This window comes from Amycolatopsis thailandensis, from assembly GCF_002234405.1.
GTDB lineage: Bacteria > Actinomycetota > Actinomycetes > Mycobacteriales > Pseudonocardiaceae > Amycolatopsis > Amycolatopsis thailandensis.
The window spans coordinates 55827-112664 of sequence record NZ_NMQT01000060.1; the positions used below are offsets into that span (position 1 = coordinate 55827).

Here is a 56838-nt window from a genome sequence, read left to right on the forward strand (position 1 = left end):
GTACGCGATGAAGTGGAACCCCGTCGTCGACGCCGACGACTTCGGCTCGGCCGCCGGAAGCGACCGGCTGTTCGTCGGCTCGACGTCGAAGAGCGCCTTGCAGACCGGCGAACTCAGCGCCGACATCCGCGCCGAACACGAAAAGCTGGCGTGGGCGGACACCGTGATCGTCCAGTTCCCCCTGTGGTGGTACGGAATGCCCGCCATCCTCAAGGGCTGGTTCGACCGCGTCTTCGTCAAGGGTCTCGGCTACGGCATCCAGCGTCCCGACGGCCGGACGGCCCGCTACGGCGAAGGCACGATGAACGGGAAACGCGCCATGGTCGTACTCACCACGGGCTCGCCGGAGGCCGCGGTCGGACCACGCGGCGTCAACGGCGAGATCAACGAGATCCTCTTCCCGCTTCAGCACGGAGCCCTTTGGTACACCGGGATGTCCGTCCTTCCCCCGCTGACGATCTGCGGCGCCGACCGCTTCTCCCCCGAGCAGTACGACGCCGCCGCGGAAGCGCTGCGGGAGCGCCTGCGGACACTGTCCACTCAGGACCCGATCCCGTTCCGCCACCAGAACGGCGGCGACTACGACGACAGCCTGGTCCTGCGCGACGAGCTCGCGCCCGGCCGGAGCGGCATCGGCGTCCACCTCGCCGGTTGACCCAATATCACGTCACGGTTATATTCCCCTGGAGGCACATTAGGAGGTAACCGTGAATCCTCGCGCCCGGTTGGAAACCGTCGGAGAACGGCCCGCGCTGCGGATCGAACGCCGTCTCGCGCACCGCCCGGAGCGGGTCTGGCGAGCGGTCACCGAACCGTCCGAGCTGGCGAAATGGTTCCCGGCGGCGGTCGTCGTCGACTTACGACCGGGCGGGACCATCGAGTTCACCTTCGAGGGCGAAGAGACCCCGACGGCGGGCGAGGTCCTCGAAGCCGACGAGCCTCGCCTGTTCGCGTTCAGCTGGAACGACGACGTGCTGCGATGGGAGATCACCCCGGACGGTGACGGCAGCCGTCTGCTGTTCACGCATACGTTCGGCCGCGGCGAACCCGCCATCGCGAGGATCGCGGCGGGCCGCACCGCCGCCGGCTGGGACAGCTGCCTCGTCGCGCTCACCGCGTCGCTCGACGGCGAAGACCCTGAGCAGCCGAAGGACTGGGTCGGCCCCATCGAGGCCTATGTCGAGGAGTTCGGGCTCGCCGACGGTGAGGTCCTGGAAACCGGCGAGGGCAAGGTGATCCGCTTCCGCCGGGATCTGGTCTGGAAACCCCTCGATGAGGTCTGGGCCCTTCTCGCCGCCGAAAAGGGCACGGTCATTCGCGAGGAACCCCCGCGCTTGCTGGAGTATTCGCTGCCGCGGGGCGGCGTCGTCCGCTGGGAGTTCAGCCATTCCGACCTCGAAGGCACCATGGTCGAGGTGACCCAGACCGTCCCGGCCGGACAGGAAGACGTCGTGCCCGAGGCGCTGCGAAGCTGGCGCGAGAAACTGAAGGAGTTCTTCGCGGCGGCGCACCGAAGCTGATCTCCACCCAGGGGATGACCTCCACCGGACGGACGCGGATATCGCGGCCTCCCGGATAAGTTCGCCGTATGAAACAACCGTCGGGGCTTTCCCGCCGCGTCGCGAACACGATCGACGTGCTCCTCGCGCTGGTCCTCGTCGTGGCCGTCGGCGGGAACCTTTCGGCGGGCACCTGGACGTTCCTCGTCGCGATCCCGATGTGGCTCGCGTGGGCGACGGTCGCCGCCAGCGGTGTCGCGATCGCGCTGCGCCGTCACCGGCCCCTGATCGCCTACGGCCTCGGCCTCGGCAGCTTCGTTCCCGCCCTGATCGCCGGCAACGGACTGGCCCCGGCCGCACTCCTGGCCACCGGGTGCGCCCTGTACACCGTGGCGCTGAAACACCACCGGATCACGTCGCTGATCGCGATGGGCCTCGGCCTGGTCGTCGTCATGATCTTCGAGCTCCTGCGGCTCGGGCCGAACACGATCGCGTCAACGGCCTTCGCGGGCGGCGGGGTGGCGGGTTCGTGGGCGCTGGGCTGGATGACGCGGCAACGACGCGCGAACCTTGCCCAGCTCGCCGAAACCCAGGCGAATCAGGCCGTCTCCGACGAACGGCTGCGGATCGCCCGCGAGATGCACGACGTCGTCGCGCACAGCATGAGCCTGATCGCGGTCAAGGCGGCCGTCGGCAACCACGTCGCCCGGGAACAACCCGAAGAAGCGCAGGAAGCGCTGCGGGTCATCGAACTCACCAGCCGCGAAACCCTCGTCGAACTCCGGCGGATGCTCGGCGTCCTGCGCTCCGGCGACGGAACGCCCGAGGCCGCGCTCGGTCCCGCGCCGAAACTCTCCGACCTGCGGACGCTGGCCGAACGCGCCGGACAGGCCGGGGTGCGCGTCGAGCTGACCGGCGAGCTGATCGACGACCTTCCCGAAGGCGTCGCGCTTTCCGTCTACCGCATCACGCAGGAGGCGGTGACCAACGTCGTGAAGCACGCGGGGCCGTCGTCCTGCCGGATCACGATCACCGAAGACCCGGGCGAGGTCAGCGTCGAGATCGTCGACGACGGCCGCGGCGAAGGCTCGCCCGCGACCGTCGGCGGCCACGGTCTGATCGGCATGCGCGAACGCGTCGCGGTCTACGGTGGAGACTTCGAAGCGGGCCCCCTGCCCGCCGGGGGATTCCGGGTGTACGCGCGGCTGCCGTACGCCGCCAAGGAAATGGGGACACGATGATCCGCGTACTGATCGCCGACGACCAGGCGCTGCTGCGCGGCAGCTTCCGCGTGCTCGTCGACAGCGCGCCGGATCTCGAAGTCGTCGGGGAGGCCGGCGACGGCGCGGAGGCGGTGGAACTGGCCGGGAAGGAACGCCCCGACGTCGTGCTGATGGACGTCCGCATGCCCGAGATGGACGGGATCGAGGCGACCAGGCGGATCTGCGCGTCGAGCGGCACCGAAGGGGTCCACGTGCTGATGCTGACGACCTTCGACCTCGACTCCTACGTCTATTCGGCGCTGCGCGCGGGCGCGAGCGGATTCCTGCTGAAGGACACCCCGCCCGCCGAGCTGCTGACCGCGATCCGGGTCGTCGCGGCGGGCGAAGGGCTGCTCGCCCCGTCGATCACGCGCCGGCTCATCGCCGAGTTCGCCCGGCTGCCCGAACCCGGCCAGCGCGTCGCGGCCTCGCTCGACAACATCACCACGCGCGAGCGGGAGGTCCTGAGCCTGATCGCGCGAGGCCTGTCGAACGACGAGATCGCCGGCTCGCTGCACCTCGGGCTGGCGACGGTGAAGACGCACATCAGCCACCTCCTGCACAAACTCGCGGCGCGGGACCGGGCACAGCTGGTGATCGCGGCCTACGAATCAGGCCTGGTCCGGGCCTCGGTCTAGCGCTCTGTCCGACCGGCGGGCTGGCCTGGTCACGCGTCTCGTCCGGAGTGTCTTGGGTACCGACAGTCAGGCGGTTTCGCGTGACGAGGTGGACGACACGCGTGACCGGACGGACGACACGCGTGTCTGGATGGACGCCAGGGACCGGAGCCTCGGCCGCGAGAGTGCCGTCCATCTGGTCACGCGTGTCGTCCACCTGATCACATGCGCCGTCCACCCAGTCACGCGAAAGTACAGAGCTTGGTCACCGAGCCGGGCCCGCCGCGACCCCGGCCTACGCGCTTCCGCCTGACGTGGGACGTTGCCTACGCCACACGCGAAGTGACCGTCGAGTAGCTAGGCTGCGGTTTCATGAGCAGTGCGACGGAGCCGCTCGGGACGCCGCCCGAGAACGAACCGGACATCCACACCACGGCCGGCAAGCTGGCCGACCTATACCGCCGGTACGACGAGGCGGTGCACGCGGGTTCCGCGAGGGCGGTGGAGAAACAGCACGCCAAGGGCAAGAAGACCGCTCGCGAGCGAATCGACCTGCTCCTGGACGAAGGCTCCTTCGTCGAGCTGGACGAGCTGGCGAAGCACCGCTCGGTCAACTTCGGCCAGGAGAAGAACCGGCCTTACGGCGACGGCGTCGTCACCGGTTACGGCACGGTCGACGGGCGCCCGGTGTGCGTGTTCAGCCAGGACGTCACCGTCTTCGGCGGCTCGCTCGGCGAGGTGTACGGCGAGAAGATCGTCAAGGTGATGGACCTGGCGATCAAGACCGGCCGCCCGATCATCGGCATCAACGAAGGCGGCGGCGCGCGCATCCAGGAAGGCGTCGTCTCGCTCGGGCTGTACGGCGAGATCTTCAACCGCAACGTCAAGGCGTCCGGCGTCATCCCGCAGATCTCGCTGATCATGGGCGCCAACGCGGGCGGGCACGTCTACTCCCCGGCGCTGACCGACTTCGTGGTGATGGTCGACAAGACCTCGCACATGTTCATCACCGGCCCCGACGTCGTGAAGACCGTGACCGGCGAAGAAGTCTCCTTCGAAGAACTCGGCGGCGGGCGCACGCACAACACCCGTTCGGGCGTCGCGCACTATCTCGGCTCCGACGACGAGGACGCCATCGCCTACGTCAAGGAACTGCTCGCGTTCCTCCCGGCGAACAACCTGTCCGAGGCTCCGCTGTACGAGACCGACTCGGCGCCTGGTGGCTTCTTCGACGACGTCACCGAGACCGACCGCGAGCTCGACACACTGATCCCGGATTCGCCGAACCAGCCGTACGACATGCACGAGGTCATCAACCGCGTCGTCGACGACGGCGACTTCCTCGAGGTCCACGAGCTGTTCGCGCCCAACATCCTGGTCGGCTTCGGCCGGGTGGACGGGCGCAGCGTCGGCATCGTGGCGAATCAGCCGACCCAGTTCGCCGGCTGCCTCGACATCGACGCGTCCGAGAAGGCCGCGCGGTTCGTGCGCACCTGCGACGCGTTCAACATCCCCGTGCTGACCTTCGTCGACGTCCCGGGCTTCCTCCCCGGCACCGACCAGGAGTGGAACGGAATCATCCGGCGCGGCGCGAAGCTGATCTACGCCTACGCCGAGGCGACCGTCCCGCTCGTCACCGTCATCACCCGCAAGGCGTACGGCGGCGCGTACGACGTCATGGGCTCGAAGCACCTCGGCGCGGACGTCAACCTGGCGTGGCCGACAGCGCAGGTCGCGGTCATGGGCGCGCAGGGCGCGGCGAACATCGTGCACCGCAAGACGCTCGCCGCGGCCGCCGCCGACGGCAAGGACGTCGACGCGCTGCGCGCCGAGCTGATCCAGGAGTACGAGGACACGCTCCTGAACCCGTACGCGGCGGCCGAGCGCGGCTACGTCGACTCGGTGATCGTGCCCGCGCACACCCGCGGGCACATCGCGAAGGCGCTCTCACTGCTCCAGGGCAAACGGGAGACGCTGCCGCCCAAGAAGCACGGGAACATCCCGCTGTGAGCGCGCCCGAAACCCCGCTGCTGCGGGTCGTCAAGGGCGATCCGAGCGACACCGAACTCGCCGCGCTCACCGCCGTCGTCGCGGCGGCGGCGAGCGCGCGGGCACCGGAACCGGCGCCGAAGCGGGATTCATGGTGGGCCGACAAGGCTTCGCTGGTACGGGCACCGCTCGCGCCCGGCGAAGGCGCTTGGCGGGCCTCGGCGCTTCCTCGCTGAAACCGGGTCACGGCGAACCGCGCGGATCGGGCTTTCGCGGGCTATCGTTGCTGATCTGGCGGTCCGGCTCGTCCGGTTCGCCAGGTCTTCGGTATCCGCGATCGCCCCAGAAAGCCGTGCGTGACCAACCAAGACCGTCTCTCCGCCGAATTGCGCCGTCTGCGCAAGGCCGCCGGGTTGTCCGGAACCGAAGCGGCCAGGCTCACGAGCCTCAGCCAATCGAAGGTGTCACGCGTCGAAACCGGCGCCTTCATGCCGACCGAGGAGCAGGTCGTCGCGCTGTGCCGCGCCTACCGCGCGCCGGCGAAGATCCGGCGGGAACTGGTCGCGATCACGCGCGACCTCCGCGAAGAAGCGTCGTCCGCCCGGGTCGTCTTCCAGCGCGGTGCCTGGCGGATGCAGCAGCGCATCGGCAAGATCGAGACCGCGTCCGCCCGCATCCGGAGCTTCCAGCCGACCATCGTGTTCGGCCTGCTCCAGACCCGCGCCTACATCACCGCGCTGTTCGGCACTTCCCTGCCGGACGCCGAGCGCGACCAGACGGTCGACGCCCGGCTGGAGCGCCAGCGGATCCTCGACTCCGACCGTGAGTTCCACTTCGTGGTCACCGAGGGCGCCCTGCGCTGGAACATGGGCGGGGCGGCGACCATGCAGGCCCAGGTCTGCCACCTCATCGAGCTGTCGCGCAGCGGCCGGATCCGGCTGGGCGTGATCCCGTGGTCCACGGCGGTTTCGGTCCCGGTCCTCCACGGTTTCGACATCTACGACTCGCGCGCGGTCCTCCTCGGGACGCAGACGGCCACGGCGCTCGTCACGGACGAACGCGAAGTGGCCGACTACGAAAAGAACTTCGCCGAAGTCGAGCGCTACGCCACCTACGACGACGTCGCCTGCTCGCATCTGGCGCGGATCGCGGCCGACTACCGACAGCTCGCGGTCGAACCACTTCGGTGACAAAAGACCCTTTGCGCTATGCACCCTGAGGGTGCATCTTGAGTAAAGCGGCTGTCGGTGAAGGCCCCTTTTCCTGCGCCGAACGCGATCGGCCGAGCCGTTCACCGACCATTCGGAACAGATCACCCGATTTCGCCAACCTTGCTGCGGCGCAACCCGTCTACTTGCCGAAACAGTCACTGGGGAAAGGCACTCCTATGACCACCACCTGGCACGAGAACATGACCGGCTGGCACAAGTCGACCTACACGCACTGGGAAGAGAACGCCTGTGTCGAGGTGGGCGGCGCGCCCGGCCTCGTCGGCATCCGGGACACCAAGCAGTGGGCGCTGCCGGACCGGTCCCGGCCGATTCTGGTGCTCCCGGCCGCGTCCTTCAGCGCGCTCCTCGATCACCTCGGTCGATGAACGACGTCGCCGAGCCGTACATGGTCCACCATCCACGGGAGATGGCGGGCCAGCTGATCAACGGCAACTGGATCGTCGCAAGGTGGGAGCACCTCGGCGAGAACGAAGACCTGGACCATTGGACCGCCGTCCTGCGCGAGTACTGCGAAGAACTCGGCGTCGATCCGTACGTCATCAACATCCCGCGGAAGAGCCTGACGATCGTCTTCAACGGCGCGCTCCCCGCGCCGACGTTCGAGCAGCTCGAGAATTCGGTGGCGGCCATCGAGTACCACCGCTTCCTCGACCGCGAAATCGGTCCGAGACCGCTGAACTAAGCGTCCCCGCGGTGACGGGGACCAGGCCCCGGGCCGGCCGTGGCGAATGGTCCGCCATGTCACCGGCGCGAAGACCACACCCGCGGACGGAATCACCCGCAGTTAGGCGTATCGCCCGACGGCCGAGCCGTCGTGGCCGTAACCGGGCGTGCCGTCCCGGTCTCAGAGCGTCCAGGCGCGCCCCCGGTCGTCCGCGCTGACCGGTTTCCCTGCGCCGCATGGCCTCGACCCTTTCCGGAGAGAGCCCCGGGCCCCATCGGGTGCCGGACCTCACTTGAAGACCGCCTGAGTCGTGCCATATAGTCCACACGGAATAATCGATACGGAATCTTCCGAGAGGAACAGGCATGGCCGCGAAGCTCACCCCGCTCGCCATGGCGGTACTGGAACTCCTCCACGAGCGGCCCATGCACCCCTACGAGATGGCGCAGCTGATGAAGGAGCGGTACGTCAGCACGCGCGTCAAGGTGAAGGCCGGGTCGCTGTACCACACGGTGGATCGCTTGGTGCAGAACGGTTTCATCGAGGTCGTCGAGACACAACGGGACGGCAGGCGCCCCGAACGCACCGTGTACGCGATGACGGACACCGGCCGCGACGAGTTCGTCGTCCGCGCGCAGCACATGCTCAGCACGCCCGCCGAGGAGTACCCCGAGTACCTCAGCGCGCTCGCCGTCATCGACGAGCTGGGCCCGGAGATGTCGATCACCCAGCTCAAGCACCGCGTGCTGCGACTCCAGGCCTCCGCCGCCGCCGACAAGGTCGTGCTCGAAAGCGTCGTCAACGAGCAGCACCTGCCCGAGATCTACTGGCTCGACTGGTCCTACGCCTCCGCCCGGCGCGCCTTCGAGCTGGAGTGGACCCGAAAACTGATCGAGGACCTGGAATCCGGCCGTATCCGCTTCCAGGGCCACTGCACGCCACAACTGAACCTGGTCACCGAGGAAGACAGCGATGAACGCAAGACAAGCTAATCCCTGGGCCGCGCTTTCCGCGCTGTGCCTGGGTTTCTTCATGATCCTGCTGGACACCACGATCGTCTCGACCGCGATTCCCGCGATGCTGCGCGAACTCGGCGCCGGGTTGAACGCCATCGTCTGGGTGATCAGCGTCTACCTGCTCACCTACGCGGTGCCGATGCTGTTCGCCAGCCGCCTCGGTGACCGCTTCGGGCCGAAGCGCGTCTACCTGGCCGGGCTCGTGGTGTTCACGCTGGCCTCGCTGTGGTGCGGCCTGTCCGGCTCGGTCGAGATGCTCATCGCGGCCCGCGCGGTGCAGGGTCTCGGCGCCGCCTTGATGACGCCGCAGACCTTGGCGTTCATCAGTCACCTGTTCCCGCCGTCGAAGCGTGGCCCCGCGATGGGTCTTTGGAGTGGTGTCGCCGGAATCGCGGCCATCGTCGGCCCGCTGCTCGGGGGCGTGCTCGTCGACCACCTCGGCTGGGAATGGATCTTCTTCGTCAACCTGCCGGTCGGCGTGGTCGCGATCGCGCTGGCGCTGCTCAAGGTGCCGGACTGGCAGCCGAAGCACTCGCATTCCTTCGACGTGCCGGGAATCCTGCTGTCCGGCGCGGGACTGTTCTGCATCGTCTACGGCGTCCAAAATGGACAGCACTACGACTGGGGCCGGGTGTTCGGGCCGGTCACCGTGCTCGAGATCATCGGTTTCGGCGTCGCCCTGCTGATCGCTTTCGTGGTGTGGCAACGGTACAACCGCAAGGAACCGCTGCTGCCACTGAGCGTTTTCGGGAACCGCAACTTCTCGGCCGGGACGCTGACCTCGGTCACCGTCGGCTTCGCGATGACCGGCATGTTCCTGCCGCTGGTGATCTACATCCAGGCCGTGCTGGGCGAGTCGCCGACGATGTCCGGGCTGCTGTTCGCGCCGATGTCGTTGCTGGCGGGCATGATCGGCCCGTTCGTCGGCCGCGCTTCGGACAAGGTCAACGGCAAGATCCTCCTGATCATCGGGCTGTCCGCGCTGGCCGCGGGGATGGTCCTGGTGGCGCTGCTCGCCCGTGCCGACGCGAACGCGTGGGCGCTGACGCCGGCGCTGCTGGTGGCGGGCGCGGGTATCGGGTTCATTTTCGCGCCGATGGGCAACCTGGCGATGAGTTCGGTCGAACCGCGGCTCATCGGGACCGCGTCGGGCATCTTCAACACCGCTCGCCAGGTCGGCGGCGTACTCGGCAGCGCGGCCGTCGGCGTGCTGTTGCAGGCGCGGATCAGCGCTTCGATCGCCGACGAGGCGGCGACCGCCGCGAACGCGTTGCCGGAACAGTACCGGGCACCGTTCGCGGAGGGTATCGCGAAGGCCGCGGAATCCACCGGGGAGTTCGGGTCTTCCGGCCCCGCGACGATGCCCGGCCTGCCTTCCGGTGTCGCCGAGCAGGCTCAGCGGCTCGCGCTCGAAGCCATCCACAATGGACTGACCGACGCGGCCAGGGTGACGTTGCTGCTTCCGGCGGCGGTGCTGCTGCTGGGCGTGCTGGCCGCGCTCACCATGCGCCGTCCGGTTCCGCGGGCTCACCACACCCCGGCCCCGGAACCCGCCCCCAGCGCCGCCTGACCCCCTTCCGCGTTTCGTCCTCTGAATGCGGTTCGCGGGGCCCACCACCGGCGCGATGAAAGGTCCTTTCCTTGCGAAATTCGCAAGGAAAGGACCTTTCATCTCATCCGCGGGAGGGCGGAGTCCTACCGGCGGTACCGCAGGCCGTAGCCGTACGGGTACAGCGCCTTCTTGCCGTCACCGACGTTCACCGGTTCCTGCGCCGCACTGGCGGGCCAGCTGAACGTCAGCTTCCCGGTCGGGTTGTAGTCGCCGTAAAGGACATCGGCGACACCGGCGCCTTCGCTACCGGGGAGCCAAGCGGCGACGAGTCCGTCGAAGCGCGGCAGTTGCGCGGCGATGTCGAGCGGGCGGCCGGACACGGTCACCACGACGACCGGGACCCCGGTGCTCTTCAGCTTGGCGATCGTGGCGAGGTCTTCCGCGTCGAGTCCGAAGCCGTTCGGACGGTCTCCCTGCCCCTCGGCGTACGGCGTTTCGCCCACCACGGCGACCGCGACCCGGTAGCTCTTGTCGATTCCGTCACCCTCACGGTCATAGGTCACCGTGGTTCCCTTTCCGGCGCCCGATTTCAGGCCGTCGAGGATGGTCGTGCCCGGGATGACCGGGCCGCTCTGGCCTTGCCAGGTGAGCGTCCAGCCGCCCGCCTGGTTGCCGATGTCGTTCGCGTTCTTGCCCGCGACGAAGATCTTGTTGTCCTTCTTCGCCAGCGGCAGCACACCGTCGTTCTTCAGCAGCACCTGGGATTCGCGGACGGCCTGCCGGGCCAGTTCGCGATGTTCCTTGCCGCCGAAGGCTTTCTGGAGCGAGCGGTCGGTGTACGGGTGCTCGAACAAGCCGAGCTTGAACTTCTCCGTCAGGATGCGGCGGTTCGCGTCGTCGATCCGGTCGCGCGAGACACGGCCCGCCTCGACCTCGGCCTTGAGGTAGGAGATGAACTGTGGCGCGTCCCACGGGACCATGAACATGTCGATGCCCGCGTTGACCGAAAGCCGCACCTCCTCGGGGGTGAAGCCTTCCTCGCCGTCGATCTGGTTGATCGCGTTGTAGTCCGAGATCACCAGGCCGGAGAAGCGCAGTTCCTTCTTGAGGACGTCGGTGATCAGGTACTTCTGGGCGTGCATGCGCACACCTTGGAAGCTGGAGAACGAGATCATCACCGAGCCGACGCCGCGATCGATCGCCTCGCGGAACGGCGGAAGGTGGATCTGGCGCAGTTCGCGTTCGCTGATCGCGGTGTCGCCCTGGTCGACGCCGTTCGTCGTACCGCCGTCGCCGACGTAGTGCTTCGCCGTCGCGAGCACCGAACCCGGCCGCTCCCCCAGCTCGCGCCCCTGAAGGCCGGTGATCGCCGACGCGTTGGCGATGGCGTCGCGCGGGGACTCGCCGAAGGATTCGTAAGTCCGACCCCAGCGGTCGTCACGGGCGACGCACAGGCACGGCGAAAAGTCCCACTGCGGACCGGTTCCGGCGACTTCCACCGCCGTCGCGCGGCCGATCTTCTCGACCAGGCGCGGATTGTTGGCCGCGCCGAGGCCGATGTTGTGCGGGAAGATCGTCGCGCCGTAGACGTTGTTGTGACCGTGCACGGCGTCGACGCCGTACAGCGTGGGAATGCCGAGCGGCGTCGAGACCGCCGCCTTCTGGTACGAGTCGACCATGTCGGCCCAGCCGGTCGGCGTGTTGCTGGCGGGCACCGAGCCACCGCCGGAGAGCAAGGACCCGAGTTTGAGTGCGGCGGCCCCCTCGGGGGTGACCGCGCCGCGTTCGGCCTGGGTCATCTGGCCGATCTTGTCGTCGAGGCTCATCCGCTTGAGCAGGTCGTTCACCCGCGCGGACGTCGAAGCGTGCGGGTTCTTGTACAGCGGCCCGGGGCCGGCCGACGCCATCGGAGCGAGGGCCGAACCGGCTACGAGCAGGCCTGCGAGCACTGTGGTTTGCGTCGTGCGAAGTGATCTTCTGACGCGGAGGTGGGGCGGCATTGGTTCCTCCGTAGCTCGAACGATCCATATGTTGCGCGCCACAACAAACTAGCTTCACGTCTGGGTGTTCCAGGTCACAATCGGGCAACGGAGGGCCGTCGAGTACCTTCCGATGGTGCGTTTCGTCCTCGCGTCCCAGTCCCCCGCCCGCCTCGGTGTCCTGCGTTCCGCCGGCTTCGATCCGAGCGTCGTCGTCTCCGGCGTCGACGAGGACGCGGTTGCCGCGTCCCTGACCGATCCGGCCCCGGTGGAGCTGGTCCGCGCGCTCGCCGTCGCGAAGGCCGAAGCCGTTTACGAGACGCTCGCCGGAACGCATGCCGACATGGTCATCGTTGGCTGCGATTCGATGCTGTCGATCAACGGCGAAATGGTCGGGAAGCCACTCACGCCGGAGGCCGCGCGCGAGCGCTGGGCGTCGATGGCGGGCAAGACCGGTGAACTTCTCACCGGCCACTCGATCATCCGCGTCGAGAACGGCGAGAGGACGAAGGAAGCCTCCGGGACCGAAGGCACGACTGTTCGCTTCGGCACACCGTCGCAAGAGGAGATCGAGGCGTACATCGCGTCCGGCGAGCCGCTTCAGGTCGCCGGCGGGTTCACCCTGGACGGCCGTGGCGGCTGGTTCATCGAGGGGATCGACGGCGATTTCTCGAGCGTCATCGGGATCAGCCTGCCGCTGACCCGGCGTTTGCTGACCGAGGTCGGCGTGAGCGTCATCGATCTTTGGACCCGTCCCGCATCCTGAGACAGCTCCCACACGATCGGGTGATCCGGAAGAGTCCTGCTTCGCCGAACGTTCTTCACGTTCGGCCAATCAGGAAACTTTCACGCACCGGAGTCGCCCCGTGTCTTTCATTCGGACCTACACCAGGCCAAAAGTCTTCGCGGTGGCAGTCCTCGGCTCGCTCGTCGTGGGTGCCCTTCTCGGCGTCCTCGCCAGGAGCACCGAAGCGAGCTGGCTGACCGAACTGCTCGCCCAGATCGGCTCGATCTTCACGACGCTGCTGCAGATCGCGGTGATCCCGCTGGTCTTCACGGCGATCGTGGTCGGCATCAGCAGCCTGCGCAACCTCGGCGGCGGCAAGAAGGCCGCGCGGCTGGGCGGCAAGACCGTGCTGTGGTTCGCGATCACCTCGTTCATCGCCTCGCTGATCGGCATCGCCGTCGCGAAGCTGTTCAACCCGGGCAGCGGCGGTCTCGGCGAAGGTGTCGCCGCGACCGCGAAGAACACCGACAAGGCCGCCAAGGCGACCTGGGGCTCGTGGAGCGACTTCATCAACGGGTTGCTGCCGAAGAACTTCCTCACCGCCTTCACCGAGGGCGAGACGCTTCAGGTGCTGTTCCTGGCCGTCCTGATCGGTGCGGCCGCCTACAGCCTCGGCGACAAGGCGAAGCCGTTCGTCGACTTCACGAGCAGCGTCTTCGAGATCATCCAGCGCTACCTCGGCTGGATCGTGCGCCTGGCCCCGATCGGCATCATCGGCCTGATCGGCAAGGCCGTGTCGACCTACGGTGACTCGCTGTTCAAGCCCCTGTTCACCGCCACTCTCGCGGTGTACGTCGGCTGCTTCCTGGTCCTGTTCGTGGTCTACCCGATCCTGCTGCAGTTCGTGGCGAAGGTCAGCCCGCTGAAGTTCTTCTCCAAGGCGGGCACCGCGATCCAGTTCGCGTTCGCGTCGTCCTCCTCGGGCGCGACCCTGCCGCTGACCCGCCAGGCCGCGGTGAACCTGGGCGTCCAGCCCGGCTACGCGGGCTTCGCGACTCCGCTGGCCAGCGCGACGAAGATGGACGGTTGCGCGGCGGTGTTCCCGGCGATCGGCGCGATCTTCATCGCGAACCTGTCCGGCGTTTCGCTGAGCTTCTGGCAGTACCTCGGGATCGTCGCGGCCGCGGTGTTCGGCGCGCTGGCGACCGCGGGCGTCACCGGCTGGCTGGCCGCGCTGACCCTGACCGCCTCGGTGATCGGGCTCGACCCGGCGCAGGTCGCGCTCGGGATCGCGCTGATCTACTCGGTGAACCCGATCATGGACATGATCCGGACCGCGACCAACGTCGCGGGCCAGATCGTCGTGCCGGTCGTCGTCGCTCGCGGCGAAGGCATCCTGGACGACGAGGTGCTCAACTCGCCTACGGACCCTTCGCCCACTGACAGCGGCGACGCGGCTACTGCTCCTTCGGATTCGGATTCGGATTCAGAGAAGGAACCGGCTACCGCTGGGGCCTGACGGCTCTGCTTTGAGTACATGAAGGCCCCCTTCCTTGCGCCAGGCACAAGGAAGGGGGCCTTCATGTACTTGGGGTGGTCGCTACTGGCGCGATGGGCAAGTTTCCCTCGGCTGAGCCGCGTGAAGGGGGCCTTCACGCGCACCCGCTGTGATGTGTGGGGTTTCTGTGGCCTCTGCGGTTTCTGGGGCGACCCGCTGGTCCGTGAAGGCCTCCTTGAGGGACCCAGAGTCCGTGAAGGCCTCCTTCACTACCTTCAGAGTAGGCAAGGAGGCCTTCACGGACCTCCATCTCTCTCAACATTGAGAGACGCGATAGCAAGGGTCCTTTGCTATCGCTCCGGAGAGTCGCTTCACGGGCACGGGCGCAGGTCGGCCTTCGTGAGCCGCACGTCCGGCCACCCCTTCAGTTCCGACGGCGCGGTGTACCGCCGCGTGCAGCCCACCGAGCCCCGGCCGACGTCGTAGACCTCGGCGAGCACCGGCGCCGCCTGGCACCGGGCCGACCCGGACTGCGCGCCGGGGCATTCGTGGCGCACGACGATGACGTCCGCGACCCCGTCGGCCGTCACGTCGTTCAGCGCGACCGTGCCCGCGTCGGAGAAGTACGGCTTCCCGGTGTCCCGCCAGACCCCGCCGCGCGCGACGAACAGCTCGCCCGCCGAACCGCCGCCCGCTTCACCGCGCACCAGGCAGACCGGCGTCACGCCGTCGACACAGCGCAAAGAATCGCCCTTGAGGGTGACCCCCATGTCGTTGATCATCAGCGGGATCACCGCGTCCGACCCGATCTTGATCACGCCCTGCTTCCCCGCTTCGTCGGCCAGCAGCACGACAGGCACCCCGGCGACGGTCATCGCGCCGATCTCGCGGCAGGCCGAGTGACCGCAGTTGACCCCGGGCGTGGCGGGCTGGGGTTCGGGAACCGGGTATCCACCAGGCGCTCCGTCGGGCGCCGGAGCCTTCGGGCGGAGCAAGACGACGGCCACGATCACGCCCGCCGTCACCACCACCGCCAGCAGCGCGGTGAGCAGCACGGATCGCGACGCCCGCGCTTCCTGAGTCCGCATATCCGAGAGCGTAAGTGATCTAGCACAGAGTGCACGTCTATGTTGTTCCTGTGACGAACCCCGGACTGCCCAACGCCCTGTTCCTCCCCACGGCCAAAAAGCCGAAGGATTTCTCGAGCGCGGAGATCGAACTCCGCCCGACCAAGGACGGCCGGATGGCGTTGATCGCCTTCAGCTCGGTGCAGCGCCTGGTCGAGTGTTGCGGCCGACACCAGCCGTGGGCTCTGGTGAAGACGGAGCACCTCGGGCGGGTCTACCAGACCCAGCCGTACGACCTGATCGTGCTGGATTCCGACCTTCCAGAAGAACTTCGGCACCGCGAAGCACTGGTATAAAACAATGGTCACCGGGTGGCCTTGCTCTCATTATTCGGGGCGGTAACTTCCGTAAACTGCTGCGGAGCCGCATCGGGGCGGCCCCACGTGCGAACGCAGGAGGTACGGCGTGACCGAGCAGGCCGGCACAGGTGGTCCGGTGACCAAGATCCTGATCGCGAACCGCGGGGAAATCGCGGTACGGGTGATCAGGGCGGCGAAGGACGCCGGGCTGACCAGCGTGGCCGTCTACGCCGATCCGGATCGTGACGCACCCCATGTCCGTCTGGCCGACGAGGCCTTCGCGCTCGGCGGCACCACCGCGGCCGAGAGCTACCTCGTCTTCGACAAGCTGCTCGACGCCGCCAAGCGGTCGGGTGCGGACTCGGTCCACCCCGGCTACGGGTTCCTGTCCGAGAACGCGGACTTCGCGCAGGCCGTGATCGACGCCGGGCTGACCTGGATCGGGCCGAGCCCGCAGGCGATCCGCGACCTCGGCGACAAGGTCACCGCGCGCCACATCGCGCTGCGCGCCGGGGCACCGCTCGTGCCCGGGACGAAGGACCCCGCCAAGAACGCCGACGAGATCGTCGCGTTCGCCGACGAGCACGGCCTGCCGGTCGCGATCAAGGCGGCGTTCGGCGGTGGCGGCCGAGGCTTGAAGGTCGCCCGCACCCGCGAGGAGATCCCGGAACTCTTCGAATCCGCGACGCGCGAGGCGATCTCCGCCTTCGGCCGCGGCGAATGCTTCGTCGAGCGCTATCTGGACAAGCCGCGTCACGTCGAGGCCCAGGTCCTCGCCGACCAGCACGGCAACGCCATCGTCGTCGGCACCCGCGACTGCTCGTTGCAGCGCCGCCACCAGAAACTGGTCGAGGAGGCGCCCGCGCCGTACCTGACCGACGAGCAGCGCAAGCGCATCCACGAGTCCGCGAAGGCGATCTGCAAGGAAGCCGGTTACTACGGCGCCGGGACCGTCGAGTACCTCGTCGCCGTCGACGGCACGATCTCGTTCCTCGAGGTCAACACGCGGCTCCAGGTCGAGCACCCGGTGTCCGAGGAGACCACGGGCCTCGACCTCGTGCGCGAGATGTTCCGCATCGCGCGCGGCGAGAAGCTGCGCATCACCGAGGATCCGGAACCCCGCGGCCACTCGATCGAATTCCGCATCAACGGCGAGGACGCCGGCCGCGGCTTCCTGCCCGCGCCCGGCACCGTGACGAAGTTCGTCGCGCCGAGCGGCCCGGGTGTCCGGGTCGATTCGGGGGTCGAGTCCGGCAGCGTCATCGGCGGCCAGTTCGACTCGATGCTCGCGAAGCTGATCGTCACCGGTTCGGACCGGCAGAACGCGCTCGAACGCAGCCGCCGCGCGCTGGCCGAGATGGTCGCCGACGGGATGGCGACGGTCTTGCCGTTCCACCGCGTGATCGTGGACGACCCGGCCTTCATCGGTGACGAGAACGGGTTCAGCGTGCACACCCGCTGGATCGAGACCGAGTTCGAGAACAAGATCGAGCCGTTCGTCGCTCCGGAAGCCGCCGAGGCCGAGGAGGAGCAGCCCCGCCAGAACGTCGTCGTCGAGGTCGGCGGACGCCGTCTCGAGGTGTCGCTTCCCGGTGGGTTCTCGCTCGACGCCGGTGGCGGCGGGACGGCGGTCAAGGCCAAGCCGCGCAAGCGCGCGGGCGGCACCAAGGCCGCGGTGAGCGGCGACGCGGTGACCGCGCCGATGCAGGGCACCATCGTCAAGGTCGCCGTCGAAGAGGGCCAGCGGGTCGAGGCGGGCGAACTGGTCGTAGTGCTCGAAGCGATGAAGATGGAGAACCCGGTCACCGCGCACAAAGCGGGTACCGTGACCGGCCTTTCGGTCGAGGTCGGTGCCGCTGTGACGCAGGGAACCCAGCTGTTCGAGCTCAAAGACTGACGAATGTCGTGGTTGACGGGCCCTCGCTCGGCCTACCATCGAAAGGGTGAGCGAGGTTCCGTCTCCGCAGCTGCGGATCAGTGATCAGGATCGCGAGTCCGCGCTGGCGGCGCTGGGCGAGCACATGAGCGTCGGCAGGATCGACATCGACGAGTTCGGTGAGCGGTCCGCCCGGATCACCGCGGCGAAGACGCGCGGCGAGCTGTCCGAGGTCTTCGTCGACCTGCCCGAACCGCATCCGGGGTACGACGTGCCGAAGCCGGCCGTGAGCAAACCGGCGTCGCCGTGGGCGGGCATCTCGTCGACTCAGCGCGTCATGGGCGCGCTCCTGCCGCTCCTGTTCATCGCCACCATCGTGTTCATCATCGGCACCGGCGCCAGTTGGTGGCTGATCGCCATCCCGATCGGGATCAGCGTCGCCGGTGAAGGGCTCTGGGGCAAAGGCTGGGAGAACGCCCACAAGAAGCTCGGGAAGCAGCGTCGACGGGAACTGGACGGCTGATCCGCCCGTAGACTCGGGACGTGAGTGCCGAGAGACCGGACATGCGGCTGAGCGACGCCGAACGCCAAGACGCGCTCGAAGCGCTGGAAGAGCATGTCCGCACCGGCAGACTCGACCTCGACGAGTTCGGTTCGCGATCGGCCAAGGTCAGCGCGGCGAGGATGGCCAGCGAACTGGAACCACTGTTCACGGACCTGCCCTCGCCTCGGCCCAGCGCCCTGCTCCCCCTGCCGCCGATGCCCGGCGTCGCGCAGGCATCGGCGAAGAACGAGGTCCAGCCGACGCCGAAATGGCTGACGGCCAGCGCCGTGCCGATCGCCGCCGCGGTCGCGATCGCGCTGTTCTTCTTCACCCGCGGGACGTTCCTGGTCTTCCTGCTCCCGCTGGCGGTCGCGCTGATCATGAGCCGCCGTCGCTGAAGGGGCCGGTTACCCTCGAAGGGTGGAACCGGTGGAGATCAACGCGGGCGAGTACTACCTGCGGCAACTGCGGGCGGACAAGGCTCTCGACGACCGTCCGGCGCTGGTCGCGGCCTTCGCCGACCCGACGCATCGCAAGTACGTCCTGAACTATCGCTTGCGCGACCTCGCCGAGGCGACCGAGTACGTCGCGTTGCGCGCGGCCCAGTGGGCCGGTGACGAACGCTGTTCCTGGGCGGTGGCCGAGCCGACGACCGGGGACCTGCTGGGCGAGGTCGGCCTGCGGGACCTCGATCTCGACACCGGGTACGCGGAGGCGTCGGTCTGGGTGCGGGCGGCGTCGCGGGGCAAGGGTGTCGCGAGCACCGCGCTCAACGCGGCCCTGCGCTTCGGCTTCGGCGGGCTCGGCCTGCGCGAGGTCAGCTACCGCTACGAGGAGACGAACGAGATCTCGGCCTCGGTCGCCCGCAAATGCGGGTTCACCCTGGTCGGGCCCGAATTGGACCCGGCCCCGACCGGGGAACGCCTCATCCGCTGGCGCCGCACCGCCTGACGCGTTTCGTCCTCTGGATGCGGTAGTTCGTGTCACGTAGTACCGCATCCAGAGGACGAAACGCGGGAAGTCAGAAGGGGTAGGCCGGGGGCGGGTTCCGGACGGTGACCCAGCGGGTCTCGGTGAACGCCTCGATGTTCGCCGCCGCGCCGCCGAAACGGCTCCCGGTGCCCGAAGCGGCGACGCCGCCGAAGGGGCTGTTCGCCTCGTCGCTGACGGTCTGGTCGTTGATGTGCACGATCCCGGTCGGGACGCGGTCGGCCAGCTCCAGTCCTTTGAGGACATCGCGGGTGACGATCCCCAGCGAAAGCCCGTACTCGCTCGCCGTCGCGAGGCGGATCGCCTCCTCCGCGTCGGAGAACCGCACGACCGGCGCGACCGGGCCGAAGATCTCCTCGGCGACCGCGGGCGCGTCCGGTGGCACGTCGGCGAGCACCGTCGCGGAGTAGAACAGCCGGTCGTACTCGGCGCCGGCGGCGACCCGCGCCCCCGCCGCGACGCTGGCGGTCACCAGCTCGTGGATCTTGTCCCGCTGTCCCGCGTCGATGATCGGCCCGAGCGCGACCTCGTCCCGCGCCGGGTCGCCCACCCGCAACGCGGCCGCCTTCGCCGCCAGCCGCTCGACGAAGTCGTCGTAGAGCCGCTCGTGCACCAGGTGCCGCCCGGTGGTCATGCATATCTGACCCTGGTGGAAGAAAGAACCGAACGCGGCGACCCCGGCGGCTTCGTCGACGTCCGCGTCGTCGAGCACGATGAGCGCGGAGTTTCCGCCCAGCTCCAGATGTGCCCGCTTCAGATGCTTCCCGGCGAGCTCGCCGACCTTGCGCCCGGCACCGGTCGACCCGGTGAACGAGATGACCCGGACCGCCGGATGCGTCACCAGCGTCTCGCCGACGTCCGCGCCGCCCGGCAGCATCTGGAACACGCCCGGCGGCAGGCCCGCTTCCTCGAAGATCCGCGCGAGCACCACGCCACCGGTGACGGCGGTGCGCGGGTCCGGCTTCAGGATGACCGCGTTGCCCAGCGCGAGCGCCGGGGCCACCGAACGGATGCCCAGGATGATCGGCATGTTGAACGGCGAGATCACCGCGACGACACCGGCCGGGACACGGCGGGCCATCGAAAGACGCGGTTCTTCACTCGGCAGGAGTTCGCCGTACGGACGGCCGGGCAGCGCCGCCGCCTCGTAGCACTCCTGCTCCGCGACGTGCAGCGAAAAGCCCGCGACGCCCGGGACCGCGCCGACCTCGCGGACGTTCCACCAGCTGATCTCGTCGGCGTACTCGGACCACAGCCGCGCGGCCTTGCGCAGGACGGCGGCGCGCTGGACGTGCGGCGTCGCCGCCCAAGCCCGCTGCGCCTCGGCCGCGGTTTCCGCCGCTTTCGCGGCGTCTTCGGCCGAGGCGATCCCGACGCTTCCCAAGACGTCGCCCGTCGCGGGCTCCGTGACCTTCCGGGTGCCGCCGGTACCGGGGACCCACGCGCCTCCGGCGAAGATCCGGTCCGTCCACGTCGACGAGTCGAGAAAAACCACAGGGCCACCTTCCAGGTCGGGGATGGCCGACGCTATGCCAGATTCACTCGATCAGGCAATGATTCCTGCGCGCCTGGCACACCACTCGGCGCGAAGGATCAACTCACCGGTTCGATGATCCCCGTCCGCGCTTCCGGTGCGGCCGAGCGCAGCGCGTCGGCGGCCTCGTCGCTCGGCTGCGACTGGGACTCCCGTTCCGCGTCGACCCGCGCCGTGTACACCTCGACCTCGCGCTTCTCCTGGTCCTTCGACCAGCCGAGTACCTCGCCGACCAGGGTGGCGACCTGAGCGGCGCAGTCGACGCCGCGGTGCGCGTACTCGATCGAGATCCGCGTCCGGCGCGCCAAGACGTCTTCCAGGTGCAGCGCGCCCTCGTGGCTGGCCGCGTAGACGACCTCGACGCCGAGGTAGTCCGGAGCGTGCTCCAGCGGCTTCAGCAGTTCCGGCCGTCCTTCGCCGAGCGCGAGGACTTCGTGCACCATCGAGCCGTACCGGTCGAGCAGGTGACGGACGCGGTACGGGTGCAGCCCGTGCTCGGAAGCCAGGTGGTCGGCCTGGTTCACCAGCGCGTGGTAGCCGTCCGCGCCGAGCAGCGGCACCTTGTCCGTGATGGACGACTGCGGCCTGCCGGGCAGGTCGACGGCCGCGGCGTCGACGGCGTCGGCCGCCATCACCCGGTACGTCGTGTACTTGCCGCCCGCGATCGCGACCAGTCCCGGCGCGACCCGGGCGACCGCGTGTTCACGCGAAAGCTTCGAAGTCTCTTCGCTTTCCCCGGCGAGCAAAGGCCGGAGCCCCGCGTAGACGCCTTCGATGTCGTCGTGGGTCAGCGGGGTCGCGAGCACGGTGTTGACGTGTTCGAGGAGGTAGTCGATGTCGTGCTTCGTCGCGGCGGGATGCGCGAGGTCGAGATTCCAGTCGGTGTCGGTGGTCCCGACGATCCAGTGATTGCGCCACGGGATGACGAACAGCACGGACTTCTCGGTGCGCAGGATCATGCCCGATTCCGAGACGATCCGGTCGCGCGGGACGACGATGTGCACACCCTTGCTCGCGCGGACGCGGAACCGGCCTCGGCCACCGGAAAGCCGTTGCAGCTCGTCGGTCCAGACGCCGGTGCAGTTGACCACCGCGGAAGCGTGGATCTCGGTCTCGCGGCCGTCCTCGACGTCGCGCACCTTGACACCGGAAATGCGGTCCGCCTCGCGGAGGAAACCGACGACCTGGGTGGAAGTGCGCACCACGGCGCCGTAGTGCGCGGCGGTGCGGGCGACGGTCATCGTGTGCCGCGCGTCGTCGGATTGCGCGTCGTAGTAACGGATCCCGCCGATCAACGCGGACCGCTTCAGCGCCGGGACCATCCGCAGCGCGCCCGCGCGGCTCAGGTGTTTCTGGCCGGGGACCGACCGCGCGCCGCCCATCGTGTCGTACATCAGCAGGCCCGCCGCGGTGTACGGACGTTCCCAGATCCGGTGGGTCAACGGGTACAGGAAACTGACCGGCTTCACCAGATGGGGTGCGATCGTCGTCAGCATCAGCTCGCGTTCGCGCAGAGCTTCCCGCACCAGACCGAATTCCAGCTGTTCGAGATAGCGGAGCCCGCCGTGGAAAAGCTTGCTGGACCGGCTGGACGTTCCCGAGGCGAGGTCGCGCGCTTCGACCAGGGCGACCCGCAGACCACGCGTGGCGGCGTCGAGCGCGGTGCCCGCACCGACCACTCCGCCGCCGATGACGACGAGGTCGAACTTGTCCTCACCCAGCCGCTGCCACGACTCTTCCCGCTTGAGCGGTCCCAGCCTGGCGGGGCTGTTTTCGGCTTCGCGCTGAGAGCTTGCCACGTGACATTCCTCCTTGGTGCCGCTGTGGCTCCAGCATCGCACGATCGGCCACGACGGGTCCGTTATGCGGGTGACACGTGTGGCGTAACCCTCGTCGATCTTGAAAGAATTCGTCCGCTCAACGCCTGGAAGGAACAAATACGCGACGGTAACGTGCGTCGGACGTGGGTCGGCAAGGGCGCCGTAGCACACCGTGTACGACCCTGCGCGGAATGTCCAAAGTGGAGGTCGTACGGTGAGTGTGGGAGCCATATTCGTTTGGGAGCTGCTGGGAACGGCGGTCCTGATCCTGTTGGGCAACGGCGTGGTTGCCAACCACGTGTTGCGGAAGAACAACGGCCACAACGGTGGCGTCGTGATGATCACCCTCGGGTGGGCGTTCGCGGTCTTCGCCGGCGCGAGCATCGCCGCGCCGAGCGGCGCGCACCTCAACCCGGCGGTCACACTGGGCCTCGCCATCGCGGACAAGACGAAGTGGGCGGACGTCCCGATCTACTTCGCCGGTCAGCTGGTCGGCGCGATCCTGGGCGCGGTGCTCTGCTGGGCCGCCTACAAACTCCAGTTCGACGACCACCCCAACCGCGACGAGACGCTCGGCATCTTCTCGACCGCGCCGCAGATCCCGAACAAGGCCTGGAACCTCGTCACCGAGATCATCGGCACCTTCGTGCTGGTGGCGTGGATCCTGCTCAGCCCGGTCTACGCCAACGCCGCGGGTGAGGGCGGCACGCCGAACTTCGGGAACTCCGCGCTCGGCTACGCCGGTGTAGCGTTCGTCGTGCTGGTCATCGGCCAGTCCCTCGGTGGCCCGACCGGTTACGCCATCAACCCGGCCCGAGACCTCGGCCCCCGCATCGCGTACACGTTCCTGCTGCCCATCAAGAACAAGGCCAACCCGAACTGGGGCTACTCCTGGGTCCCCGTCGTCGGCCCGCTGGTCGGCGGTGCCCTGGCCGCCCTGCTCTTCCTCGCCGTCCACAACCTCACCTGAGACTGGAGTTTTCGATGACTTCGTACGTAGCCGCGATCGACCAGGGCACCACGTCGACCCGCTGCATGATCTTCGACCACTCCGGCCGGGTCGTCGCCGTCGACCAGCGGGAGCACGAGCAGATCTTCCCGAAGGCGGGCTGGGTCGAGCACAACGCCGAGGAGATCTGGGAGAACACGCGGGCCGTCGCGGCGGGCGCGCTCGCCAAGGGCGACCTGGTCGCCAGCGACGTCGTCGCGGTCGGTATCACCAACCAGCGCGAGACCACCCTCGTCTGGGACCGCACCACCGGCAAGCCGGTGTACAACGCGATCGTCTGGCAGGACACCCGCACCGACAAGATCGTCAGCGATCTCGGCGCCCTCGGCGGCGGCCAGGAGCGTTACCGCGCGAAGGTGGGCCTGCCGCTGGCGACCTACTTCTCCGGACCGAAGATCAAGTGGATCCTCGACAACGTTGACGGCGCCCGCGCCAGGGCCGAAGCGGGTGACCTGCTCTTCGGCAACATGGACACCTGGGTGCTGTGGAACATGACCGGCGGGGTCGACGGCGGCGTGCACGTCACCGACCCGACCAACGCGTCGCGGACCATGCTCATGGACCTCGACACGCTGGCCTGGGACGCCGAGATCGCCGAGGAGATGACCATCCCGCTGGCGATGCTGCCGGAGATCCGGTCGTCCTCGGAGACCTACGGCAAGGTCCGCGAGAAAGGCGCGCTGGCCGGGGTCCCGATCTCGGGCATCCTGGGCGACCAGCAGGCGGCGACCTTCGGGCAGGCGTGCCTCTCGCCGGGTGAAGCGAAGAACACCTACGGCACCGGCAACTTCATGCTGCTCAACACGGGCACCGAGAAGGTAATGTCGGACAACGGGCTGCTCACCACGGTCTGCTACAAGATCGGCTCGAACGACACGGTGTACGCGCTCGAAGGGTCGATCGCGGTCACCGGTTCGCTCGTGCAGTGGCTGCGGGACAACCTCGGCCTGATCGGCTCCGCGGCCGAGGTCGAGCAGCACGCCCGCAGCGTCGAGGACAACGGCGGCGCGTACTTCGTTCCGGCGTTCTCGGGCCTCTTCGCCCCGTACTGGCGCTCCGACGCCCGCGGCGCGATCGTCGGCCTCACCCGGTTCGTCAACAAGGGGCACATCTCGCGAGCGGTCCTGGAGGCGACGGCGTTCCAGTCGCGCGAGGTGATCGACGCGATGAACGCCGACTCCGGCGTCCCGCTGAAGTCGCTGAAGGTCGACGGCGGCATGGTCGTCAACGAGCTGCTCATGCAGTTCCAGGCCGACATCCTCGGCGTGCCCGTGATCCGCCCGGTGGTCAACGAGACCACCGCGCTGGGCGCGGCCTACGCGGCCGGTCTCGCGGTGGGCTTCTGGAAGAGCGAGGACGACATCCGCAACAACTGGGCGCAGGACAAGCAGTGGGACCCGTCGATGGACGAGACCCGCCGCGAGTCCGAGTACCGCAACTGGAAGAAGGCCGTCACGAAGACCTTCGACTGGGTCGAGGGCGAAGACTGACCCTCGCTCGCTGATCCCCGCGGTCCGTGAAGGCCTCCTTCCCTACCTTGAGAGTAGGAAAGGAGGCCTTCACGGATTTACGCGTTCAGCGTTCCGAGGTCAGCCGAAAGCGCCGCCACCGGTCTGCGGCGCACCCGCGGGCTTGACCTTCACCTGCGGTGTCTTGCCCGGAGACGTCCCGCCCGGTGACGGCGTCACGCACGGCTTCGTCAGCGCGGCCGGGACGACGGCACCCTCGCTCGACGACTGGCTACTGGACGGCGGTTCGCTGCTCGAAGAAGGCGGCTTGCTGCTGGACGGCGGGTTGCTGCTCGACGGCGGTTTGCTGCTCGACGGCGGCGTGTTCGAAGGCGGCGTCGTGGCCGGCAGGCAGACGATCTCGAACTCGACGGTCGCCGTGCCGCTGGCGGCGGGCAGGTTCGGCCCGCCGTCGCAGTGGAAACTCGCCTTGAACTTACCGACCTTCCCGGCCGCTTTCCCGTGCCCGAGGTACGGCGCCTGGTTTCCCGAGCCCGGCCGGTTTTCGAGCGTGACCGGACCGGCCAGCCCCGGTGACGTCACCGCGGTGCGCGTGCCATAACAGCTGGCGGTGAACTCCAGCGCCTGTCCGGGCGCGACCTTCGCCGGGCTGACCCAGAGCTTCGGTGGCGGCGCGGTCGCCGACGCCTGCGGGGCGATGACCACCCCCGCCGTCATCGCGAGCAGACCCGCGCCCGCGACGATTCCCTTGATTCCCATGATCTTTCTCCCTCAGTGCGAGCCCTCGCATCAGGAACACCCTCGGGAAAGGGAATCGGTTGCCTTTCGAAAGCAAAAGACTCGTGAGTGGCTAGGACGGTTCTAACCGTCCTAGCCACTCACGAGAAAGGGCCACCACCGGTTTGCGGCGCCCCCACCGGAATCTTCGAAACCTGCCGCCCCGCCCCCGGCTTGACCGGAGCCACCGAAGACCCGGGCGGCACCGGTTTCCCTGTGGAGACAGTAGGTTTCGGCGGTTTGCCCGACGAAGACGAAGTCGGGACGGCCGCCACTTCGAGGTTGATCGTCACCGTCTTCGTCTTGCAGATGGCCGTGACCGCGTAGAAACCCGGACGCGCCTTGTCGCCGATATGCGCGACGGCGCCCTGGATCACCGGGCCCTCCGAGGTGACCTCGAACTTCCCGACGCGGTCCAGCACCATCGATTTCACCTCGCCGAGATCGGCGACCGGGCAGCCGACGGAAACCAAGACGTCTTCTCCCGCCTTCGATTTCGACGGCGAAACCGCGATGAACGGGTACTGCATCGGCGGCGGCGTGAACGACGTCGTCGGCGGGGCCGAGACGTCCTGCGCGAGCGCGACCGCCGGCGCGGCCAGGACCGCTCCGCACACCACCACCAGGACGGACCGGAACTTGATCATGGACCTCACCTCGCGATCAGCCGAGCGAAAACGATGATGTTGTCGAGATAGTTGCGCGACGCCTTGTCGAAGACCCCGCCGCAGGTGATGAGGCGCAGTTCCGGCGCGGTCGTGTCGCCGTAGACGGCGTCGGTGGGGAACTTGTCCTTCGCCACCCGCTCGACCTTCGTGACCGCGAACTCGGCCGTCGTGCCGTCCTTTCGGCCGACCGAGACTTTGTCGCCGGGCGCCAGCTCCTTCAGCCGGAAGAAGATGCCCTTCTGCTTGTTCCCGTCCACGTGCCCGAGGATCACCGAAGGCCCGACCTCCCCCGGGGTCGGCCCGTTCTCGTACCAGCCCGCCTGCATCGGCCGGGTCACCGGCGGCACCTCGACGGTGTTGTCCGCGTTGAGCCCGAGCGGGACCAGGCTGGACTTCGCCTCGATCTTCGGCACGTCGATCGAGACGGGATCGGCCTTCGGCATCCCTTCGACGACCGTCCCCCCGTCGGCGGGCACCCCCTGTTCGGCCGGCGGCGTCTCCGCCTGGCTCACGTCCCCCGGCGGCGCCGCCTGTCCGATCTCCCCCGGACCGGACAGCACGAACGCCAGCGTCACCAGAACGGCCAGCAGGACGACGGCGAGCGCCAGCGGCGCCCCTCGCCCCCGAATCCATGTCGACTTCATGTCCACCCCTCGAGGAAGCGGCACGAGACCGGTCCCGGCCCCCAGACCGGGACCGGCTCGTCGTTCACCCCCACGCCTGCCATACGCTCGAACCCGCCCCGCCGGTTGCCCGCCCAGGTCACGAAATGATCGCGATCGCTATTCCCCGCCTGCCCGCACGGCACCGGTCGGCACCTTCGCGACCTGCTTGGCGAGCACCGTGAAGATGACGGTCGACTTCCGCCCCCGGCAGGTCAAGGTGACCGGGTACTTGCCCGGTTTGATGTTCTTGACCGTCGCGGACCACTTCACGCGGTCGACGGCGAGTGCCGACGAACTGACCTTCGGGCCGCTGTCGCACCGGAAGTTCAGCCGGATCTGGTCGCCGGGCCGCCCCTTGGCCGGCGAGAGGCTCAGCGGCTTGGCATTTCCCGCCGGAGACGGAGAGGTCGCGAGAACGGCACTCGGAGCGAGGAGAAGCAGACCGGCGACCGTACCGGCGGTGAACAGAATGGCGCGCTTCATGCGATTACCCCCTTTTCAGGAAGCCATACTGCCGTCACCCGCGTGCGCGGAACCGGACGGCACCGCGCTCACCTGTCGGGCAGGTACCGAAAACGTTGCCGTATAAGACTTTCCGTTGCAGTTGACGGTCAGCGGGTAGCTACCGGGCGCGGTGCCCTTCTTGAGCTCGACCTCGGCGCTGACGTTCGCCGGGACGCCGATGAGCGGCCCGTAGTCGTATTTCCCGATGCTCAACACCGGCGAAGAGAACGTCGTCGACGCCGGCGCCTTCAGGCCCTCGCCGCCGGGGCACTGCGCCAGCGCCACGTTCGCGTCGCCGTGCACGTACTTGTTGACGAGCCCCAGGTCGTAGGCCGTGTTGTCGTTGAGCTGCACCGTGACACCGCCGGGATCGGGCTGGGGTTGCGCTTGCTGAGCGAGACCGGTCGCCGGACCCGCCAGCAACGCCGCACCGATCGCCACCACTCCGACGACACTCCTGCGAACCACGAAAAACCCCTAGCTGTCAACGAAACACCGACACGCGCTAGACGCGGGCACCCCCGCGATGGTTGCTCGGACGACGAAGATCAGTCCAAGTCGTCGTGCCGCATCAGCTGACGGCCCGCCTCGGTGATCGATCCCGAGAGCGACGGGTACACCGAAAATGTCAGTGCCAGGTGTTCCACTGTGAGCTGGTTCTGGACGGCGAGCGCGATGGGAAGGATGAGTTCGCTCGCGTTCGGCGCCACGACCACCCCACCGACGACCACGCCGGTGGCGGGGCGGCAGAACAGCTTCACGAAACCGCGTCGCAGGCCTTCCATCTTCGCGCGGGCGTTCGTCGCGAGCGGGAGCATGATGGTGCGGGCGGGCACCTCACCCGAGTCGATCGCCTGCTGGCTGATGCCGACGGTCGCGATCTCGGGGTGGGTGAACACGTTGGCGGCGACGGTCTTGAGCTTGATCGGCGCGACACCCTCGCCGAGCGCGTGCCACATCGCGATGCGGCCCTGCATGCTGGCCACGGAGGCGAGCATGAGCACCCCGGTGCAGTCACCGGCGGCGTAGATGCCGGGCGCACTGGTGCGGGAAACGCGGTCGACGCCGATGAAGCCGCCGGGGCCTGCCTCGATGCCGACCTTCTCCAGGCCGATGTCGGTGGTGTTGGGCACCGAACCGACGGTCATCAGCGCGTGGCTGGCTTCGATCACGCGGCCGTCGGCGAGGTGGATCTCGACGCCCTTTTCGGTCCGCACGACCTTGTCGGCGCGGGCCTGCTTGGCGACCGTGGTGCCGCGCTGCGAGAAGACCTCTTCGAGCACGGCGGCGGCGTCGGCGTCCTCGTGCGGGAGCACGCGGTCGCGGCTGGAGACGACGGTGACCTTGACGCCCATCTCGGTGTAGGCCGAGGCGAATTCGGCGCCGGTGACACCCGAACCGATGACGGCCAGGTGCTCGGGCAGCTCGCGCAGGTCGTAGAGCTGACGCCAATCGAGGATGCGCTCGCCGTCCGGTACGGCGCCGGGCAGCACGCGCGGGGTGGCGCCGGTGGAGATGAGGACGACGTCGGCGTCGAGCACCTCGGTCGAGCCGTCGTGCAAGGTGACGGCGACCTTGTGCGTGGCGAGCCCGGCCTCTTCGTCGTCGAAGCGGGCCTGGCCGATGACGACGCGGACACCCTCGCGCTGGACACGGGCGCGAATGTCGGCGGACTGCGCGAGCGCGAGGCCCTTCACGCGGCCGTGGACGGTCGGCAGGTCGACGCTGGTGTCGGCCATGTCGGTGTTGATCCCGAGCTCACGCAGGTCGTGCATGTTCGCGAGCGCGCCGGAGGAGGCGATGAACGTCTTCGACGGGACACAGTCGTAGAGCACGCAAGCGCCACCGAGACCGTCGCGTTCGACGATGGTGACGTCGGCTCCGTGCTGGGCCGCGACCAGTGCCGCTTCGTAACCGGCGGGGCCTCCGCCCATGATCACGATCTTGGTCACTGGTCTCCTCCTCGCAGCGGTGTCTGTGACTGCGTTTACCGTACGCGGGCGACCGCTGGGCGGATTGAGTGGCCGGACACGGCATGTGCGTCCAGCCGGGTGACCGGCGGGTCGCTACTCTGTCACCGTGCCGTTGTATGCCGCGTATGGATCCAATATGGAGCCCGCCCAGATGCTGGAGCGCGCTCCGCACTCGCCCATGGCCGGCACCGGCTGGCTGGAGGGCTGGAGACTGACCTTCGGCGGCGAAGACCTCGGCTGGGAAGGCGCGCTGGCGACCATCGTCGAAGACCCGGGCTCCCGGGTCTTCGTCGTGCTGTACGACGTCACGTCGCTGGACGAGCCCAACCTCGACCGCTGGGAAGGCGGCGAGCTGGGCATCCACTCCAAGATCCGGCTCCGCGTACAGACCATGGACGGCTCCGTGCTGGCGTGGCTCTACGTCCTGGACGCCTATGAGGGCGGCCTCCCGTCGGCGCGCTATCTCGGCGTTCTGGCCGACGCGGCCGAGACGGCCGGAGCGCCCGCAGACTACGTCGACGCGCTCCGCACCCGCCCCTGCCAGGGCATCTCCGGCTGATCACGCGAGTCCCGCCCCCAATCACGCGAGTTCCGCCTCCAAGCACACGAGTCCCGGCTCTGATCACGCGGGTCGCGCTGTTCGGCGCTCGAACGCACCCCGCAACTCGGCCAGCAACCGTCGTGGATCCCGCAGATCGGCCGCCGTCGCGCGGATCGTGATCCACCCGCGGGCCGCCATTCGGGCATCGCGCTCAGCGTCGTAGCCCTGCCTGCCCTCATGAGCGGCGTAGCCGTCGTACTCCAGGGCGATGCGCAGCTCGGGCCACGCGAGGTCGAGCACGTACAGCCTCCGCCCGTCGACGGTGTGGATCTCGTACTGGCCGACCGGTATCGGCAGCCCTCCCTCCACGACGATCAACCGAAGGATGCTCTCCGGCGGCGATTCGGCCTCGCCCGTGGCGAGTGCGAGCAGCATCTGTGCCCTGTGGATACCTCGCCGATCGCGACGGTCGATGATGCGATCCCGGACGTTGGTGTGCAGGATGCCCCGATGGTCCGGCGCGAGGTTGTGCAGCGCCTCTTCGAGCGCGGCGAACGCCGTTCGCTTGTCGCCGTCGCAGAGGTGGTCGGCCAGCGCGCGGTCCAACGAGAACACTGGAAGCTCGTCCAGTTCGAGCACATCGGACGGGTGAAATTCCGCCCTGTGCACCACGAGCCCCGACCTCGATTCGACCCGTCTCGAGTAGGGGACGGTCAGGTGGACCACTGTGCTCTCAGCGGCCGAAATCCCATGTAGGGCAAGAGATGTGGCGCCGGAAAGCACCGCGGGCGGGCCGACCGCGAGCAGCGCCGCCTGTGCCAGAGTCGGCAACTTGAGCAGATCCGCCGCATGGACGATCACGCCTCGCCACGGCTGAGCCAGCACACCAGCCGCCAGGCCTTTGACGACGGCTCGTCGCCCCAAGATCTTGTCCGCCTCGCCACGCGAGACGGCCCCATGACGTCCTCCCCAGTTGATCACGTCTTCGAGAATCGAAGATCGAACCGGCCTTGGGAAGGGGTGATTCGACAGCTGTGGATAACTTGTCCGAGCTGTGGATAACTCTGTGCACGGATGTTCGGACCCGATAGGGCGAACATCCGTGCACAGAGACGGAACTCGCGTGATTGAAGCCGGAACTCGCGTGATTGGAGACGTGACTCGCGTGATTGGAGGCGGAACTCAGGCCAGGGTGGCCAGGGCGGTGTGGACCAGGGTGCGGACCCCGCACAGGAGCGAACGCTCGTCGAGGGTGAAGGTCGGGCGGTGGATGTCGGCCATCGGGCCTTCACCGGGCCACACGCCGAGACGCGCGAAGGCGCCCTGGACGTGCTCCAGGTACCACCCGAAGTCCTCGCCACCGGACGACTGCTCGGTCCCCGCCACGGCGTCCTCGCCCAGCGCGGCTTCGACACCGGCCCGCATCAACGCGTGCGACTCCGGGTCGGAGACGACCGGCGGCACCCCGCGGCGGTAGTCGAGGGAGAACCCGACGCCGGTCGGCGCGAGCAGCGACTCCACCGAAGACGCGACGAGCGGCTCCAGCATCGTCCAGACCTCGTGGTCCGCCGTCCGGAGCGTGCCGCGCAGCACCCCGTCCTGCGGGACGGCGTTCGCGGCCTGCCCGGCGTGCACCGCGCCCCAGACCAGGACGGTCCCGGACCTCGGGTCGACGCGCCGCGAAAGGACCGCGGGCAGCGACGTGATCACCGTGCCGAGCGCGTGCACCAGGTCCGCGGTCAGATGCGGCCGCGAGGTGTGCCCGCCCGGCGAGGTGAGCCGCAGCTCGATGAGGTCGGCGGCCGAGGTCAGCGCGCCTTCGCGCAGACCGACCTTGCCGACCTCGAGCCGCGGGTCGCAGTGCAGCCCGTAGATCCGCTCGACGCCTTCCATCGCGCCGGCGGCGATCATGTCCAGCGCGCCGCCGGGCATGACCTCCTCGGCGGGCTGGAAGATGAGCCGCACGCGTCCCGGCAGCTCCGGCGCACCGGCCAGCGCCCGCGCCGCGCCCAGCAGGATCGCGGTGTGCGCGTCGTGCCCGCACATGTGCGCGGCGCCTTCGGTCTGGGAGGCGTACGGGAGCCCGGTGGCCTCGGTCAGCGGCAGGGCGTCCATGTCGGCGCGGAGCGCGACACAGCGGTCACCGCTGCCGATGTCGCAGACCACTCCGGTGCCCGAAGGCAGCACCCATGGCTTGAGCCCCACCGAGCGGAGCAGGGACATGACCATTTCGGTCGTGGCGAACTCGTGGCGGGAGAGCTCCGGGTGCGCGTGGATGTGCCGACGCCACGCGAGGACGTCGGTGGCGTTCGCGCGGAGCCAGTCGTCGAGCCAGAAAGGGCCGCGCCCGGCGCCCAGATCATGCACAGGTGCCATGCTGACGCCGGCCTCGGAAATCAGCGCGGTGGACGCCTCTATAGGGGCAACAACGCGACCCTCGGGGTCGCCTGGAATGTCCGGTCGTGAGTCGAGCACGGTCACGCCGCACCTCCTCCCGCAACACTGTTGCCTTCGTCTACCACCGTACGGGTGGCCGCTGAAGGCACGCTGGGTGCCGTTCGATCTGTGATACGCATTTGCGATAGATCGTGCACCATGCAGATGACAAGCCGCTCGTCGAGTGATCGAGCCGGAGATGGCCGGTAGTGGATCTGCGATGAACGGCTACGAGGAGTTCGGCCCGGGCTAAGCGGAGAGTCCTTCTACTTACGGGTAGCGGTTCAGGACTTCTTTTTCTTGGAGCGCGAGCGACGGCCGAGGATCACCAGGCCCAGCAGGATCGCCGCGGCGACGCCCGCGATGATCTTGTGTTTGGTCTCCTGGCTGTTGGCCTTGTCGGTCTCGGCGGGGTCGAGCACCGGCCCCGGCGGAGGCTGCCGCAGCGTGTCCTGCACGGTCGCTGCCTGCGCGATCGCCGGCGCGGGCGCCTGGATCTCCACAGCCTGCGCGGCGGGCGCGCAGACGATCAGCCCGGCGGCGACCAGTCCGGCCAGCCGCCCGAGACGAGACCTTGTAGGCATGACTCCCTTTCGTCGGCAGAATGCGCCTTAGATTCTGCACTCTGCCGCCTTCCCGCGTCAGCCGCCACGCGGAGGACCGGAGAACGCCTCCAGAATCCGTTGAGCGGCCAGCGTCGGAGTCAGTTCACCGTCCCGGACCGCCCGTTCGACGTCGGGAACGACCGCTCGCACGTCCGGATGCGCCGCGAGGCGCCCGAGCAGCTGTTCGCGGACCATCGACCAGGTCCACTCGACCTGCTGCCGCCGTCGCCGCCCGTCGAGTTCACCGGACGCGGTCAGCACGTCGCGGTGACGGCCGATTTCGGCCCACACCTCGTCGAGCCCGACGTCGGTGAGCGCGCTGCACGTCAGCACCGGCGGGGTCCACTCGGCGTCGCGCCCGTAGATCATCCGCAGCGCGCCGGACAGCTCACGGGCCGCGCGCTTCGCGTCGCGCTCGTGGTCGCCGTCGGCCTTGTTGACCGCGATGACGTCCGCGAGTTCGAGAACGCCCTTCTTGATGCCCTGCAACTGGTCGCCGGTGCGGGCCAGGGTCAGGAACAGGAAGCAGTCGACCATGTTCGCCACGGTCACCTCGGACTGCCCGACCCCGACCGTCTCGACCAGCACGATGTCGTACCCGGCCGCCTCCATCAGCACGATGGTCTCGCGGGTCGCGCGCGCGACACCGCCGAGCGTGCCCGAAGTGGGCGAAGGGCGGATGAACGCCTTCGGGTCCACCGCGAGCCGCGCCATCCGGGTCTTGTCGCCCAGGATCGAGCCGCCGGTCCGCGTCGACGACGGGTCGACGGCCAGCACGGCGACCTTGTGCCCGGCTTCGGTCAGGTCCGTGCCGAGCTGGTCGATGAAGGTCGACTTGCCGACACCGGGCACGCCGGTGATGCCGACCCGCTGCGCGCCACCCGCGTGCGGAAGCAGCTCGACGAGCAGTTCCTGAGCCTGCGCCCGGTGGTCTTCGCGGTTGGATTCGACGAGCGTGATCGCCCGCGAAAGCACCCCGCGGTCACCCCCGAGGACGCCCTTGGCCAGCTCGCCGACGTCGATCTTGCGCGGCAAGGTCAGGACTCCTGGGCGGTCAGCTGTCCGATGAGGTCGATCGCCGCGTCGGCGATGACCGTGCCGGGACCGAAGATCGCCGCCGCGCCGGCCGCGCGCAGCTCCTCGTAATCCTGCGGCGGGATGACGCCGCCGACCACGACGATGATGTCCTCGCGGCCCTGGTCGGCGAGCTCGGAACGCAGCGCGGGGACCAGCGAGAGGTGCCCGGCGGCCAGCGACGAAACGCCGATGACGTGCACGTCCGCCTCGATCGCCTGCCGCGCGACCTCGCCGGGGGTGGAGAACAGCGGGCCGACGTCGACGTCGAACCCGATGTCGGCGAAGCCGGTCGCGATCACCTTCTGGCCGCGGTCGTGGCCGTCCTGGCCCATCTTCGCGACCAGGATCCGGGGACGACGGCCTTCCTCCTCGGCGAACTTCTCGACCAGCTCGCGCGCCTGCTCGACGTTCTCGGCCTTGCCGACCTCCTCGCGGTACACACCGGAGATGGTACGAATCTGGCCGGAGTGCCGCCCCCAGATCTTCTCCAGCGAGTCGGAGATCTCGCCGACCGTGGCCTTCGCCCTGGCGGCGTCGATGGCCAGCGCGAGCAGGTTGCCGTCGGACTGGGCACCCGCCGTGAGCCGCCGCAGCGCGTCCTGCGTCGCGTCCTCGTCGCGCTCCTCGCGCAGCCGCCTCAGCTTCTCCAGCTGCTGCGCGCGCACGCCCGCGTTGTCGACCTTGAGCACGTCGATCTGCTCGTCGTCCGTGACCTGGTACTTGTTGACGCCGATCACCGGCTGACGGCCGGAGTCGATCCGCGCCTGCGTCCGCGCGGCGGCTTCCTCGATGCGCAGCTTCGGGATGCCGGCGTCGATCGCCTTCGCCATGCCGCCCGCCCGCTCGACCTCGCTGATGTGGCCCCACGCCTTGCGGGCGAGGTCGTAGGTCAGCTTCTCGACGAACGCGCTGCCGCCCCACGGGTCGATGACGCGCGTGGTGCCGGATTCCTGCTGGAGCAACAGCTGCGTGTTCCGCGCGATGCGGGCGGAGAAGTCCGTCGGCAGCGCGAGCGCCTCGTCGAGGGCGTTGGTGTGCAGCGATTGCGTGTGGCCCTGGGTCGCCGCCATCGCCTCGACACAGGTGCGGACGACGTTGTTGTAGACGTCCTGCGCGGTCAGCGACCAGCCCGAGGTCTGCGAGTGGGTCCGCAGCGAAAGCGACTTCTGCGACTTGGGCTCGAAGCCCTTCACCAGCTTCGCCCACAGCAGCCGGGCCGCGCGGAGTTTCGCGACCTCCATGAAGAAGTTCATCCCGATCGCCCAGAAGAAGGACAGGCGCGGCGCGAACTTGTCGACGTCGAGCCCCGCGTCGACACCGGAGCGGATGTACTCGACGCCGTCCGCGAGCGTGTACGCCAGCTCCAAATCGGCGGTCGCCCCGGCTTCCTGCATGTGGTAGCCGGAGATGGAGATCGAGTTGTACTTCGGCATGTTCCGCGAGGTGAACGAGAAGATGTCCGAAATGATCCGCATCGACGGCTGCGGCGGGTAGATGTAGGTGTTGCGGACCATGAACTCCTTGAGGATGTCGTTCTGGATGGTCCCGGCCAGCTTGTCCGGCGAGACACCCTGTTCCTCGGCCGCGACCACGTACAGCGCGAGCACCGGCAGGACGGCGCCGTTCATGGTCATCGAAACGCTCATCTTGTCCAGCGGGATGCCGTCGAAGAGCTGGCGCATGTCGTAGATGGAGTCGATCGCGACGCCCGCCATGCCGACGTCACCGGCGACGCGCGGGTGGTCGGAGTCGTAGCCGCGGTGCGTCGCGAGGTCGAAGGCGACCGAGAGGCCCTTCTGCCCGGCGGCGAGGTTGCGGCGGTAGAAGGCGTTCGACTCCTCGGCGGTGGAGAAACCCGCGTACTGGCGGATGGTCCACGGCTGGTTGACGTACATCGTCGGGTACGGGCCGCGCAGATAGGGCGCGACGCCGGGATAGGTCCCGAGGAAGTCCACTCCGGACAGATCGTCGGCGGTGTAGACCGGTTTGACGCCGATGCCCTCCGGCGTCTCCCACGCGAGCGCGTCGGGGCCCTTGCCGGTGGCGGCGTGCAGTGCTTCGGTCCACTGAGGACGGTCGGCCGGGTCCGGGCTGCCGAGGTCGACACCGGCGAAGTTCGGGATGGTCATCACTGCACTCCGAGCTCGTTCAACGTGCCGGTCAGGACTTCGAGGGCGTCGCAGCCGGTGAAGAGGTAGCCCGTGACGTCCGGGTGGTCGCCGGGATTACCGGCGAGAAGCACCGATGTGGCGCCCGCTTCCTTCAAGGCCTTCGCGACGCTGTCCGCTTCCTCCGCGTAGGAGGTGTTGCTGCCGCAGAGGCAGGCGATCGTCGTTCCGCTGGCGCGGAATTCCGCGACGATGTCCTCCGGGGCACCGGGGTTCACCGCCTCGATCCCGCCCGCCTGGAACAGGTTCGCCGCGAAACTCGCCCGCCCGGTGTGCGCCGCGACCGGGCCGAGCGTGGCGAGGAAGACGCGGGGACGGCTGGGATGCGCGTCCGCCCGGTCCCGCAGGGCCTCGAAGGCCTCGGCGTACCGGTACCGGGGCAGGCCGCCGCCAGGCACGTCTTCGACGGCGTCACGGACGACCGTTTTCTCGGTCAGGTTGGGGAATTCGCTGACGCCGGTGATCGGATCGCGACGCGTCCCGATCCGCTTCGACCGCTTTTCCCAGGTCTCGGCGAGACGTCCGGCCAGCGCGCCGGAGGCCAGTTCGGCCTCGATCCCGCCCGCCGCCTCGATCGCGGTGAACTCGCGCCACGCGGCCTGGGCCAGGTCCTCGGTGAGGTTCTCGACGTACCAAGAACCGCCCGCCGGGTCGATGACACCGGCCAGTTTGGACTCCTCCAGCAGGACGGCGTGCGTGTTGCGCGCGATCCGCGCGGAGAACGCGTCCGGCTGGCCGATCGCGGCGTCGAACGGGAGGACGGTGATCGCGTCCGCGCCGCCGACCCCGGCGCCGAAACAGGCGAGCGTGGTCCGCAGCATGTTCACCCACGGGTCGCGCTGGGTCAGCATCGCGGGCGAGGTGACCGCGTGCTGCCGCATGCCCGCCCCCTTCCCGCCGGAGACCTCGGTGACGCGGGCCCACAGGCGGCGCGCGGCGCGGAACTTGGCGATCGTGAGGAACTGGTCGGCCGTGGCGGCGAGTCGGAACTCGAGCTGCGCGGCCGCGGTGTCGACGTCGAGCCCCGCTTCGGTGAGCGCCCGCAGGTACGCGACGCCCGCCGCGATGGCCGCGCCGAGCTCCTGCGCGTCCGAGCCGCCGGCCTCGTGGAACGGCAGGCCGTCGGCGACGATCGTCCGCACCTTCGGGTGACTCTTCGCGACCCGTGCCGCCAGCCGCGCGGCGGGCGCGAGGGGATGCGCCGTGCCGGTGCGCGCGGTCAGTCCGATCGGGTCGGCGCCGAGGGTCGCGGTGACCGCGCTCGCCGGGATCTCGCGTTCGGCGAAGAGGGTGAACAACTCGTTCGCGGCGGCTTCGTAGTCCTCGCCCGCGTCGAGGGTGACGGGCGCCAGGTCGACGTAGACCTCGTTCAGCGCGTCGCCCAGCTCGGCGACGGGGACCCCGGTCGCGCCGGCGCGCAGCCAGATCGAGCTGACGCCGCCTTCGAGGTCGGCGAGGATCGCGGTGTTGGTGACCTTGGCGTCGCGGCGGGCGTACCGGGCGCGGATGTCCCAGCCCGTCGTCACCGAGCCCTCGGGCCGGGCGCTTCTCACGAACGGCGGAAGACCGGGGAAGCCGGTTCCCTCGACGGTGTCTTCGGCGGTGTAGAGCGGCTGGATCTCCAGGCCGTCGTAAGTCCGCGTGACCAGCTTGCTTTCGGGCAGGCCTTCGAAGTCCTCCCCGATCGCGCCGCTCTTGCGCAGCACTCCGGCGACGAGCTCCCGCCACTGCTCCCGGCTCGCTTCCGGGAACTCGGCCGCGAGCTTCAGCTCGTCAGGCGCGTCGGGGGTCGGCACTGACTCCGTCTCGGCCACTTCCGTCATAACCAACGATGCTAACGGCCCGCAACTGCCCCTACCTGTGACGCTAGTCGCGCCGGAAGGGTGACGGCGCATAGGGCCGCCACGGGGGCATACGACACAATTGGGCCGTGCCGTCCGACACCACCGAGTCCCCCGAGAGCCCCGGCGAAGAGAAGCGTGTCGTCGCCGGGCGATATCGGTTGCGCTCGGTGATCGGCTCGGGATCGATGGGCACGGTCTGGTCGGCCTACGACGAGTTCCTGCACCGACCGGTCGCGGTCAAAGAGGTACGGATGCCGCCCGGCGTCCCGACCTCGCAGGCCGACGAACTGCGCGAACGCACCCTGCGCGAAGCCCGGGCGATCGCCGTCCTGAGTCACCCGAACGTGATCATCCTGCACGACGTCGCGCGCGAGAACGACGAACCCTTCGTCGTCATGGAGCTGCTGCCGTCGCGCAGCCTCGCGCACATCCTGCGCGACCACGGGCCGCTGACGGTCGAACAGGCGGCGGCCGTCGGCATCGCGGTGGCGTCCGCGCTCGAAGCCGCGCACGCCGCCGGGATCACCCACCGTGACGTCAAACCGGGGAACGTCCTGGTCGCCGGGGACGGCCGGATCAAGCTCACCGACTTCGGCATCGCGCGCAACGTCTCCGAAGCCACCATGACCCGCACCGGGATGATGCTGGGCTCCCCCGCCTACATCGCGCCCGAGGTCGCCTCGGGCGGCGCGGTCGTGCCGGCCGCCGACCTGTGGGGACTCGGCGCGACGCTGTTCGCCGCCATCGAAGGCTCACCGCCCTACGACGCCGACGGCGACCCGCTCGAAACCGTCGGCAAGGTCGTCAACGGGAAGGTGCCGAAGCCCGGCCCCGGCCCGCTGGCCGACGTCATCGGCGCGCTCATGAAGAAGGAGCCGTCGAAGCGGATCGCGCTGCGCGAAGTGCGGCGCCGCCTGTATCCGTTGCAGGCCAAGACGCTGATCGACCTCTTCCCCGCCGAGCTGTTCCACACGCCGGACGGCAAGAAGACCACCGCGCATCTCGACGCGACCGACACCCAGGTGATCAAGCCGGTCGCGCCGGAGAAGCCGGGCGAGGGCACGAGTTCCGAACTCGCCGCCGACCCCGGACCGCTGCCGTTCCTGAACCAGCCCGCCGCGGCACCCGCACCGCCGGCCGAACTCCCGCCGATGCCGACCGTCGTCCCGCTGCCGCCCCGCCCGCCGGGCCGGTCCGCGGCGGGCACCGTACTGCTGGCTTTCGCGTCGGTGATCGTCTTCCTGCTGGCGGCGGGAGGCGGGTTCGTGCTGGCCAGGACGGTCGGCGGGCAGGATCTGCGGCCGCCGGAAGAACTGCGGCAGGGCGACACGATCGTCACGCAGGCGCCGCCGAAACTGATCACGCAGCAGGGTGACGCCAGTACGGTGAACGGCCTCAAGGGCGGCCGGTTCACCATCGGCGTGCCGGAGGGCTGGCAGAAGTTCACCGCGCCGCACATCACCCAGGGTGTACCGAGCACCGTGGTCCAGTACGTCTCGCCCGACGGCCGCCAGGTCATCCGGATCGAGCGGCTGAGCGGTTTTCTGGCCGAGCGCCCGCCGCCCGCCTACTTCAGCTGGCTGAAGACGCAGCACCCGGACATCGACCCGATCGGCGAGCCGTCCACCGTGCCCGGCCGGGGCGACAGCAGCATGCGCTACACCTACCGGACGACCGAGCGCGGCGCCGCGACCAGGGACGCCACGAACGACACCGCGCGGCGTACGACGTTCATGGACCTGTTCAGCGGGGGCTCGGATCTGTGGATCTTTTCGGTGACCTCGCCGATCGAGCAGGAGACCTCGGCGAAGACAGCGGTCTTCGAACCCGTCGCGCTGTCGCTCATCGTCGACGGCTAGCCGCGCTTGGTCGCGGTTCCGATCCGTGAAGGCCTCCTCGCCTACTCTGAAGGTAAGGAAGGAGGCCTTCACTACCTTCGTGATCACCACGTTTCGTCCCAGCGCACCGACAGCCACAGTGGCCGGAGGCTTCCCGTCGCCCCTCCAGCCGGCATGTTGTGAAAGCCACTTTCGCAACGTTGAAGGTTGCGAAAGTGGCTTTCACAACATGCGGCAAGGCGTCGGCACGACCACCGCACCACGTCGCGCTGTCGCTCATCGTCGACGGCTAGCCGGGCGGAGCCTGCCGCGGCTGAAGGGGACTTTCCCCGCGTCCGACGTGGGGAAAGCGCCCTTCACCGCATGAGATGAGGGGAAAGTCCCCTTCAGCCCCCGTCGACGGCCTGCCGCGCGAAGTACGCCTTCGACGCGCGCTGCTGCGCCAGCCTGCGAAGCACCGAGAGCAGCCTGTCCCCGAGGACGGTCTCGACGACGGCGACCTCGATGATCCGCTCCAGTGACTCGATCCCGGCGATGCCTTCGAGGTCCAGGTCGGCGGTCCGGTCGGCGATCTCCGCGTAGTCGTCGAGTTTGTCGAGGTACCAGCCGTGCCCGACCTCCCGGATCGCGCACAGGACGCCGACGAGGGCCTGGATGACCAGGTCGTCGTCCTCCTTGCAGGGCCAGTCGCGCCGCTCGGCGAGGTCGCGGACCGTGGCGAGCGCCCATTCCCGGCTTTCCTCGTCGACGGCCTGACGCGTGCTCGTGATGCCCTGCTGGGCGATGCCGAGGATGCGGTGCGGGCTTTCCTTCCCGGCGTCGACCGCGGCGAGCACCTCGCCGACCGTCGCGAGCGAGAGGCCGCCGACGTCCATCAGCGCCCTGATCAGCTTGATCCGCTGGACATGCCCCTCGTCGTACTTCGCCTGGTTGGGACTGGTCCGCTCACCCGCCGGGAGCAGCCCTTCCCGCAGGTAGTACTTGATCGTGGCGACCGGGACCCCGGCTTTTTCACTCAGCTCCGCCATCCGCACGTGTGAGCTCTCCGATCTCGGGGACGGTTCCAGGGTCTTCCCTGAAGACTTCTCAGGATGGATAGTTTAGCTTCCCATAACGGAGAGCTTGACTATCCATTCTGGGAGGGACCATGACCATCTTGACCGATCTCCGTGACAGAACCCGCACCTGGCACCGTGGTTCGTATCGCTGCGGCCAGGCCTTCGCCGTGATCACCGCGCTGTGCGTCCTGGCCATGCTGATCGACCAGCGGACACTGGAAGGCGCGCCGATCTGGGCGAAACCGTTCAAATTCGCCGTCTCCGGCTCGCTGTACTTCTTCAGCTGGAGCTGGCTCGTCACGCTGCTGCCGAAGTTCCGGCGCACGGCGAGCGTGCTGACGAACGTGCTCGTCGTGATCTTCTCGGCCGAGTACGTGCTGATGGTGTTCCAGGCCGCCCGCGTCCGCGCGAGCCACTTCAACAACGCGACCCCGCTGGACAACACGATCTTCCAGACCATGGGCGGGATGGTCGCCGCGCTGTGGATGGTCAACCTCGTCCTGACGGTCGCCGTCATGTTCACCCGGCTCCCCGACCGCGCGACGCGATGGGCGGCCAGGATCGGCGCGATCCTCGGCACGATCGGGATCTCGCTGGCGACGCTGATGACCGGCCCCACCCCGGAACAGCAGGCCATGCTCGAGAAGACCGGCCAGTCCGCGATGATCGGCGCGCACACCGTCGGCCTCCCCGACGGCGGCCCCGGCCTGCCGATCCTCGGCTGGAGCACGGTCGGCGGCGACCTGCGGATCCCGCATTTCCTCGGTCTGCACGGACTCCAGGCGCTGCCGCTGCTCGCGCTCGCCCTCGGCGTCCTGGCCGCGCGCTACCCGCGGCTGCGCGACGACGTCGTCCGGCTGCGCCTGGTCGTGATCGCCGGTGTCGGGTACGCGGGTCTTCTCGCGCTGCTGACCTGGCAGGCGCTGCGCGGCCAGTCCATCGTCGCCCCCGACGGCCAGACGCTGACCGCCTTCGCCCTGCTCATCGCGGGCGTCGCCTTTAGCGGGCTAATCGCGATCCGGCGGCCGGCGAAGGACCGGGAGCTGGAGGTTTCCGTCCGATGAGCGTCGAGACCCTGTTCACCTGGACCTTCCCGCTGACGACGCCGTTCTGGCTGCTGATGATCTTCCTGCCGGGCTGGTCGTGGACCCGCCGGATCATGTTCTCGCCCTGGGTACCGCTCCTGCCGCTGATCCCGTACTTCGTGCTCGCCGTCGCGCACCTCGGCGAGCTCTGGACGGCGGTCAGCAGGCCGGACCTGGACGTGCTCAGCGCGTTCACCGGCACGCCGTACGGGGCGGCCACGATCTGGGCGCACCTGATCGCCTTCGACCTGTTCATCGCGCGGTGGATGTACCTCGAATCCCGCGAGCACCGGATCCATCCGCTGGTGACGGGCCCGATCCTGGCGCTCACGATCTTCCTGTCCCCGTTCGGGCTGGTGGCGTTCCTGCTCGTGCGAACCGTCCGGATACGCTCGTCGCATGAGTGAGAACGAGGTCGCGGCGGCCGCCGCCATCGCCGAGCGCACCGGCGTCGAGAAGCACGACATCGCCGTCGTGCTCGGTTCGGGCTGGCGCCCGGCGGCGGACGTCATCGGGGAGCCCGAGGCGGAGATCCCGCTGGGCGAACTGCCCGGATTCGTCGCGCCGGGCGCGGTCGGGCACGGGGGAACCGCCCGGTCGGTCCGCGTCGGCGAGAAGCGCGCGCTGATCATGCTGGGCCGCACGCACTTCTACGAGGGCAAGGGCATCGACCCGGTCGTGCACAACGTGCGCACCGCCGCGGCCGCCGGCGCCAAGACGGTGCTGCTGACCAACGCGGCCGGTGGCCTGCGCGAGGGCTTCCGCGTCGGGCAGCCGGTGCTGATCTCGGACCACCTGAACCTGACCGCGCGCTCGCCGATCGTCGGCGCGAACTTCGTCGACCTGACGGACCTCTACTCGAAGCGGCTGCGCGACCTCGCGCGCGAGATCGACCCTTCGCTGGAAGAGGGTGTCTACGCGGGACTCACCGGGCCGCATTTCGAGACCCCGGCGGAGATCCACATGCTGCGGACGCTCGGCGCCGACCTCGTCGGCATGTCGACAGTGCTGGAGGCCATCGCCGCACGCGCCGCCGGGGTCGAGGTGTTCGGGCTTTCGCTGGTGACCAACCTGGCGGCCGGGATGACCGGGGAACCGCTGAACCACGAAGAGGTCCTGGAAGCTGGACGGCAGTCCGCCACCCGCATGGGCACTCTCCTCAAGGAACTCGTCACCCGCGCCTGAGAAGTGTCATGAAAGGGTCTTTCAGGACGAAAAACGTCCTGAAAGACCCTTTCATGACATCCAGGGAGACTCAGCCCGCGAACTCGGGAAGCCGCTGAGCGACCTCCGCCGGCGACGGCATCGCCGCGACCTCGTCGGCGAGTTTCCGTGCCGCGCCGAGGACAGCGTCGTCGGCGAGCAGCTTGCGCGCCTGCTCGTGAATCGCGTCCTTCGTGGCGTCGGCCCCGATCAGCTGCGCGCCCACTCCGGCCGCGACGACGGCCTCGGCGTTCGTGAACTGATCCGCCCCCTGCGGAAGCACCAGCTGCGGCAGCCCGGTGCCGAACGCGCCCAGCGTCGTCCCGCTGCCACCGTGGTGGACCACGAGGTCCGCGTGCGGCAGGAGGTCGGCCTGCGGCACCCACGACTCGACACGGACATTGCCGGGGACGTCGCCCAGTCCCGCCGGATCCACCGTCGGACCGGCCGCGACGATGACGTCCGCGTCGATCCCCGCCAGGCCTCCGATGGCCCGCTTGAGCACGCCTTCGTCACCGAAAGCGGTGCCGAGGGTGAGGTAGATCAGTGGACGGCTCTTGTCCCGTCCGGCCACGCCCGCCGGGAGATCCCCGGGCTCGGCCCAGCTGACCGGCCGCAACGGAATCCGGTTCGCGCCGGCCAGGAAGTCCGGCGCCTGCACCGATTCCGGGCAGATGTCGACGACCGGGTCGCCGAACGAAGGCAGCTCCACGCCTTCGAAACCGACCTCCCCGGCGAATTCCGCGAGGCGGCCGTTGATGACGTCGATGACCTCGCCCGGCGAGAACCGGCCGAAACCGTGCCCGATCGCGGGGATACCGGCGAGACGGGCGGCGATGGCGCCACCGGCGTTGCCGCTTTCGTACACGACGAGATCCGGCCGATGCCGCTCGAGCAACGGCTCGAGATCGGCGACGAACCGCCGCGGCAGGACATTTCCGAACACTTCCCCGATAACGGGATAAAACGATTCGGGCGGGCCGTCCGTGGCCCGCGGCTCGGCATCGGGGCCGAAGAACGAAACGAACGCCGCGTGCATGCCGAATCCGGCGCTTTCCGCGACGAGACCGGCCTTTTCGACGACCGGCAGCATCTCGTCACCGGTGGCGAACAGGACGTCGTGCCCGGCGTCGCGGGCGGCGACGGCGAGCGGTAGTAGGGGATAGAGATGACCATGACTCACCAGAGAAGTGAAGATCAATCGCACCCTCTCCAACGTACCCGTAGGCTGACTCGGTGACGACTTCCTTGACCCCGGAGCTGCGGGACCGGACGTTCCGCTGGATCGCCGACGACCCGGACGACGATTCCCGCGTCGAGCTGCAGAACATCCTCGCCCGCGCGATGGGCGGCGAAGCCGGTGCGGCGGACGAACTCGCGGACCGGATGGCGGGCCCGCTCGAATTCGGCACCGCCGGGCTGCGCGGACCGGTACGCGCGGGACCCAACGGGATGAACGTCGCGGTCGTGACCCGCACGACGGCCGGCGTCGCGGACTGGCTGACCGCACAAGGACACCCGGGCGGGGTCGTGGTGGTCGGCCGCGACGCGCGGCACGGTTCGGAGGCCTTCGCCAAGGCCGCCGCCGAGGTGCTGACGGCCGCCGGTTTCGCGGTGAAGGTGCTGCCGGGACCGTTGCCCACGCCGGTGCTCGCGTTCACCGTGCTGGAGCTCGGCGCTGTCGCGGGCATCCAGATCACCGCGTCGCACAATCCCCCCGCCGACAACGGTTACAAGCTTTACGACGCGACAGGCGGCCAGATCGTCCCGCCGTCGGACGGCCTGATCGAGCGCGCCATCGAGGCCGCTCCCCCGGCGATCAGCGTGCCGCGCGAGCCGGGCGCCGAGGTGCTGGGCGACGAGCTCCGGGACGCTTACCTCGCCAAGGTCGCACTTCTTCCGCGCGGCCCGGAACGCGGGGTCAAGGTCGCCGCGACGGCGTTGCACGGCGTCGGCGCGGAGACCCTGAGCGCCGCGTTCGAACGCGCCGGATTCACCGAGCCGAGCCTGGTCGCCGAGCAGTCCACACCGGATCCCGACTTCCCGACGGTCGCCTTCCCGAACCCGGAGGAACCGGGCGCGACGGACCTGTTGCTGGCCTTGGCGTCCGAGGTGGACGCCGATCTGGCGATCGCGCTCGACCCCGACGCCGACCGGTGTGCCCTGGGTGTCCGCGAGCGGGACGGTTCGTGGCGGATGCTGCGGGGCGACGAGACCGGCGTCCTGCTCGGCTGGCATGTTCTGTCCACTGTGGATAGTTCTGATCCGCTGGTGGCCACGACGATCGTGTCGTCGTCGATGCTCGGCGAGGTCGCGAAGGAATTCGGGGCTCGCTACGCGGAGACGCTGACCGGGTTCAAATGGCTGGTCCGCGCGGGCGAAGGGCTCGTGTTCGCCTACGAGGAGGCGCTCGGCCTCTGCGTGAACCCCGGTTTCGTGCGCGACAAGGACGGCATCTCGGCCGCCGTGCTCGCCGCGGGCCTGTCCGCTTCCCTGCGCGCGGCCGGCCGCGGTCCGCTGGACGTCCTCGACGAACTGGCCGTGAAGCACGGCGTGCACGTGACGGATCAGGTCTCGCTGCGGGTCACCGATCTGTCGGTGCGGGAGAAGCTGATGGCCGGCCTGCGCGCCGCGCCGCCGGCGTCGCTGGGTGGCACCGACGTCACCATGGAAGACCTCCTGCCCGACGCCGACGTCCTGCGCCTGACCGGTGAAGGCCTGCGTGTCGTCATCAGGCCTTCCGGGACCGAGCCGAAGCTGAAGGCGTACCTCCAGGTGAAAGAGCCGGTCTCCGGCGAACTCGCCGAGGCCCGCACCGCCGCGGACGCCCGGCTGGCCGCGCTGCGGGCCGACGTCGAGTCCCGTCTGGCCTGACGATGCCCAAGCTGCTGATCGTCCACCACACGCCGTCGCCCTCGACGCAGGCGATGTTCGAAGCCGTGCTCTCCGGCGCGAACCATCCCGATATCGAGGGCGTCGACGTCGTGCGGCGTCCGGCGCTGGGCGCGACCGTGCCCGACGTCCTCGACGCGGACGGGTATCTGCTCGGCACACCGGCGAATCTCGGCTACATGTCCGGCGCGCTGAAGCATTTCTTCGACACCGTCTACTACCCGTGCCTGGACGCCACGCGGGGCCGGCCGTTCGGGTTCTTCGTGCACGGCAACAACGACACCGCGGGCACGGTGCGCGGCATCGAGAGCATCACCACGGGTCTCGGCTGGGAAAGCGCGACTTCTCCGGTGCTCGTCACCGGAGAACCGGGCAAAGCGGATTTGGAAGCCTGTTTCGAATTGGGCGGCACTCTGGCCGCCACCCTCATGCCCTGACCCTCCACGCGTTTCGTCCTCTGGATGCGGTAGTTCGCGATACCGACTACCGCATCCAGAGGACGAAGTGCGCTGAAAAAGTAAGGGGCCTGTCACCGGAAGCCCTGGGGGTCGACCTCCGGCAACAGGCCTAGGCCAAGGGTTCGCCGTGATGGCGATCAACCTTGGCTGCCCAAGCGTACTACATCCGGCACGATCTTGTGCACCCGCCCGGAAAAACGCCCCTCACTCCGTTGTCCGTGCACCCCCAGGGCACGGATTCCGGAGTGAGAGGCCGGAACACGGTGCGAAACCGCTTGACAACTGTAAACCACTGCATACATACGCTGTCAACAGCTGCGGACAGGCCGAATCGCGTTACACTCCGACTACGGAACGGGGCTATGGAACCGATGGGGGGATCATGTCGCCGGAGAGCACCTTCGCGCGGAAACTGACCGCGCTGATCGACTCGGCGCGCGCGGACGAAGGCGCGCCGCACAGCTATCGCGAGCTGTCCGCGGCGATCGATCGCGCCGGCGGGCCCGCCATGTCGCCCGCGTACCTCCAGCAACTCGCCACGGGCAAGCGGGTAAACCCGAAGATCCACTACGTCGAGGCGCTCGCCAGGCTGTTCGGGGTCCCGATCACCTACTTCTTCGAAGACCAGGAAGCACAGCCCGTCGGAGAGGCGAAGCTCATGGCCATGCGCGCGCAGGAGCTCTCCCCGCAAGGCCGTCGCCAGGTCATGGACCTGCTGGAACTCGTCGAGCGGTACGAACGCGCCGAGCGCGAGCAGCCGGGCGAGCGCCGATGAAGGAACGAGAGCTCCGCAAGCGCTGTCGCAAGATGCTGCACAACCTCGACATCGAGCCGCCGCTCGACGTCGGCGTGCTCTGCGAGCGGCTCGGCGAGCAACGCGGCAGGCCGATCCGGCTGATGCCGTATCCGCTGGAGGTCCCGGGCCCGTTCGGCTGCTGGATCGCCACCGGTTCGGCGGACTACATCTTCTTCCAGCAGGAGACCACGAAGTCCCATCAGGACCACATCATCCTGCACGAACTCGGGCACATGCTCGCCGATCACCATCCCGGCGGAGACGCCGAACCCGCCGATTTCCTGCGCGGTCCCGCCCCCGGTCTCGACGGCGACGCCGTACATCGCGCTTTACGCCGCACCTCCTACGATGAGGCGCACGAATGGGAAGCCGAGACCGTGGCGACCATCATCCTCGAATGGGCATCGGTCTTGAACTACACGATTCCCCGTCGCGCCGACGACGATGACGTCCGCCGCGTCCAAGGCGCGCTGGGCGACCATCAAGGGTGGCTGTGAACTCGCTGTTCTCCCCTCTCAACGTCGTGGCGATGGTGCTGTTCGCGACAGCGCTCGCCTGGCGGATCTACCAGACCTACCGGGCGCCGAGGGTCCTGTCGAACTGGGCGATCACCATCACGATCGTCTGCGTCGCCGGTTCGTTCCTCGCCCAGCAGAAGGTCATCTCCGGCTGGCTAGACGGGCTGACCGGCAGAGGCACCGGACGCCTGGTCAACAACGTCCTGCTCGCCGTCGGCGTCTGCGCGCTGCTGATCGTCTTCCTCGGTTCCGCGCTGGGCCCGCGCCGTCCGGGACGGGTCCTGTTCGAACTGCTCCCGCTGTCCGGCGCGATCGCGCTGATGCTGGTCGCGATGGCCGTCACCCCACCGGAGGCACGCGGGCTCGCGCTGAGCCCGAAACTCGTGCACGAGCCCGGCGTGGCGCTGTTCTACCTCGGCGCCGGGCTGTACCTGATCTACGGACTGTCCGCCTGCGCCTGGTGGATCTTCCGGTACATCCGCACCGCGGACCGTCATCTGCGGACCGGGCTGAAACTCAGCGCCGCCGGGCTGATCGCCCTGTCCGTGGGCAGTGTCTTCCGCGCACTCTACATCGTGATCGCGTGGGCGTTCGGGCCGTCGATCCCGTTCCTGCTCACCATCGCCGTCCCGTTGGTACTCCTCGGGATCGTGCTCTTCCTCGCCGGGATCACCTATCCCGGCGCCCGCGCGCGGTTCGCCGCGCTGCGCCGCCGTCGCCAGCATCGGCTGCACCACGAACGGCTCACCCCGCTGTGGACAGCGCTGGCCGAGATCTATCCGAACATCGTGCTGCGGACCACGCCGCAGGGGATGTGGGAACGGTGGCGTCCGCGCACGGTCCACCGCCGGTACTACCGCCGCGTGATCGAGATCCGGGACGGACTCGTGCAGCTGAGCCCTTACCTGGAAACCGATCTCACCGCCCTCGCCACCGACGATCCGCGCGCGGCGGCGGAGGCGCTGAAGACGGCGATCGCCCGGCAGGCCGCGGGCGAGGAGACCGACGGGCGGGCGAAACTCGTGCTCCCGGGCGGCGCCTCGGACATCGAATCCGACGTGCGGCCACTGCTCGCGCTCTCGGCCGCCGTCTCCCGGAACGAGGCATGACCGTGCAGCTTCTCCTGACAGCGGACCGGATCCTGCCGCGGCCGAGCACTCCTGTCGAAAACGGCGCCGTCCTCGTGGCGGGCGACCGGATCCTCGCGGCCGGCCCTCGCGCCGAGGTCGTCGCACAGGCGTCGCCGGACGCGGAAAGGCTCGACTTCCCGGGCGCGACGCTGCTGCCCGGCCTGTTCAACGCCCACGTGCACCTGGCTTTCGACGCCACCCGCGAGATGCTGCCGAACTTCCTGGCGAGCGGGGACGACGCCCTGCGCGCGGGCGCCGAGGACCGCTTGGGGCAGTTGCTGCGCAGCGGGGTCACGACCGTGCGGGACCTCGGCGATCGCGACGCCTTGGGCGCGCGCGTCCGAGCCGGACTCGAAGCCGAAGGCACGGCCGCCCCGCGTCTGCTGACCGCGGGAGCCCCCTTGACTGTCCTCAATGGACACTGCCATTTCTTCGGCGGCGAGGTCGGTGACGACGCCTCCGTACGCGCGATGATCGACGCCAACGCCGCCGCGGGCGCCGACGTGATCAAGGTGATGGCCAGCGGCGGGCAGATCACCGAAGGCGGCGCGGACATGTGGGAGTCCCAGTTCGACGTCCGGGCCCTGCGCCTGATCGTCGAGCACGCGGCGACCCACGGGCTTCCGGTCGCGGCGCACGCCCACGGCGCGGACGCGATCGAGGCGTCGGTCGAAGCGGGCGTCGCCACGATCGAGCACTGCACCTGGATGACCGGCCCGCAGCGCCAGGACAGGCGCGAAGGCGTCGCCAAACGCATGGCGGCCGAGGGCATCGCGGCGTGTTCGACCAGCAGCCGCAACTGGCGGACGCTGGCCGAGCGCATGGGCGAAGAACTCGCGAAGACCGTCTACGGCAGGCTTTCCTGGCTGGAGGAGCTGGGCGTCCCGCTGCTGGCGGGGACGGACGCCGGGCTGCCCGGCTCGGTCTTCGACGATCCCGTGGGCGCCCTCGAACTCTACGAATGGCTCGGTTTCGGCAGGCGGCGGATCCTCGAGATCGCGACCGAGGACAGCGCCGCCGGGCTCGGCCTCGGCGACGTCACCGGACGGCTCGCCCCCGGTCTGAGCGCCGACGTCCTGGTGGTCGACGGCGACCCGCTCGCCGACCTTTCCGCCCTCCGGAACCTCCGCCTGGTGCTCGCGCGCGGGCGGGCCTTCGGGTTGGAACCGCAGGCGTCTTACTGACCTGCTTCGGACGACACGCGTGACTGGATGGACGACACACGTGATCCGATGGACGACACGCGTGTCCAGATGGACGCCGCGCGGCGGGCCCCAGCCTCACTTGTGTCGTCCGTCCGATCACACGTGTCGTCCATCGGATCACACGTGTCGTCCATCGGATCACGTGGAGGGCGGACCAGGCCGGACGCCAACTTTGGTGACAGCGTTTTAAAACAGTGTTATCGTTGCCTTCCTCCACCACCACGAAGGGATCGACCATGGAAGGCCCGATCAGGCTGTTCACCGTCATCGCGCTCGTTTCGCTGCCGACGGTGATGTACGGCGGCTACGCGCTGATGGGTGTCCTGCGCGACAGGAAACTGACCGAACACCAGCGCGGGATGTTCCGCGCCGGGCACGCCCACGCCGGCGTCCTGCTGGTCCTGGCGCTGGTCGCGCTCCAGATCCTCGGGCAGACCGGGCTGCCGGACGCCGTGCTGTGGATCGTCTGCTTCCTGCTGCTATTCGGCGTGCTCGCCCAGTCCGGCGGCTTCTTCCTGCACCTGGCGCCGGGCAAAGGCAAGCTCGGCGGACGCGTCACCGGCGCCGGGGCCGTCCTGCTCGGGGCCGCGATCCTGACCACCGCGTACGGCGTGGCCTTCCCCTGACAAAAGCCCTGGCGGCCGCTCGTTAAGCTTGCTGACGTGCCTGAATACCTGCCGACAGCCCCCGCCAAGGGGACCCGCGACTTCCTGCCCGCCGAGATGTCCGTCCGGACGCAGGTGTTCGGCCATCTCTACGACGTGCTCGAACTGCGGGGTTTCCTCCGCTACGACGGGCCGATCCTCGAACCCGCCGAGATCTACGAGCGGAAGTCCGGGCAGGAGATCGCGGATCAGCAGTTGTACACGCTGACCACCAAGGGCGGCGAGCGGCTGGCGCTGCGCCCGGAGATGACACCGTCGGTCGCCAGGATGATCGCGGGCAACGCCAAGTCGCTGCAGTTCCCGGTGCGCTGGTACAGCCACCCGAACTGCCACCGCTACGAGCGGCCGCAGCGCGGGCGGGTCCGGGAGCACTGGCAGATCAACGCGGACATCTTCGGTTCGGACAGCGCGAACTGCGAGATCGAGATCTTCGAGCTCATCCACGACATGATGGAGGCGCTCGGCGCGACCCCGGACATGTTCCAGGTGCGGGCGAACGACCGGAACCTGCTCTCCTCGGCGCTCACCGACATCGTCGGCGTGACCGCGGAGCAGTTGCCGCAGGTGTTCACCCTGGTGGACCGCTGGGAGAAGTCGGACCGCGCGAAGCTGAGCGACACCGCGACCGAGATCGGCCTGACCGAGAAGCAGTTCGAGAAGCTGGCCGAGATCCTTTCGTCCGGCGCCGCGCTGCTCGACGAGCTGCCCGAACAGGTCAAGGAGAACTCGAACCTGGTGAAGGTGCTGAACAGCGGCGCCGCGAACCTGATCAAGTTCGACCCGATGATCGTGCGCGGGCTCGCGTACTACACATCGACCGTGTTCGAGGTCTTCGACACCTCGCCGGAGAACCGCCGGGCCCTCTTCGGCGGCGGCCGGTACAGCGACCTGGCTTCACTGTTCACGTCGCAGCAGATCCCCGGGATCGGCTTCGGCATGGGCGACGTCACGCTGATCGACTTCCTCGACACCCACGGCCTGACGCCACAACCGCGCAGCGAGACCGACGTCGTGGTGATCCCGGTGGTCGAGGAGCTCACCGACGCCGCGCGTGAGGTCGCGGGGCGGCTCCGCAAGGCCGGGCTGCGCACGTCCACGCCCGTCGAACTCCGCAAGCTGGGCAAGGAACTCACCCGGGCCGACAAGGCCGGGGCGCGGGCCGTGGTCATCGTCGGCCAAGAGGACTGGGACGCCGGAAACGTGACGGTCCGCGGTCTCGCGACGCGCGAGCAGCAGACCGTCGCCGTCGATGGCGTCGTTTCGGCGGTCAATTCCCTTCTCTGACAACGAAAACCGGCGCCATGATCAGGGCGCCGGTTTTCGTTTCAGCGCGACAGCGTCTTCATGGACGCTTCGGGGTACCGCTCCCCCGCGACCGCGTCGGCCGGGACAGCCGCCTCGATCGCGGCCACGTCCTCGGCGGTCAGCTTCAGACCGACGGCCGCGACGTTCTCTTCGAGGTACTTGCGCCGCTTGGTGCCCGGGATCGGCACGACGTCGTCACCCTGAGCCTGCACCCAGGCCAGCGCGAGCTGCCCGGCGGTGACGCCCTTCCTCTCGGCCAGCGCGCGCAGCGCCTCGACGATCGCCAGGTTCCGCTCCAGGTTGCCGTCGGCGAACCGCGGCTGGAGCGTCTGCCGGAAGTCACCCTTCTCGAAGTCCTCTTTGGACTTGAAGCGGCCGGTGAGGAAACCGCGGCCCAGCGGGGAATACGGCACCAAGCCGATGCCGAGCTCCCGGCAGGCCGGGACGACCTCGTTCTCGATGTCGCGCGACCACAGCGACCATTCCGTCTGCACCGCCGTCACCGGATGCACGGCGTGCGCCCGCCGGATCGTCTCCGGACCGGCCTCGGACAACCCGATGTGCCGGATCTTCCCCTGTTCGACCAGCGAGGACAACGCGCCCGCGGTCTCCTCGATCGGCACGTCCGGGTCGACCCGGTGCTGGTAGTAGAGGTCGATGTGATCGACGTTCAGCCGACGCAGCGACGCCTCGACCTGTTGCCGCACATAGAATTCGTCGCCGCGGATCCCGCGCTTGGTCGGTTCGGCCTCGTCGCGCACGATGCCGAACTTGGTCGCCAGCACGACCTTGTCCCGCTTTCCGGCCAGCGCGCGGCCGACCAGTTCCTCGTTGCGGCCGAAGCCGTACATGTCGGCGGTGTCGATCAGGGTCACGCCCAGGTCGATCGCGCGGTGGATCGTCGCGATCGATTCGGTGTCGTCGCCTTGGCCGTAGAACTCGCTCATGCCCATGCAGCCGAGCCCCTGCGCGCCGACTTCCAGTGTGCCGAGCCCGCGGGTGGGCAGGGTTGAACCCGTCATGATTTCTCGCAATTCTCTGGTGTTTTACTTGCCGGCCGCGCGGGCGAGCCGCTCCGGGTACCGTTCACCGGCGATCGCCTCGACGGGCGCGGCCTTTTCGATGGCCTCGATGTCCACTTCGGACAGTTCCAGCTCCGCGGCGGCGGCGTTCTCTTCGAGGTACTTGCGCCGCTTGGTGCCCGGGATCGGCACGACGTCGTCGCCCTGCGCTTGGACCCACGCCAGCGCGAGCTGCCCCGCGGTGACGCCCTTCCGCTCGGCCAGCGCGCGCAGCGCCTCGACGATGGCCATGTTGCGCTCGAAGTTGCCCTCGGCGAACCGGGGCAGCCCGCGGCGCATGTCGTCCGCCGGAAGGTCCTTCACCGAGGTCACGCTGCCGGTGAGGAAACCGCGGCCGAGCGGTGAGAAGGGCACGACACCGATGCCCAGCTCGCGGGTGGTCGAGCGGATTTCGCCTTCGATGCCGCGCGTCCACAGCGACCATTCGCTCTGCAGCGCCGTCACCGGGTGCACGGCGTGCGCGCGACGGATCGTCTCGGCGCTGGCCTCGGAAATCCCGGCGAAGCGGATCTTGCCCTCCTCGACCAGCTCCGCGAGCGCGCCCCAGGTCTCCTCGATCGGGGTGTTCGGGTCGACGCGGTGCTGGTAGTAGAGGTCGATGTGGTCGACGTTCAACCGGCGAAGGGACTCTTCGCAGCTCTGCTTGACGTACGCCGCGTCGCCGCGAGCGGACATCCCGCCGTCCTTGTCCCAGACGATGCCGAACTTGGTCGCCAGCACGACCTGATCCCGCTTGCCCGCGATGGCCCGGCCGACCAGCTCCTCGTTCGCGCCGGCGCCGTAGACGTTCGCGGTGTCGAGCAGGTTCACGCCCAGTTCGAGGGCGCGGTGGACGGTGGCGATCGACTCCGTGTCGTCGTCGCGGACGCCGTAGGCCTGGCTCATCCCCATGCAGCCGAGCCCCTGCGCCCCGACTTCCAGACCGCCGAGCCTCCTGGTGCTGATCACGCTGAAATTCCCTCCACGGTGGCGCCGATGCCGAGCACGCTGCGCTCCACCTGGTCGTAGTGGTCGATCTTGTAGTCGAGGATGTCGAGACAGGCCTGCAACTCGGCGATCCGGTCGGCGACGGATTTGCGCTGGTCGACGAGGATCGCCTTGCGCCGCCCCGCGCTCGGCGCCCCGTGGTGGCGCAGGGCCGCGTACTCCCGCATGCGCTTGATGGGCATACCGGTCAGGCGCAGCTTGGTCAGGAACCCCAGCCACCCGAGGTCGTCGTCGGTGTAGGCGCGGCGGCCCGCGGCGTCCCGCGCCGGGGGCTCGACGAGTTTGATGCGCTCGTAGTACCGGAGAGTGTCGATGGACAGTCCGCTACGTCGCGCGGCTTCCGCTATCGAGTAGCTCATGTGAACGACAGTACGACCTGGAGTGCGCTCCAGGTCAACTCCGAATCCGAGCCATTGATAACAGCGTTGCGTTACCCTCTGCTCATGCCCCGTCCCAGGACGCACGACGAGAACCTCCGGCTGAAACTGCTGGACCGCGCCGGTGAGCTCATCTCGGCCGACGGCCCGAAGGCCCTCAGCCTCCGCAAACTGGCCGCCGACGTCGGTACGTCCACCACCGCGGTCTATTCGCTCTTCGGCGGGAAGACGGATCTGGTCGCCGCCCTCTTCACCGAGGGCTTCCGCCGCTTCGGCCTGCGGATGTCGGGGGTTTCCCTGACCGGCGACCCGGTCGAGGACCTCGTGCGGCTCGGCGTCGCGTACCGCGAAAGCGCGCTGGCCGACCCGCACCTCTACGCGATCATGTTCACGAAGTCGGTGCCGGGTTTCGAGCCGGCCGAGGAGACGTCCGGCCAGGCCCGCGCGACGATGGCGCCGCTGGAGGAGACGATCCGCGCGGCCGTCGCGGACGGCGTCTTCCTCGACGTGCCGCCCGAGGTCGTCACGGTGGCCTGCTGGGGCTTCGTGCACGGGCTCGTGTCGCTGGAGCTGAACGGGAACCTGCCGGAGGAGTTCACCGTGAGCGCGGCTTACGAGACCGCGCTGCGGGCGAACGCCTCCGGCTGGCTGCGCCGCTGAGGCCCTCCTCCGCCACTTCGCGTTTAGCCCGCTAAACGCGATCTGCCCCTTCCCACCGGAAGTCCGTGAAGGCCTCCTTGACTACCTTCAGGGTAGGGAAGGAGGCCTTCACTACCCGCGGCCTCGCCGCTTCGCGGATCGCGTTTAGCGGGCTAAACGCGATCCGGCAGGTCAGACGGCGCCGTACTGCCGGTCTCCCGCGTCCCCGAGACCGGGCACGATGAACCCGGAGTCGTTCAGCCGCTCGTCGATGCTCGCGGTCACCACGCGCAGCGGCAGCCCGGACTTCTTCAGGTGCTCGATGCCTTCGGGCGCGGCCAGCGCGCAGATCGCGGTGACGTCGGTGGCGCCCCGGTCGGTCAGCAGCCGGATCGTGTACTCCATCGACCCGCCGGTCGCCAGCATCGGGTCGAGCACCAGCACCGGCCGGTCGGCGAGCGATTCGGGCAGCGATTCGAGGTACGGCGTCGGCTGCAGCGTCTCTTCGTCGCGGGCGAGGCCGACGAAGCCCATCTGGGCGTCCGGGATCAGCTTGTGCGCCTGGTCCGCCATGCCCAGCCCGGCCCGCAGCACGGGCACCAGCAGCGGCGGGCTCGCCAGCGCGTAGCCGTCGGTGCGCGCCACCGGCGTGTGGATCCGCTCGATCCGCACGGGCATGTCACGCGTGGCTTCGTAGACCAGCATGACGGTCAGTTCGTGCAGCGCCGCGCGGAAGGCGGCGCTGTCGGTGCGCGCGTCGCGCATGGTGGAGAGCCTGGCCTTGGCCAGCGGGTGATCAACGACGTGCACATCCATGCGAGTCAATTTACTGCCGCGCGAACCAGCCGACCCAGCGGCGCTGCCACGGCGTCTCCACCGAACGTTTGTCGTGGTTCGCCCGTGCCCAGGCCACGGCCTCGTCGGCGGTCAGCCCGCCGAGTGTGGCAAGACAGGACAGCACGGTGCCGGTCCGGCCGACCCCGCCGTAACAGGCGACCTCGACGCCTTCCCCGGCCACGGCCCGCTCGTGCAGGTCCACGATCCGCCGCCGCGCGTCCGCCCAGTCCGTCGGCAGCAGGAAGTCGGGCCAGCGGATCCACGCCCGCTCCCAGTCCATTTTGTGATCGTGCTTCCGGCGCAGCTTCGCGCCGCCCAGATACAGCCCGAAATCCGGCGAAGGTCCGTCCGGCCAGGGCCGACCCAGGCCCCGTCCCCGCACTTTCGCCCCGTCCGGCAGCTCCACGGCGCCGGGTAGTGAGTTCCCCATGACGGGAGAATGCCACCCCTCGGCCGGAAGGTGGACGCCTGGCCCCTCCACCAGCGCTAGGCTCCCGCACGTGAGCGAAGAGCCGGCCTTGCCAGGACCCGAACAGATGCGCATCTCCGACGCCGACCGCGAGCAGGTCGCGCAGGTGCTGCACGCGGCGATGTCCGAAGGGCGCATCACCATCAACGAGCTGGAAGAACGGCTCACGGTCGTCTACGCGGCCAAGACCGTCGGGGACCTGAAACCGGTCACGGCGGACCTGCCGCGGCAGTCTCGGTCGGCGATCGAGCCCGCGACGTCCCGCGCGCTCGGCCTGCCCGACGACCGCATCGGCGGCCACCCGGGCTCCGGCGCCTCGATCGCCGTCATGTC

General features: G+C 68.9%; 58 protein-coding genes (2 of these 58 running past the window's edge). 35 read left to right on the forward strand and 23 right to left on the reverse strand.

Annotated elements, in window-relative coordinates:
* The 11 genes from CFP71_RS17350 to CFP71_RS17400 all read left to right on the forward strand — a co-directional run.
* Positions 1-655 carry the 3' portion of an NAD(P)H-dependent oxidoreductase gene (locus CFP71_RS17350; RefSeq protein ID WP_093934896.1) on the forward strand. 116 nt of this gene lie to the left of the window's left edge, so the window shows 655 of its 771 coding nt (coding positions 117-771); its start codon lies beyond the left edge, outside the window; it ends in the stop codon at positions 653-655.
* A 52-nt stretch (positions 656-707) separates the two neighbouring features.
* Positions 708-1520: an SRPBCC family protein gene (locus CFP71_RS17355; RefSeq protein WP_093934897.1), complete on the forward strand. Its 813-nt coding sequence runs from the start codon at positions 708-710 to the stop codon at positions 1518-1520.
* A gap of 68 nt (positions 1521-1588) precedes the next feature.
* Positions 1589-2740: a sensor histidine kinase gene (locus CFP71_RS17360; RefSeq protein ID WP_093934898.1), complete on the forward strand. Its 1152-nt coding sequence runs from the start codon at positions 1589-1591 to the stop codon at positions 2738-2740.
* A complete protein-coding gene (locus tag CFP71_RS17365) occupies positions 2737-3399 on the forward strand; it encodes a response regulator (protein ID WP_093934899.1) in 663 nt (220 codons plus the stop codon). The genes CFP71_RS17360 and CFP71_RS17365 overlap by 4 nt, the downstream gene beginning before the upstream one ends.
* A 351-nt stretch (positions 3400-3750) precedes the next feature.
* Entirely contained in the window at positions 3751-5388 is a 1638-nt protein-coding gene (locus CFP71_RS17370) for an acyl-CoA carboxylase subunit beta (RefSeq protein ID WP_093934900.1), read from the forward strand.
* Positions 5385-5603 carry an acyl-CoA carboxylase subunit epsilon gene (locus CFP71_RS17375; protein WP_093934901.1) on the forward strand — a complete coding sequence of 73 codons (219 nt, stop codon included), beginning with the start codon at positions 5385-5387 and terminating at the stop codon, positions 5601-5603. Before CFP71_RS17370 ends, CFP71_RS17375 begins: the two co-directional genes overlap by 4 nt.
* Before the next feature lie 120 nt (positions 5604-5723).
* The gene (locus CFP71_RS17380) at positions 5724-6557 is read left to right on the forward strand and encodes a helix-turn-helix domain-containing protein (RefSeq protein WP_093934902.1); all 834 of its coding nucleotides are present in this window, start codon (positions 5724-5726) and stop codon (positions 6555-6557) included.
* A gap of 197 nt (positions 6558-6754) precedes the next feature.
* Positions 6755-6964: a DUF397 domain-containing protein gene (locus CFP71_RS17385; protein WP_093934903.1), complete on the forward strand. Its 210-nt coding sequence runs from the start codon at positions 6755-6757 to the stop codon at positions 6962-6964.
* Positions 6961-7281 (forward strand): hypothetical protein, encoded by a 321-nt coding sequence (locus CFP71_RS17390; protein WP_093934904.1) that lies wholly within the window; start codon positions 6961-6963, stop codon positions 7279-7281. The genes CFP71_RS17385 and CFP71_RS17390 overlap by 4 nt, the downstream gene beginning before the upstream one ends.
* A gap of 347 nt (positions 7282-7628) precedes the next feature.
* Entirely contained in the window at positions 7629-8255 is a 627-nt protein-coding gene (locus tag CFP71_RS17395; RefSeq protein WP_093934905.1) for a PadR family transcriptional regulator, read from the forward strand.
* On the forward strand, positions 8236-9849 hold the full coding sequence (locus CFP71_RS17400; protein WP_093934906.1) for a DHA2 family efflux MFS transporter permease subunit: 1614 nt from the start codon (positions 8236-8238) through the stop codon (positions 9847-9849). Before CFP71_RS17395 ends, CFP71_RS17400 begins: the two co-directional genes overlap by 20 nt.
* A gap of 125 nt (positions 9850-9974) precedes the next feature.
* Here CFP71_RS17400 and CFP71_RS17405 read toward each other — a convergent pair whose 3' ends face one another.
* On the reverse strand, positions 9975-11780 hold the full coding sequence (locus tag CFP71_RS17405; protein ID WP_093934907.1) for a glycoside hydrolase family 3 protein: 1806 nt from the start codon (positions 11778-11780) through the stop codon (positions 9975-9977).
* A gap of 166 nt (positions 11781-11946) precedes the next feature.
* Between CFP71_RS17405 and CFP71_RS17410 the strand changes: the two genes are divergently transcribed.
* Together CFP71_RS17410 and CFP71_RS17415 are read left to right on the forward strand one after the other, a co-directional pair.
* Complete coding sequence (locus tag CFP71_RS17410; RefSeq protein WP_093934971.1) at positions 11947-12576, forward strand: Maf family protein; 630 nt, start codon at positions 11947-11949, stop codon at positions 12574-12576.
* 100 nt (positions 12577-12676) lie between these two features.
* Positions 12677-14056 (forward strand): dicarboxylate/amino acid:cation symporter, encoded by a 1380-nt coding sequence (locus CFP71_RS17415; RefSeq protein WP_093934908.1) that lies wholly within the window; start codon positions 12677-12679, stop codon positions 14054-14056.
* A gap of 350 nt (positions 14057-14406) precedes the next feature.
* Here CFP71_RS17415 and CFP71_RS17420 read toward each other — a convergent pair whose 3' ends face one another.
* Complete coding sequence (locus CFP71_RS17420; protein WP_093934909.1) at positions 14407-15090, reverse strand: hypothetical protein; 684 nt, start codon at positions 15088-15090, stop codon at positions 14407-14409.
* A gap of 83 nt (positions 15091-15173) precedes the next feature.
* Here CFP71_RS17420 and CFP71_RS17425 point away from each other — a divergent pair, with 83 nt between their 5' ends.
* From CFP71_RS17425 to CFP71_RS17445, 5 genes are all read left to right on the forward strand, one after another.
* Positions 15174-15458: an SAV_915 family protein gene (locus CFP71_RS17425; protein ID WP_093934910.1), complete on the forward strand. Its 285-nt coding sequence runs from the start codon at positions 15174-15176 to the stop codon at positions 15456-15458.
* 109 nt (positions 15459-15567) lie between these two features.
* A complete protein-coding gene (locus tag CFP71_RS17430; RefSeq protein WP_093934911.1) occupies positions 15568-17358 on the forward strand; it encodes an acetyl/propionyl/methylcrotonyl-CoA carboxylase subunit alpha in 1791 nt (596 codons plus the stop codon).
* A gap of 46 nt (positions 17359-17404) precedes the next feature.
* Positions 17405-17860 carry a DUF1707 SHOCT-like domain-containing protein gene (locus tag CFP71_RS17435; protein ID WP_093934912.1) on the forward strand — a complete coding sequence of 152 codons (456 nt, stop codon included), beginning with the start codon at positions 17405-17407 and terminating at the stop codon, positions 17858-17860.
* Between the two features lie 41 nt (positions 17861-17901).
* Complete coding sequence (locus CFP71_RS17440) at positions 17902-18279, forward strand: DUF1707 SHOCT-like domain-containing protein (protein WP_093934913.1); 378 nt, start codon at positions 17902-17904, stop codon at positions 18277-18279.
* Between the two features lie 22 nt (positions 18280-18301).
* On the forward strand, positions 18302-18832 hold the full coding sequence (locus tag CFP71_RS17445; RefSeq protein ID WP_093934914.1) for a GNAT family N-acetyltransferase: 531 nt from the start codon (positions 18302-18304) through the stop codon (positions 18830-18832).
* Positions 18833-18902: 70 nt separating this feature from the next.
* On the opposite strand, the gene CFP71_RS17450 is transcribed toward CFP71_RS17445, so the two are convergent.
* Positions 18903-20366: an aldehyde dehydrogenase family protein gene (locus CFP71_RS17450; RefSeq protein ID WP_093934915.1), complete on the reverse strand. Its 1464-nt coding sequence runs from the start codon at positions 20364-20366 to the stop codon at positions 18903-18905.
* A 98-nt stretch (positions 20367-20464) separates the two neighbouring features.
* On the reverse strand, positions 20465-22204 hold the full coding sequence (locus tag CFP71_RS17455; RefSeq protein ID WP_093934916.1) for a glycerol-3-phosphate dehydrogenase/oxidase: 1740 nt from the start codon (positions 22202-22204) through the stop codon (positions 20465-20467).
* A gap of 235 nt (positions 22205-22439) precedes the next feature.
* Between CFP71_RS17455 and CFP71_RS17460 the strand changes: the two genes are divergently transcribed.
* Entirely contained in the window at positions 22440-23195 is a 756-nt protein-coding gene (locus CFP71_RS17460) for an MIP/aquaporin family protein (protein WP_208635975.1), read from the forward strand.
* A gap of 14 nt (positions 23196-23209) precedes the next feature.
* The gene (gene glpK / locus CFP71_RS17465) at positions 23210-24724 is read left to right on the forward strand and encodes a glycerol kinase GlpK (protein WP_093934917.1); all 1515 of its coding nucleotides are present in this window, start codon (positions 23210-23212) and stop codon (positions 24722-24724) included.
* A gap of 99 nt (positions 24725-24823) precedes the next feature.
* Here the strand turns inward: glpK and CFP71_RS17470 are convergent, their stop codons facing one another.
* The 6 genes from CFP71_RS17470 to CFP71_RS17495 all read right to left on the reverse strand — a co-directional run bounded on the left by CFP71_RS17470 (position 24824) and on the right by CFP71_RS17495 (position 29269).
* On the reverse strand, positions 24824-25462 hold the full coding sequence (locus CFP71_RS17470) for a hypothetical protein (RefSeq protein WP_208635976.1): 639 nt from the start codon (positions 25460-25462) through the stop codon (positions 24824-24826).
* A gap of 119 nt (positions 25463-25581) precedes the next feature.
* Positions 25582-26127 carry a hypothetical protein gene (locus CFP71_RS17475; protein WP_093934918.1) on the reverse strand — a complete coding sequence of 182 codons (546 nt, stop codon included), beginning with the start codon at positions 26125-26127 and terminating at the stop codon, positions 25582-25584.
* Positions 26128-26132: 5 nt separating this feature from the next.
* Positions 26133-26792, reverse strand: coding sequence for a class F sortase (locus tag CFP71_RS17480; RefSeq protein ID WP_093934919.1), 660 nt, complete (start codon positions 26790-26792; stop codon positions 26133-26135).
* A 138-nt stretch (positions 26793-26930) separates the two neighbouring features.
* Complete coding sequence (locus CFP71_RS17485) at positions 26931-27296, reverse strand: hypothetical protein (protein ID WP_093934920.1); 366 nt, start codon at positions 27294-27296, stop codon at positions 26931-26933.
* A 15-nt stretch (positions 27297-27311) separates the two neighbouring features.
* Positions 27312-27761, reverse strand: a complete 450-nt coding sequence (locus CFP71_RS17490) for a hypothetical protein (RefSeq protein WP_093934921.1) — start codon at positions 27759-27761, stop codon at positions 27312-27314.
* A 104-nt stretch (positions 27762-27865) separates the two neighbouring features.
* Positions 27866-29269: an NAD(P)H-quinone dehydrogenase gene (locus tag CFP71_RS17495; RefSeq protein ID WP_093934922.1), complete on the reverse strand. Its 1404-nt coding sequence runs from the start codon at positions 29267-29269 to the stop codon at positions 27866-27868.
* A gap of 127 nt (positions 29270-29396) precedes the next feature.
* On the opposite strand from CFP71_RS17495, the gene CFP71_RS17500 reads away from it, so the two are divergent.
* Positions 29397-29849: a gamma-glutamylcyclotransferase family protein gene (locus CFP71_RS17500; RefSeq protein ID WP_208635977.1), complete on the forward strand. Its 453-nt coding sequence runs from the start codon at positions 29397-29399 to the stop codon at positions 29847-29849.
* 63 nt (positions 29850-29912) lie between these two features.
* Here CFP71_RS17500 and CFP71_RS17505 read toward each other — a convergent pair whose 3' ends face one another.
* From CFP71_RS17505 to CFP71_RS17530, 6 genes are all read right to left on the reverse strand, one after another.
* Positions 29913-30755, reverse strand: coding sequence for a DUF559 domain-containing protein (locus tag CFP71_RS17505; protein ID WP_093934973.1), 843 nt, complete (start codon positions 30753-30755; stop codon positions 29913-29915).
* Between the two features lie 258 nt (positions 30756-31013).
* A complete protein-coding gene (locus CFP71_RS17510; RefSeq protein ID WP_093934924.1) occupies positions 31014-32312 on the reverse strand; it encodes an amidohydrolase in 1299 nt (432 codons plus the stop codon).
* A gap of 239 nt (positions 32313-32551) precedes the next feature.
* Positions 32552-32851 (reverse strand): hypothetical protein, encoded by a 300-nt coding sequence (locus CFP71_RS17515; protein WP_093934925.1) that lies wholly within the window; start codon positions 32849-32851, stop codon positions 32552-32554.
* Positions 32852-32908: 57 nt separating this feature from the next.
* The gene (gene meaB, locus CFP71_RS17520) at positions 32909-33907 is read right to left on the reverse strand and encodes a methylmalonyl Co-A mutase-associated GTPase MeaB (protein WP_093934926.1); all 999 of its coding nucleotides are present in this window, start codon (positions 33905-33907) and stop codon (positions 32909-32911) included.
* Between the two features lie 2 nt (positions 33908-33909).
* Positions 33910-36078 carry a methylmalonyl-CoA mutase gene (scpA, locus tag CFP71_RS17525; protein WP_093934974.1) on the reverse strand — a complete coding sequence of 723 codons (2169 nt, stop codon included), beginning with the start codon at positions 36076-36078 and terminating at the stop codon, positions 33910-33912.
* Positions 36078-37940, reverse strand: a complete 1863-nt coding sequence (locus CFP71_RS17530) for a methylmalonyl-CoA mutase family protein (protein ID WP_093934927.1) — start codon at positions 37938-37940, stop codon at positions 36078-36080. Before CFP71_RS17530 ends, scpA begins: the two co-directional genes overlap by 1 nt.
* A 107-nt stretch (positions 37941-38047) precedes the next feature.
* On the opposite strand from CFP71_RS17530, the gene CFP71_RS17535 reads away from it, so the two are divergent.
* On the forward strand, positions 38048-39820 hold the full coding sequence (locus tag CFP71_RS17535) for a serine/threonine-protein kinase (RefSeq protein WP_093934928.1): 1773 nt from the start codon (positions 38048-38050) through the stop codon (positions 39818-39820).
* Between the two features lie 365 nt (positions 39821-40185).
* Here CFP71_RS17535 and CFP71_RS17540 read toward each other — a convergent pair whose 3' ends face one another.
* Positions 40186-40827, reverse strand: coding sequence for a MerR family transcriptional regulator (locus CFP71_RS17540; protein WP_093934929.1), 642 nt, complete (start codon positions 40825-40827; stop codon positions 40186-40188).
* Positions 40828-40946: 119 nt separating this feature from the next.
* Between CFP71_RS17540 and CFP71_RS17545 the strand changes: the two genes are divergently transcribed.
* The 3 genes from CFP71_RS17545 to CFP71_RS17555 are packed head-to-tail and all read left to right on the forward strand — an operon-like array spanning position 40947 to position 43127.
* Entirely contained in the window at positions 40947-41921 is a 975-nt protein-coding gene (locus tag CFP71_RS17545) for a hypothetical protein (RefSeq protein WP_093934930.1), read from the forward strand.
* The gene (locus tag CFP71_RS17550; protein WP_093934931.1) at positions 41918-42349 is read left to right on the forward strand and encodes an ABA4-like family protein; all 432 of its coding nucleotides are present in this window, start codon (positions 41918-41920) and stop codon (positions 42347-42349) included. Before CFP71_RS17545 ends, CFP71_RS17550 begins: the two co-directional genes overlap by 4 nt.
* Positions 42342-43127, forward strand: coding sequence for a purine-nucleoside phosphorylase (locus CFP71_RS17555; RefSeq protein WP_093934932.1), 786 nt, complete (start codon positions 42342-42344; stop codon positions 43125-43127). The genes CFP71_RS17550 and CFP71_RS17555 overlap by 8 nt, the downstream gene beginning before the upstream one ends.
* Before the next feature lie 70 nt (positions 43128-43197).
* Here the strand turns inward: CFP71_RS17555 and CFP71_RS17560 are convergent, their stop codons facing one another.
* Positions 43198-44352, reverse strand: a complete 1155-nt coding sequence (locus CFP71_RS17560; RefSeq protein ID WP_093934933.1) for a glycosyltransferase — start codon at positions 44350-44352, stop codon at positions 43198-43200.
* Between the two features lie 29 nt (positions 44353-44381).
* Here CFP71_RS17560 and CFP71_RS17565 point away from each other — a divergent pair, with 29 nt between their 5' ends.
* The 8 genes from CFP71_RS17565 to hisS all read left to right on the forward strand — a co-directional run bounded on the left by CFP71_RS17565 (position 44382) and on the right by hisS (position 52093).
* Positions 44382-46019 carry a phospho-sugar mutase gene (locus CFP71_RS17565; protein ID WP_093934934.1) on the forward strand — a complete coding sequence of 546 codons (1638 nt, stop codon included), beginning with the start codon at positions 44382-44384 and terminating at the stop codon, positions 46017-46019.
* Positions 46020-46021: 2 nt separating this feature from the next.
* Positions 46022-46474 (forward strand): flavodoxin family protein, encoded by a 453-nt coding sequence (locus CFP71_RS17570; RefSeq protein WP_093934935.1) that lies wholly within the window; start codon positions 46022-46024, stop codon positions 46472-46474.
* A 403-nt stretch (positions 46475-46877) separates the two neighbouring features.
* Positions 46878-47270, forward strand: coding sequence for a helix-turn-helix domain-containing protein (locus CFP71_RS17575; protein WP_093934936.1), 393 nt, complete (start codon positions 46878-46880; stop codon positions 47268-47270).
* Positions 47267-47788: a hypothetical protein gene (locus CFP71_RS17580; protein WP_093934937.1), complete on the forward strand. Its 522-nt coding sequence runs from the start codon at positions 47267-47269 to the stop codon at positions 47786-47788. Before CFP71_RS17575 ends, CFP71_RS17580 begins: the two co-directional genes overlap by 4 nt.
* Positions 47785-48918 (forward strand): MAB_1171c family putative transporter, encoded by a 1134-nt coding sequence (locus CFP71_RS17585; protein ID WP_093934938.1) that lies wholly within the window; start codon positions 47785-47787, stop codon positions 48916-48918. The genes CFP71_RS17580 and CFP71_RS17585 overlap by 4 nt, the downstream gene beginning before the upstream one ends.
* Complete coding sequence (locus CFP71_RS17590) at positions 48915-50123, forward strand: amidohydrolase family protein (RefSeq protein ID WP_093934939.1); 1209 nt, start codon at positions 48915-48917, stop codon at positions 50121-50123. The genes CFP71_RS17585 and CFP71_RS17590 overlap by 4 nt, the downstream gene beginning before the upstream one ends.
* Before the next feature lie 257 nt (positions 50124-50380).
* Complete coding sequence (locus CFP71_RS17595; RefSeq protein WP_093934940.1) at positions 50381-50770, forward strand: hypothetical protein; 390 nt, start codon at positions 50381-50383, stop codon at positions 50768-50770.
* Between the two features lie 36 nt (positions 50771-50806).
* The gene (gene hisS, locus CFP71_RS17600; RefSeq protein ID WP_093934941.1) at positions 50807-52093 is read left to right on the forward strand and encodes a histidine--tRNA ligase; all 1287 of its coding nucleotides are present in this window, start codon (positions 50807-50809) and stop codon (positions 52091-52093) included.
* A gap of 41 nt (positions 52094-52134) precedes the next feature.
* On the opposite strand, the gene CFP71_RS17605 is transcribed toward hisS, so the two are convergent.
* From CFP71_RS17605 to CFP71_RS17615, 3 genes are read right to left on the reverse strand one after another with little or no spacing between them, the layout of a single operon-like run.
* Positions 52135-53136: an aldo/keto reductase gene (locus tag CFP71_RS17605; RefSeq protein WP_093934942.1), complete on the reverse strand. Its 1002-nt coding sequence runs from the start codon at positions 53134-53136 to the stop codon at positions 52135-52137.
* A 24-nt stretch (positions 53137-53160) separates the two neighbouring features.
* A complete protein-coding gene (locus CFP71_RS17610) occupies positions 53161-54144 on the reverse strand; it encodes an aldo/keto reductase (RefSeq protein WP_208635978.1) in 984 nt (327 codons plus the stop codon).
* Entirely contained in the window at positions 54141-54542 is a 402-nt protein-coding gene (locus tag CFP71_RS17615; protein WP_093934943.1) for a MerR family transcriptional regulator, read from the reverse strand. The genes CFP71_RS17610 and CFP71_RS17615 overlap by 4 nt, the downstream gene beginning before the upstream one ends.
* Positions 54543-54626: 84 nt before the next feature.
* On the opposite strand from CFP71_RS17615, the gene CFP71_RS17620 reads away from it, so the two are divergent.
* Positions 54627-55220, forward strand: a complete 594-nt coding sequence (locus CFP71_RS17620) for a TetR/AcrR family transcriptional regulator (protein ID WP_093934944.1) — start codon at positions 54627-54629, stop codon at positions 55218-55220.
* Between the two features lie 171 nt (positions 55221-55391).
* Here the strand turns inward: CFP71_RS17620 and upp are convergent, their stop codons facing one another.
* Both upp and CFP71_RS17630 read right to left on the reverse strand, forming a co-directional pair.
* Positions 55392-56015 carry a uracil phosphoribosyltransferase gene (upp, locus tag CFP71_RS17625; protein WP_093934945.1) on the reverse strand — a complete coding sequence of 208 codons (624 nt, stop codon included), beginning with the start codon at positions 56013-56015 and terminating at the stop codon, positions 55392-55394.
* A gap of 10 nt (positions 56016-56025) precedes the next feature.
* Positions 56026-56466, reverse strand: coding sequence for a protein-tyrosine phosphatase family protein (locus CFP71_RS17630; RefSeq protein ID WP_208635979.1), 441 nt, complete (start codon positions 56464-56466; stop codon positions 56026-56028).
* 106 nt (positions 56467-56572) lie between these two features.
* Between CFP71_RS17630 and CFP71_RS17635 the strand changes: the two genes are divergently transcribed.
* Positions 56573-56838: the 5' portion of a DUF1707 SHOCT-like domain-containing protein gene (locus CFP71_RS17635; protein ID WP_093934947.1), read on the forward strand. The gene runs 346 nt beyond the window's last position; the window shows 266 of its 612 coding nt (coding positions 1-266); it begins with the start codon at positions 56573-56575; the stop codon falls past the right edge of the window.

Bases quoted from the DNA above. Each gene is read 5' to 3' on its own strand.
- CFP71_RS17615 (WP_093934943.1), bottom strand. From the start codon at position 54,542: ATGAGCTACTCGATAGCGGAAGCCGCGCGACGTAGCGGACTGTCCATC.
- CFP71_RS17595 (WP_093934940.1), top strand. From the start codon at position 50,381: ATGGAAGGCCCGATCAGGCTGTTCACCGTCATCGCGCTCGTTTCGCTG.
- CFP71_RS17515 (WP_093934925.1), bottom strand. From the start codon at position 32,851: ATGCCTACAAGGTCTCGTCTCGGGCGGCTGGCCGGACTGGTCGCCGCC.
- upp (WP_093934945.1), bottom strand. From the start codon at position 56,015: ATGGATGTGCACGTCGTTGATCACCCGCTGGCCAAGGCCAGGCTCTCC.
- CFP71_RS17400 (WP_093934906.1), top strand. From the start codon at position 8,236: ATGAACGCAAGACAAGCTAATCCCTGGGCCGCGCTTTCCGCGCTGTGC.
- CFP71_RS17485 (WP_093934920.1), bottom strand. From the start codon at position 27,296: ATGAAGCGCGCCATTCTGTTCACCGCCGGTACGGTCGCCGGTCTGCTT.
- CFP71_RS17540 (WP_093934929.1), bottom strand. From the start codon at position 40,827: ATGGCGGAGCTGAGTGAAAAAGCCGGGGTCCCGGTCGCCACGATCAAG.
- CFP71_RS17575 (WP_093934936.1), top strand. From the start codon at position 46,878: ATGTCGCCGGAGAGCACCTTCGCGCGGAAACTGACCGCGCTGATCGAC.
- CFP71_RS17620 (WP_093934944.1), top strand. From the start codon at position 54,627: ATGCCCCGTCCCAGGACGCACGACGAGAACCTCCGGCTGAAACTGCTG.
- CFP71_RS17545 (WP_093934930.1), top strand. From the start codon at position 40,947: ATGACCATCTTGACCGATCTCCGTGACAGAACCCGCACCTGGCACCGT.
- CFP71_RS17605 (WP_093934942.1), bottom strand. From the start codon at position 53,136: ATGACGGGTTCAACCCTGCCCACCCGCGGGCTCGGCACACTGGAAGTC.
- CFP71_RS17480 (WP_093934919.1), bottom strand. From the start codon at position 26,792: ATGAAGTCGACATGGATTCGGGGGCGAGGGGCGCCGCTGGCGCTCGCC.
- CFP71_RS17550 (WP_093934931.1), top strand. From the start codon at position 41,918: ATGAGCGTCGAGACCCTGTTCACCTGGACCTTCCCGCTGACGACGCCG.
- CFP71_RS17555 (WP_093934932.1), top strand. From the start codon at position 42,342: ATGAGTGAGAACGAGGTCGCGGCGGCCGCCGCCATCGCCGAGCGCACC.
- CFP71_RS17390 (WP_093934904.1), top strand. From the start codon at position 6,961: ATGAACGACGTCGCCGAGCCGTACATGGTCCACCATCCACGGGAGATG.
- CFP71_RS17530 (WP_093934927.1), bottom strand. From the start codon at position 37,940: ATGACGGAAGTGGCCGAGACGGAGTCAGTGCCGACCCCCGACGCGCCT.
- CFP71_RS17395 (WP_093934905.1), top strand. From the start codon at position 7,629: ATGGCCGCGAAGCTCACCCCGCTCGCCATGGCGGTACTGGAACTCCTC.
- glpK (WP_093934917.1), top strand. From the start codon at position 23,210: ATGACTTCGTACGTAGCCGCGATCGACCAGGGCACCACGTCGACCCGC.
- CFP71_RS17370 (WP_093934900.1), top strand. From the start codon at position 3,751: ATGAGCAGTGCGACGGAGCCGCTCGGGACGCCGCCCGAGAACGAACCG.
- CFP71_RS17360 (WP_093934898.1), top strand. From the start codon at position 1,589: ATGAAACAACCGTCGGGGCTTTCCCGCCGCGTCGCGAACACGATCGAC.
- CFP71_RS17475 (WP_093934918.1), bottom strand. From the start codon at position 26,127: ATGATCAAGTTCCGGTCCGTCCTGGTGGTGGTGTGCGGAGCGGTCCTG.
- CFP71_RS17365 (WP_093934899.1), top strand. From the start codon at position 2,737: ATGATCCGCGTACTGATCGCCGACGACCAGGCGCTGCTGCGCGGCAGC.
- scpA (WP_093934974.1), bottom strand. From the start codon at position 36,078: ATGACCATCCCGAACTTCGCCGGTGTCGACCTCGGCAGCCCGGACCCG.
- CFP71_RS17385 (WP_093934903.1), top strand. From the start codon at position 6,755: ATGACCACCACCTGGCACGAGAACATGACCGGCTGGCACAAGTCGACC.
- CFP71_RS17580 (WP_093934937.1), top strand. From the start codon at position 47,267: ATGAAGGAACGAGAGCTCCGCAAGCGCTGTCGCAAGATGCTGCACAAC.
- CFP71_RS17470 (WP_208635976.1), bottom strand. From the start codon at position 25,462: ATGGGAATCAAGGGAATCGTCGCGGGCGCGGGTCTGCTCGCGATGACG.
- CFP71_RS17590 (WP_093934939.1), top strand. From the start codon at position 48,915: ATGACCGTGCAGCTTCTCCTGACAGCGGACCGGATCCTGCCGCGGCCG.
- CFP71_RS17440 (WP_093934913.1), top strand. From the start codon at position 17,902: ATGCGGCTGAGCGACGCCGAACGCCAAGACGCGCTCGAAGCGCTGGAA.
- CFP71_RS17630 (WP_208635979.1), bottom strand. From the start codon at position 56,466: ATGGGGAACTCACTACCCGGCGCCGTGGAGCTGCCGGACGGGGCGAAA.
- CFP71_RS17570 (WP_093934935.1), top strand. From the start codon at position 46,022: ATGCCCAAGCTGCTGATCGTCCACCACACGCCGTCGCCCTCGACGCAG.